Here is a 57,671-nt window from a genome sequence, read left to right as displayed (position 1 = left end):
TTAACTTCCGTGTTCGGTATGGGAACGGGTGTGACCTCTTTGCCATCATCACTTCACTATTGAAAGAATTTCATTCTTTCAAAACTGGATAAACGTTTCATTGAGTTGTGCAATAAAATGTGGTTAAGTCCTCGACCGATTAGTATTCGTCAGCTACATGCGTCACCGCACTTCCACCTCGAACCTATCTACCTGATCGTCTTTCAGGGGTCTTACTTACTTGCGTAATGGGAAATCTCATCTTGAGGGGGGCTTCATGCTTAGATGCTTTCAGCACTTATCCCGTCCACACATAGCTACCCAGCGATGCCTTTGGCAAGACAACTGGTACACCAGCGGTGTGTCCATCCCGGTCCTCTCGTACTAAGGACAGCTCCTCTCAAATTTCCTACGCCCACGACGGATAGGGACCGAACTGTCTCACGACGTTCTGAACCCAGCTCGCGTACCGCTTTAATGGGCGAACAGCCCAACCCTTGGGACCGACTACAGCCCCAGGATGCGATGAGCCGACATCGAGGTGCCAAACCTCCCCGTCGATGTGGACTCTTGGGGGAGATAAGCCTGTTATCCCCGGGGTAGCTTTTATCCGTTGAGCGATGGCCCTTCCATGCGGAACCACCGGATCACTAAGCCCGTCTTTCGACCCTGCTCGACTTGTAGGTCTCGCAGTCAAGCTCCCTTATGCCTTTACACTCTTCGAATGATTTCCAACCATTCTGAGGGAACCTTTGGGCGCCTCCGTTACTCTTTAGGAGGCGACCGCCCCAGTCAAACTGTCCGCCTGACACTGTCTCCTACCCCGCTAAGGGGCATGGGTTAGAAGTTCAATACAACCAGGGTAGTATCCCACCGACGCCTCCTCCGAAGCTGGCGCTCCGGGATCTCTGGCTCCTACCTATCCTGTACAAGTTGTACCAAAATTCAATATCAGGCTACAGTAAAGCTCCACGGGGTCTTTCCGTCCTGTCGCGGGTAACCTGCATCTTCACAGGTACTATAATTTCACCGAGTCTCTCGTTGAGACAGTGCCCAGATCGTTACGCCTTTCGTGCGGGTCGGAACTTACCCGACAAGGAATTTCGCTACCTTAGGACCGTTATAGTTACGGCCGCCGTTTACTGGGGCTTCAATTCACAGCTTCGCTTGCGCTAACCGCTCCTCTTAACCTTCCAGCACCGGGCAGGCGTCAGCCCCTATACGTCACCTTACGGTTTTGCAGAGACCTGTGTTTTTGCTAAACAGTCGCCTGGGCCTATTCACTGCGGCTTCTCTAGGCTATGCACCCAAAGAAGCACCCCTTCTCCCGAAGTTACGGGGTCATTTTGCCGAGTTCCTTAACGAGAGTTCTCTCGCACACCTTAGGATTCTCTCCTCGACTACCTGTGTCGGTTTGCGGTACGGGCACCTCTCACCTCGATAGAGGCTTTTCTTGGCAGTGTGAAATCAGGAACTTCGCTCTAAAGAGCTCGTCATCACAGCTCAACGTTATAGTATGCGGATTTGCCTACATACACGCCTTACTGCTTGAACACGCGCAACCAACGGCGTGCTTACCCTATCCTACTGCGTCCCCCCATTTCTCAAACGGTGAGGAGGTGGTACAGGAATATCAACCTGTTGTCCATCGCCTACGCCTATCGGCCTCGGCTTAGGTCCCGACTAACCCTGAGCGGACGAGCCTTCCTCAGGAAACCTTAGTCATACGGTGCATGGGATTCTCACCCATGTTTCGCTACTCATACCGGCATTCTCACTTCTAATCGCTCCACCAGTCCTTCCGGTCTGACTTCAACGCTATTAGAACGCTCTCCTACCACGCATACTCAAAGTATGCATCCACAGCTTCGGTGAATCGTTTAGCCCCGATACATTTTCGGCGCAGCGTCACTCGACCAGTGAGCTATTACGCACTCTTTAAATGATGGCTGCTTCTAAGCCAACATCCTGGTTGTCTAAGCAACGCCACATCCTTTTCCACTTAACGATTACTTGGGGACCTTAGCTGGTGGTCTGGGCTGTTTCCCTCTTGACTACGGATCTTATCACTCGCAGTCTGACTCCCGTGTATAAATATCCGGCATTCGGAGTTTGTCTGAATTCGGTAAAGCGAGATGCCCCCCTAGTCCAAACAGTGCTCTACCTCCGGTATTCTCAATCACGAGGCTAGCCCTAAAGCTATTTCGGAGAGAACCAGCTATCTCCAGGTTCGATTGGAATTTCTCCGCTACCCACACCTCATCCCCGCACTTTTCAACGTGCGTGGGTTCGGGCCTCCAGTGAGTGTTACCTCACCTTCACCCTGGACATGGGTAGATCACCTGGTTTCGGGTCTACGACCACGTACTAATTCGCCCTATTCAGACTCGCTTTCGCTGCGGCTCCGTCTTCTCAACTTAACCTCGCACGTAATCGTAACTCGCCGGTTCATTCTACAAAAGGCACGCTATCACCCATTAACGGGCTCTAACTACTTGTAGGCACACGGTTTCAGGATCTATTTCACTCCCCTTCCGGGGTGCTTTTCACCTTTCCCTCACGGTACTGGTTCACTATCGGTCACTAGGTAGTATTTAGCCTTGGGAGATGGTCCTCCCGGATTCCGACGGAATTTCACGTGTTCCGCCGTACTCAGGATACACTCTGGAGGGAATGAACTTTTGACTACAGGGCTTTTACCTTGTTTCGCGGACCTTTCCAAGTCGCTTCGTCTAATTCATTCTTTTGTAACTCCGTATAGAGTGTCCTACAACCCCAAAGAGCAAGCTCTTTGGTTTGGGCTCTTCCCGTTTCGCTCGCCGCTACTCAGGGAATCGAATTTTCTTTCTGTTCCTGCAGGTACTTAGATGTTTCAGTTCCCTGCGTCTGTCCTCATCACGCTATGTATTCACGTGTAGATACTATCCGATTAAAGATAGTGGGTTCCCCCATTCGGAAATCCCCGGATCAAAGCTTACTTACAGCTCCCCGAGGCATATCGGTGTTAGTGCCGTCCTTCATCGACTCCTAGTGCCAAGGCATCCACCGTGCGCCCTTATTAACTTAACCAAAAGTTAACACTTAGATAAAATCTAAGATTTAAGTTTACACGTCAATTGCTTGACTTGTTACATTTCTATAAAATAGAAATTTGTTTTATTGCTATCAATGTCGTTTTATCCAGTTTTCAAAGAACGAAATGCGGTTCAATCATACAAGATGAATTAAACCAACAAGGTTTTGAAGTATCTCATTCAATTAAGAATGAACCTTCAAAACTGAACAGCAAACGTTAATGTTTCATTCCCCAAGGGAATGATTCCGAAATAATCCTTAGAAAGGAGGTGATCCAGCCGCACCTTCCGATACGGCTACCTTGTTACGACTTCACCCCAATCATCTATCCCACCTTCGGCGGCTGGCTCCATAAAGGTTACCTCACCGACTTCGGGTGTTACAAACTCTCGTGGTGTGACGGGCGGTGTGTACAAGGCCCGGGAACGTATTCACCGCGGCATGCTGATCCGCGATTACTAGCGATTCCGGCTTCATGTAGGCGAGTTGCAGCCTACAATCCGAACTGAGAACGATTTTATCGGATTAGCTCCCCCTCGCGGGTTGGCAACCGTTTGTATCGTCCATTGTAGCACGTGTGTAGCCCAGGTCATAAGGGGCATGATGATTTGACGTCATCCCCACCTTCCTCCGGTTTATCACCGGCAGTCTCCTTAGAGTGCCCAACTAAATGATGGCAACTAAGAATAAGGGTTGCGCTCGTTGCGGGACTTAACCCAACATCTCACGACACGAGCTGACGACAACCATGCACCACCTGTCACCGTTGCCCCCGAAGGGGAAACTATGTCTCCATAGTGGTCACCGGGATGTCAAGACCTGGTAAGGTTCTTCGCGTTGCTTCGAATTAAACCACATGCTCCACCGCTTGTGCGGGCCCCCGTCAATTCCTTTGAGTTTCAGTCTTGCGACCGTACTCCCCAGGCGGAGTGCTTAATGCGTTAGCTGCAGCACTGAGGGGCGGAAACCCCCCAACACTTAGCACTCATCGTTTACGGCGTGGACTACCAGGGTATCTAATCCTGTTTGCTCCCCACGCTTTCGCGCCTCAGTGTCAGTTACAGACCAGACAGTCGCCTTCGCCACTGGTGTTCCTCCAAATCTCTACGCATTTCACCGCTACACTTGGAATTCCACTATCCTCTTCTGCACTCAAGTTCCCCAGTTTCCAATGACCCTCCCCGGTTGAGCCGGGGGCTTTCACATCAGACTTAAGGAACCACCTGCGCGCGCTTTACGCCCAATAATTCCGGACAACGCTTGCCACCTACGTATTACCGCGGCTGCTGGCACGTAGTTAGCCGTGGCTTTCTAACAAGGTACCGTCAAGGTAGCGCCAGTTACTACGCTACTTGTTCTTCCCTTGCAACAGAGTTTTACGAACCGAAATCCTTCTTCACTCACGCGGCGTTGCTCCATCAGACTTTCGTCCATTGTGGAAGATTCCCTACTGCTGCCTCCCGTAGGAGTCTGGGCCGTGTCTCAGTCCCAGTGTGGCCGATCACCCTCTCAGGTCGGCTACGCATCGTTGCCTTGGTGAGCCGTTACCTCACCAACTAGCTAATGCGCCGCGGGTCCATCTTATAGTGACAGCCGAAACCGTCTTTCAACTTTCAAACATGTGTTTAAAAGTATTATTCGGTATTAGCCCCGGTTTCCCGGAGTTATCCCAATCTATAAGGTAGGTTACCCACGTGTTACTCACCCGTCCGCCGCTAAATCAGAGAGAAGCAAGCTTCTCTCATCATCCGCTCGACTTGCATGTATTAGGCACGCCGCCAGCGTTCGTCCTGAGCCAGGATCAAACTCTCCATAAAAGTAGTTTGAAAGCTCATTTGCTTTGCTAGCGATTCAACTTAATTAAAAGTTAAAATCTATTGTTTGCTTCATTTAAGAAGCTTGTTTCATTAACGTTGCTTGTTCAGTTTTCAAGGTTCATTTTGTTCGTTTGTCGCGTTTTCTCTCGGCGACTTGTATAACTATACACGCCATTTAAATAAACGTCAACACTTTTCGAAAAGTTTTTTTCTCTTTTTTTATTCTTTCTTTTCTCTTCTTATTATATACACGTAAAAATAAATTTTTAAATACCGTTCCCTCTCCCCTAAAGTGAGGGAAATCCGGTTGGTAACTTAGTTGTTATCAGAAATTCAAACACATTATTCAAAAGTGAGATGTCTTTTTTATCTTTTCAATAACTAGTAGGATTGCTGTTAGTGTTGTTACATTCGTAACTGGATTGAGAGAGGCAACGATTCATATAAATCCGAGTAAAAGCAATTTCCATGATCGTTAATGAAAGAAGTGAGGGAGCATTTAGAAAATGATAATTCTTTTTCAATGCAAATTTCTAGTTAATAACACAAATCACCAAAATCGAGATAGGGCTTATTTATATATAAGTGCCATTTATAAGCCCCTACTCTTATGGCACATATTTCAAAATATGTTGTATATTGATTTTGGTAATCAGGAGAAACTATCCTCCTTAAAAACCCGTAAGACTATCTAATGGTGTATCCTGCCCGTTTACTTTCACATTTATCGTGTCAAACTCTGCATCACCACGATTGAGTTTATATACATACATTTTCAACTCATTATTTTTTTGACCCGTGCTATCCAGTTTTACGTTTAATATGTTATCAACTACTTCAAGGTCCGCGGTAACATCATCAGTAGAATGAAAAATAATATAGCTGGCGTTCTTATCAATATTATTAATCCATTGAAGCTGATAGTCAGGGTTTATATTTTCTTGTACTTTATTAGGAATGTTTTGAATTTCAGTAATACTCAATTCCGATGAATTACAAGCTGTTAATATAAATGTAAATAATATTAAACAACATAATTTTTTCATTTCAATTCTCTCCCCTCTTTTGGTCTTACGTTTATTATTCAATTATTATCTTGAGGCCTTCTTGTGCCCAATTAAATACCATATATAAACAAAAGTATATACTATCGGATAAGTGAACTGTTATTTTAAACCTTATTAACCTCTACTAAATACTCATAAACAAGCTATAATTAGGTTATTAATTAAGAATGGAATGATTAATTTTGAAAAAACAAGTACATGTCGTTGGTGCTATTATCGAAAACGATAAACAGGAAATTTACTGTGCACAACGTAGCCCTCAAATGTCATTACCAAACTATTGGGAGTTTCCAGGTGGAAAGATTGAGAAAGATGAAACACCACAGCAAGCATTAAAACGCGAGATTTCAGAAGAATTTACTTGTGAAATTGCTGTAGGTGATAAAGTTGAAGACACTACTTATGATTACGGTACGTTTATCGTTCGTCTTGAAACATATATGGCAAAAATCGTTAATGGATCCCCCGTTGCTTTAGAGCATTCAGATACGAAGTGGGTAAAGCGTTCATCACTCAATGAACTAGATTTTGCACCTGCAGATATTCCAGCCGTTGAAAAGTTATTAAAATAAGTATTTAAAGGTGGTGCTTTTATGGAGCAGTTAGTTAAAAAAATTGAAGCCTCTTTACATAAAGGGTTTATCGATCAAACAAAGGCCGTCTCCTCACAGTTTAAACCGAAATTATTATCCAATAAAGCACATGAAAATGTCCTTTCATCTCTTTTACAAGAAATGAAAACATGTAAAACGTTCACCTTTTCTGTGGCATTCATTACTGAAGGTGGATTAGCGACAATAAAAACAATGCTGTATGACCTTCAGAAAAAAGGTATTCGTGGACGCATATTAACTTCTACCTTTTTAAGCTTTAATCAGCCAAAAATGTTTAAAGAACTTCTCAAATTAACAAATGTAGAAGTTCGCGTTACCGATGTGAAAGGTTTCCACTCAAAAGGCTATATTTTCGAGCATGATCAGCATTATTCTTTAATCGTTGGAAGCTCTAACTTAACGGATAGTGCATTGAAAGCCAATTTTGAATGGAATGTTTATTTAACTTCCCTTGAAAATGGTGAAGTCATTAACCATTTTAAAAATCAATTTGAACAGCAATGGAATAGCGCGATCCCATTAAGCGAAGAATGGGTTGCACAATACCAAATCAATTATGAGAAGCCCGAATTTAATAATAAAGTAGCCTCTCCATCTTTATATGTAACGAATCCATTAAAAGAGAGTTTAAAAATACAGCCTAATAAAATGCAAGTAGCCGCGCTTGAGCAGTTAAAGCTCCTTCGCCAAAGTGGTGCGAACCGTGGCCTCATCATTTCAGCAACTGGGACAGGAAAAACTTATTTATCTGCGTTTGACGTTCGAAATGCTGCACCTAAACGCATGCTATTTATCGTGCACCGTGAACAAATTTTGAAAAAAGCGATGCAAGATTTTCGCAATATTTTATTAGGTGACCCGCAAGATTATGGAATTTTATCAGGCAACAAAAAAGATTTAAATGCCCGTTATTTATTTGCTACCGTACAAACAATATCAAGGGACCCTTATTTGCAACAATTTGCTAAAGATCATTTTGACTATATTTTAATTGATGAAGTTCATCGAGCAGGTGCGGAATCGTATTTAAAAATTATGAATTACTTTGAACCTCAATTTTTATTAGGGATGACGGCAACACCGGAACGTACAGACAACTTCAATATTTATGAACTATTTGATTATAATGTGGCTTATGAAATTCGCCTTCAAGCAGCATTAGAAGAAGATATGCTCTGCCCCTTCCACTATTTCGGTGTGACGGACTATGAACTTGATGGTGAACTCATCGATGAAACAGCAGATTTACAAAAGTTAGTTCATCGTGAACGAATTGACCATATTATTGAAAAAATTTCTTATTACGGATTTTCTGGGGATCGCGTTCGCGGATTAATGTTTTGCAGTACGAAGGAAGAAGCTCGTACCCTATCAAACCTACTGAATATGCGTGGATACAAAACGACTGCATTGACTGGTGATCACTCTCAAGAAGAACGTGAAGAAGCGATTGCTAAATTAGAAAATGGTGAGCTGGAATATATTTTAACTGTAGATATTTTTAACGAAGGGATTGATATTCCCTTCATTAACCAAATTGTAATGCTTCGCCAAACACAATCTAGCATCATTTTCATTCAGCAGCTTGGTCGAGGATTACGGAAACATAATGTGAAGGAATATGTAACGATCATTGATTTTATCGGCAACTACAAAAATAACTATTTAATTCCGATTGCCCTATCTGGTGATAAGTCGATGAACAAAGATAACGTTCGTCGCAACACGGTAAATACGGATTACATTCAAGGGGTTTCAACGATTAACTTTGAAGAGATTGCGAAGAAGCAAATTTTTGATGCGATAAATAATGCGAATTTATCGACATTAAAAATGTTAAGAGATAGCTATTCTGAGCTTAAAAATCGGATTGGACGTATTCCTATGCTTAAAGATTTTATTGAACAAAATTCTTTAGATCCCGAAGTCATTATTAGCTATACTCCTACCTATTATGACTTTTTAATGAAGATGAAAGAAGATATCCCTTCAATTACCGATTATGAAAAATCCGTTCTATCTTTCATTGGAAAGGACCTTTTATCAGGGAAGAGAATACATGAAATTTTATTGTTGCAACTTCTTTTAGAAGAAGAATCTATTTCAGAAAAAAGCTATCTTTCAGCATTGCAATCTCGAAATGCTTATATTCATAAAGGTACAATTGAAGGCATTGAAAATGTGTTTTCTTTAAACTTTTTCGTAGAAGCTGACAATAAAAAATTCGGAAATAAACCTTTAATTATAAAATCGAATTCACGCTATATGTTTAATGAAGAATTGCAACTTTCACTTCGAGACGAAAATTTCAAACAGTACTTCATTGATTTACTTGAATGTGCCTTAATGAAAAATAAACAATTTAATAATCATGAACCCTTTAAACTATATGAAAAATACTCCCGCCGTGAAGTATGCCGCCTACTAGATTGGGAAAAGAACGAGGAAGGTACATTAAATGGTGGTCGTCCGAAAAACGGTGATTTTCCTATTTTCGTAAATTATCATAAAAATGATGAGAACGATCTTGAAACAAACTATATGGATGAATTTTTATCAGATGATACATTTAAATGGTGTTCAACAAAAAATCGATATATTGATAAATCAAAGGAAATGCAAATCCTTATTCACTCTGTTGAAAATGGGACAAACGTTTATCTGTTTGTAAAAAAAGACAATGGTGAAGGTAAAGATTTCTATTACCTTGGTCGATGTGCTGTGAATCCAAGTTCTGCAAAACCAGAAAGAATTTTAGATAAAGGAAAATATTATCCTGTTGTTACAATGGAAATGGCGCTCGAACAACCAATCCAGTATGACATCTACCACTATTTAGTAGAGGAATAAAATAAAGCAAGGTGTAACCTAATTTTTGGTCACACCTTGCTTTTTCTATTGGTTTATTCTTTGCCTCTAAATATCTCCCGCTTATGCCACTTGAAATATTTCTTATTCTCTTCTACTCTTGCAACGTGCATTTTCTCATGAATCCCGTATTTCACATAATCCATTCGTTCAATTTCAGAGGAAATATGGATTTTTCCTGTTCCATCAAATGCGATATAGCCTTGGTCATATAACGCATCATGGTTATGACATAGTAGAATACCGTTGTATGGATCAAGTCGCTCATCATTTGTTGCATCTTTCCATGGTTTTGAATGGCTTGCGCGTAATAATCCAGGTAACGAGATACCGCATAGCGCACATTGATTGTCCCATAATGGCATCAGTTGCTTTCTAAATTTTTGCTGACCTTTACGGATTTTCACCTTTGCTTCCGCTTCTGTTTCAATTAATACAGGTGCCAGCGTATTGCGTTCTTTTTGTGCTATTAGGCCAATCGCAAATTCCAGCTGCTCCTCATTTTCTTCATAAATATTTGTATCACTCATAAGCTCCAGCAGCTTGATTGCTAGCATTTCATTACAAGGATATAAAAAACCTTGGTTACCGTCACCATTATGTTGGAATGGCGAATATTTAACTGGGAGTAAAGGCACGATTTCATTAAAATGTTCTTTTATCGAAATTGGGAAGTGAAGTTCCTCATAAATTGCGGGAAATTGGTGCCCCATCTCACCTGATTGATCAAAAGGATTCACACCTTCCCCGCAATCTTCCCGAGCGGTACTGATTGCGACGATTTCCCCTTTGACACAGTGAAAAATCGCATCGCCTTTCTTTACTTCCTTCATCCGCTCCCAAGAATGTGGTGTTTGTCCACTATTATCTAAAATTGAGCACCATACGACCTGCTTTTCCTTTGCCTCATCGTATGTACGCCCTTGCATTACAATATAAAAATTCATACGTACACCTTCAATTCTTTTCCTATAAGTGTATCATTTCTAATTTCCTATTAATAAATAACTTGCCTAAAAACATTCTCTTTATAAACCATTATTTCGCCTCTCGAAAAATTCCCAAGAAATGTTATAATCCATTTAACCAAAACTATTACAACATGTTGCACTCGGTTTAGGAGTTGTGAACAGAAAGGACTTAAAATGTTAGCAAGATTTTTTACATACTACAAGCCGCACAAACGATTGTTTATCATTGATTTCTCTTCTGCGGTCTTTGTAGCTATTTTGGAATTACTGTTTCCGTTGGCGGTAAAATGGTTTATCGATGACCTCCTCCCGACAAATGATTGGGGCATGATTACTAAAATTAGTGCCCTTCTTTTACTGACGTATATAGTAAGTACGGTGATGAACTATATCGTCAACTATTTAGGGCATAAGCTCGGAGTCAATATCGAAACCGATATGCGTCAGCAGCTGTTCAACCATGTACAGCGCCAGCCGTATACATTTTTCGATAACATGAAGACTGGTCATTTAATGAGCCGGATTACAAATGACTTATTTGATATTGGAGAGTTTGCGCATCATGGTCCGGAAGATTTATTCATTGCGATGATGACCTTTATTGGGGCATTTACGATTATGTTCAATATTAATGCAACACTCGCGACGATTATTTTGTTTTTCGTACCGCTTTTGATTGCCGTAATGTATTGGAGCAATACTCGTATGAAAAAGGGCTGGAGCGTTATGTACAGTGAAATAGCGAACGTCAATGGCCGTGTGGAAGATAGCTTCTCAGGTATTCGGGTTGTGAAATCATTTACAAATGAAGAATTTGAAACAACTCGCTTTAAAGATCAAAACGCATTATTTCGTAAAGCGAAAATCTATGCCTACAAAGTAATGGCAGGTACGCATTCAAGCATTTACTTTTTAACGCGTCTCCTTACTTTACTCGTACTTGTTGTGGGTGCTTGGCTTTCATTTAATGACAACCTTACAGCCGGTGAGTTTGCGAGCTTCATTTTATTTACGAATGTTCTAATTAAGCCAATCGACAAAATTAGCGCCCTACTGGAAATGTATCCAAAAGGAATGGCCGGTTTTAAACGGTTCTGTGATTTGCTGGACCAGGAACCAACAATTGTTGATAGTCCAAACGCAATTGCTGTTGAACATTTAGACGGTAATATCGAATTTAAAAATGTAAGCTTTAAGTATGCGGACAGTAAGCAAGTTTTAAACGACCTATCCTTTAAAGTGGAAGCTGGCAAAACGGTTGCGTTCGTAGGGCCATCTGGTTCAGGGAAAACGACGATAAGTGCGCTTATTCCCCGTTTTTACGATATTACGGATGGGGCAATTACAATCGACGGATACGATATTCGTGATTTGACGCAGCAATCACTTCGCAGGCAAATTGGTACTGTTCAACAAGATGTGTTTTTATTTACAGGAACTATTAGGGAAAATGTAGAATATGGTAAACTAGGTGCGAGTTTTGAGGAAATTAAAGCTGCCGTTGAACAGGCAAATTTACTGGAGTTCATCGAAAACTTACCAGATGGCTTTAATACAGAGATTGGTGAACGTGGTTTGAAATTATCAGGTGGACAAAAACAACGTCTTGCCATCGCACGTATGTTCTTGAAAAACCCGCCGATTTTAATTTTAGATGAGGCAACGTCTGCGCTTGATACAGCAACAGAGCGTATTATCCAACAGTCATTAAATGATTTAGCGAAAAACCGTACAACATTAATTATTGCTCACCGTTTAGCTACGATCCGTGATGCAGATTATATTTTCGTTGTAACACCAAATGGCATTGAAGAACAAGGGACGTATGAAGAGCTTGTCGCAAAAGGCGGCATTTTCGCAGGACTTCATCATGCTTAGAAATTTTCAGGTGAATGATTTAGGTCATTCACCTTTTTAAAAAAAATAGAAAGGTAGGTATCCTTATGAGCATTCCGATTATTGATTTACACTGTGATGCATTGTTACGCATGCAAAAGAACGGATATAACTTTCATAATTCCCCTAACCTGGATGTGAATTATGAAAAATTAGTTGAAGGTCATGTGATAGCACAAGCGTTTGCTATTTATGTTGATTCTGAGCTTTCGCTTGTAGAAAAACGCGCAACTGCGATCAAGCAGATTGAGTACTTTCGTAATGAGGTATTACGCGAAGGTGTAGTACATATTAAAAAATGGGCAGATTTCGAAACACTTCAACCTGGACAAATCGGGGCATTTTTAACAATTGAAGGTGTTGATTTTTTCGGTGGAGACCTTAAAATTTGGCATCCATTTCATCAGCTAGGCGTATTATCAATTGGACTCACTTGGAACTACCCTAACGAAGCAGCAGATGGAGCACATAGCCATTATGGGCATGGCGTAACACCGTTTGGTAAAGAGATTATTAAACTTAACAATCAGCATAAAGTTTTCACTGATGTTTCTCATCTGAATGAACAAAGCTTTTGGGATGTTATAGAGCAGGCGGACTATGTCATTGCCACCCATTCGAATGCGAAAACTGTATGTGATCATGTTCGCAATTTAAACGACGCCCAAATACGGGCGATGATTGAAAAAAATGCGCCCATTCATATCGTGTTATATCCTGAATTTATAAACGGGACAAATCGTGCGAGTATGGGGGACGTAATTCGTCACATCGATTATATTTGCTCGCTTGGTGGAAAAGAATTAATTGGTTTAGGCTCAGATTTTGATGGAATCGATTATAAAGTTGAAGGACTTGAACATGCAGGGATGTATCAAAACTTTATTAATGAACTTCTCAAATATTATAGTGAAGAGCAAGTACGAGGCTTTGCTTATGCCAATTTTATAAATCATTTACCTAAATAGTTTTTAACCCTGCTTCCATGTAGGGTTATTTTTTTTTGACGTGTTATACTTAGGAAAGTTTAGTTGAAGGGACGGATTTAATGAACGGCAAAAATCGCAGCGATGTATACCCTGGTCTGGAAGTTGATATCGTATTAAAAAAGGACCAGCGTACAGGGACGACAACACGGGGCGTAGTAAAGGATTTATTGACGAACTCTAGCTCACATCCACACGGCATAAAAGTCCGCTTAACAGATGGACAAATCGGCCGTGTATGTCAAACATATCCGAAGTAAGTTAAAGCGCAAAAAGCTTCTAAACTTTTTGCGCTTTCTTTTTTATTATAATTTTTCTTCAAATACAGCCTCTGTCTTCTCCCTTACTTCCTCTATTGTCACATCTTCTTGAAGCTCAACTAGTTGCATCTTACCATCAGTAAAATCAAATACAGCTAAATCTGTAATTAGACGGTGAACAACAGCTTTACCGGTTAACGGTAATGTACATTCACGCTTCACTTTGGACTCGCCGTATTTATTTGTATGCTCCATAATGACGATTACTTTTTTGGCGCCAACTACTAAATCCATCGCGCCCCCCATTCCCTTTACGACTTTTCCGGGGATCATCCAATTCGCTAGATCCCCCTGCACCGACACTTCCATTCCACCAAGGATCGCCAAATCAATATGCCCTCCACGAATCATCGCAAAGCTTTCTGCACTATCGAAGAATGATGCACCAGCCCTTGCTGTTACAGTTTCCTTTCCTGCATTGATTAAATCCGCATCAACTTCCTCTTCTGTCGGATAAGGCCCAATTCCAAGAAGCCCGTTTTCGGACTGTAGCATTACATTAAACTGTGGAGGAATTTCATTCGCAATGAGTGTTGGCATACCGATGCCTAAATTGACATACATACCATCTTCAATTTCCTTTACAGCACGGCGAATAATCTTTAAGCGTGCATCCATTATGCTTCCCCCTTTACAGTGCGGCGTTCTATCCGTTTTTCAAAGGATTCGCTGTGCACAATATGCTGCACGTAAATGCCTGGTAAATGAATTTCATCAGGATCAAGCTCGCCAACTTCTACAAGCTCCTCCACTTCCACTATCGTAACTTTTCCGGCTGTTGCACAGAGCGGGTTGAAGTTGCGTGAAGTTTTACGAAATACTAAATTCCCAGAGCGATCGGCTTTCCATGCTTTCACAAGTGCAAAGTCTCCTGTAATCGCTCGCTCGAGTAAATACATTTTACCATCAAATTCTTTTGTATCTTTTCCTTCCGCAATCGGCGTTCCAACACCTGTTGCAGTATAAAATGCCGGAATGCCTGCACCACCTGCCCGGATACGTTCAGCCAGGGTTCCTTGTGGTGTTAGCTCTACTTCAAGCTCACCATTTAAATATTGCTGTTCGAATGTTTTATTTTCTCCTACATATGAAGCAATGATTTTCGTAATCTGCTTGTCTTGTAACAGGATGCCAAGCCCAAAATCATCGACACCGCAATTATTACTGACAACCGTTAAATTCTTTGTCCCTTTATTCTTCAATGCTTGGATTAAATTTTCTGGGATACCACATAAACCGAAGCCACCCACCAATAAAACAGCCCCATCTTCTATATGTTGTATCGCCTGTTGTACAGAAGCTACTACTTTATTCATCATTCTCGTCCCCTTTCACATCCATACAAAATATTCTACAAAACTACAAATTTCCCTCTAAAGGTCATAATTTACATTAACTAAATTTAAAAGGAGCCACAACTGCTTACATGTCAGTTGGGCTCTCTCCGTTACTTTTTATGTGGTCCTTGATAAATACTTAGTTCTTTTGTGTGTGGGTCACGAACGTAGCGTTGGTTGTCCTGCAAAGGAATTGTATCTGGATCTTCTACTTCATCTCCACGTCCAAATTCTCCTGCTACTTCGCTATTCGGAGGCAAAGGTTCATACTTTTTCTTTTGCTCTTCAAACGGAATCGGTCTTTCCTCTTCAATATCCCAGCGAATTAAATTCGAAGGATTTGAGCGGTTCGTAATCCAATTATCTAGTGTATGTCCATCCCAACCCTCTTCCTCAAATGGGTCACTGCCTGTTATGAGGACTTTACCCCCATCATTTATAATCTTTTCATATTCTAGACGTTCATTTTCCGGTAAGTTTAGGCGACGTAATTTTTCCTCGATCGGTGTTTCTTTCGTAAACATTGTTTTGAGTATACTACGAACGCCATTTGTTGTAATAAGTGAAATTTGCTGGTGACGAGCAATGGAATGGAACTCGTCCACATCTTTAGTTAATACGTAAACATGGGTTCTATCTATCTCCTCGCCCGGTTCGCCGCCACGTAATTCTTGGAGTTTCTCTAGCAATTCCCCTTTAGTATAGGCGACATCAATCGACTGTTTTGGTTCATTAAACATTTGCATCCCTCCATTAATTCTTCTTACTGCCCTTTTCCCCTTCTACATTACACAAAACCTATTTTGAAATAGCAATCGCCTATAACAATGTAAAAAAAGAGCCGCCAGTATTATTTTTGGCGACTTCTTTTTCATTAAATTTTATATTCTTTTACGATTTGATTCAGCTGATCTGCGAGTTCGGCTAACTGTTCTGTTGTCTCTGCAACGTTATTCATCGTTGCACTCGTTTCAATAACCGTAGCAGTCGTTTCTTCCACACTTGCTGTTGTTTCCTCAGTAATAGCGGAAATTTCCTGCATAGATTGATTAATCTCTTGTCCTTTATTACTCATTGTTTGTAATTGCCCAAGGACTTGTTTTGTAAATGCATCCATTTGTAAAACAGATTGTTCAATTTCCTTAAAAGTATCAGCAGTATTTGAAAGCTGATCTGTACCCGTTTCGATTGTCGTAAATCCTTGCTGTAGTGAGCTGCTTAACTCATTTGAACCATGTTGAATCGTTGTGACAATCGCGGAAATTTCTGTCACTGATTTTGCCACTTGTTCAGCAAGCTTCCGTACTTCCTCTGCTACAACGGCAAATCCTTTTCCATGTTCCCCAGCCCGCGCTGCTTCAATAGAGGCATTTAGTGCTAGTAAGTTCGTTTGATTAGCTACATCTTCAATTATATTTACAAAAGATGTGATTTTTCCAACACGCTCACCTAATTCCTCCATTTTATGAATTGCCGTATCCATAATGTTGTGGATTTCCTGCATTTGTCCATTGGAAGTTTGCATCATTTTTGTTCCTTCCGATGAAAGTAAAAGCACATTACCGGAAACTGATTCGAGCCTTGTCCCTTGTTCTGCCGTTTCCTTTAAATCGTTTGAAAACTTATTAACAGCCTCATAGACTTCGGTAATTTCATTTGTTTGCAATTCGATGCCACGTGATAATGTTTCCATTGTTTCAGCAATGGCCTGAGACCCTGTCGACACATCACTTGTTGACAGAGCGAGCATAGCACTTTTTGAATTTACACTGCTTGATGCTTTCGAAACTTCACCAATCATTCTATGTAGATTTTCCTGCATTATTTTCATATCTGTCATTAGCTGGCCGATTTCATCTTGACGGTTATGCGCTTCCATTCGTTGTGTTAAATCACCTTCACTTAATACATGCAGAAGTTTAGATGTATGTATGATGGGCTTTGTTAATGTGCGACTGTAAGTTAGCGCAACGATTATTGCTAGTATAATAGTGATTATTAAGATGACGGCACCACCATTTATCATCGAGAACATAGCAGATTGCGTCTTTCCAATATTTTGGGTTAAATGGATGCCTCCGATAACAGTAGTTGCTGTAGGATCTTGCAAAGGTAAAAAGCTCTCAATCACTTTTTTATCTTGATCTTTTATTTGGCTAGCTTCTCCATTTAAAACAGCAGAAATTGCATTACCTGTTAGTTTACTCCCGATATTTTCCTTTTCAGATGCTTCAAAAATCTCTCCATTTGCATCTATCAGCTGCAGCTTTGCATTTGGAAATAAGCTTTGAACACTTGTCACAAATTCATTTCCAACCCCAATTTGTAATGTACCGATTGTTCGTCCATTCCATTCAATTGGTGCAAAGGCTCTAACTGCCAAACCGCTTGTACCATATTCAAACCCACTATATGTATTTCCTTGCAGGGCACCTTGAATAGCGACAATTTCGGATTTATCATCTCCGTAAGCAGATGGATTATGGCCTCTTACATGCACTGCTCCTTTTTCATCGCCAATTTCAAAAATGGCTAGCTTATGCTGTGCACTAAGTTTATTAAATAATGCTTCACCACCGGATTTTATTAAGGTGCGGTCTTCCTCTAAAAGTAGTTGCTGTATTTCTGGATCTTTCGCATAGAGCTCAACTAAATATTGTAAATCAGATGCTGTCTGTTCAAAATACTTCGTTACAGAATGTTCCATTTCATTTTGTTGAGAATATTGCACTTCTTCAAAACTATTAAATGCTGCAAAGTAATTGTAACTAACTGTAGCAAAAACGGGGATAATGCCAACTAATAAAAATATTAATATTAGTCGCGTTTTTAAACTTTTATAGCGCATAGTTGCTCCTTCTTAAACACCTGTTTATTTTTTCCTCATATAATTTTATTATGTATTTATCTCGATTTCAAACTAATTTTTGTGTTTAAGAGAAAAAAGTTTTCAAAGCAAGGGATGCCATGCTACAAACCCTGAAATAGGGGGAAATCACTCATATAATTAATGAAATCTCTTAACGAACAAAAAAATGCACGGGAAAATATTGATTTCCTCATGCATTCTCATACGATTAAATTTCGAACTCTGTCACAAAATCCGTAAGCTCTTTACGCACTCTTGCTTTTGGCAGTTCATCAAAATAGCCGAACTGGAACATTGAAATTACTCGTTCATGTGGTTGAGCTTTTAATGCTTCACGGAATTTCGGATTATCTAAGAATCCAGGTGTTTTCCAGCATGTACCGATGCCTTTTTCCCATGCTAGCAGCTGTACGTTTTGTAAATAGCAAGAAGCCGCTGCGTAATCTTCCAGGCGTTCTTTTTGACGAACATCCTCCGTCACTAATACAAATGCGTAAGCACCCGCTAATGTGAACTTTTTCATTTGAGTAGCAAGAGCCTCTTCTGAAAGTTCTTCCCATTTTGGGATAGCTAGATTTCTTAGTAATTCATGTACTTTTGGAAGTTGCTCGCCCGCGCCTACCACTATACGCCAAGGCTGACGGTTGCCGTGATTTGGCGCCCATTTTGCTTCATCTAAAATCCCCAACACTGCTTCCTTTTCAACTTGCTGTCCGTTAAATAGTTTAATTGACCGACGTTGTAATACTGCATCTCTTACTGATAATGTCATCGACAAAACCCCCTTCTGTTACTAATACTACCTTATCATGAAATTTCAACATTTAACATATGTTAGAAGGTTGCTTTACAACGTAAACTCATCCTCAATATGAAAGAAATAGTAAGTCATTTGTGGTGTATAGGCTGTGGAGTCCTCATAAGAATATTCCCGGTCGGCACTGTTCGACGTATGGGCATTTACATATGGAATACCTCCCTCAATTCGCGTAACAATTGTACTATGATCAATTCTTCCATCCCCCTGGAAATCATAAAAAATGACATCCCCTAGCTGTAACTGTTCAACTGAATTTACTCTTGTTGCCCGGAGTCCACGCTTTGACGTTTCCAAATACCAACGTAGTGAATGAGCAACAGACCAGCTATAGCTCCAGCGCTCATTTAAACCAATCATCCACCAGCCTTCCCCACGATTCGGTGCTCCGCGCATCGGCGCCCCTCCAGCATATAAACATTGTGAAATAAAATTTGTACAGTCATCCTGAAATCTAGGAAACTCAGGATTAAAGCTATCCCACCATTTATTGGCATAGGCCACTGCAGCCTCTCGATTATAGTATGAAACCAACTTTTTTCTCCTTTTTTCACAACCTATGTCGAATTTCTCCTTTTTATGTACTTTATATGAATGTAGAGTGAAAATACCCTGTTTTTGTAATTGTTTGATACAATTATTTTAACTGTATTATGTTCATTTGATTTTTAAAGATAGTTTAAGGGGGAATATAGATGAAGCAACACGCAGAAAGGGAAATCGTCCTTCCAACGGTTCTATGCGATAAAAAAGGGAATCTGAATCCGGAGGCAATCGGCTATGCACGAACACCCATTATCGATTGCAATCTTTCCGGTCATTTTATGCGCAAGAAAAAATGGAATTATTGGTGTGTCTTTGGTGAGGAAATTTTGTTTTCCGCTACGATTAGTCACTTAGATTATGCTGCGGTGTGCTTCGTCTATTTTCTCGAGTATGAAACACAGCGCTATTTCGAAAAAACAATTTTAATTCCACTTGGGGCAAATGTAAAAATGCCTGAAAAAGCGTTGGAAACTATCCAATATAAAAATAGCGAAGTCTCTATTGAAATGGCGTACTTGAACAATGAAACTCATTTAACGGTCAATGCACCAGATTTTGATGGAGAGTCATTACATGCTGAGCTAAAGATTGAGCATCCAAAAAATGATGAGTCCCTTAATGTAGTTATTCCATGGAATCGTAAAACATTTCAATTTACAGCAAAACATCATACCTTACCGGCTACTGGTGTCGTACATATTGGCAATCGCCGCTTTACCTTTACTCCTGAAGAAAGCTTTGCGGTGCTGGATTATGGACGTGGAATATGGCCTCGTGAAGCAACATGGAATTGGGGAATGGCCTCACAGCGCGTAAGAGGTCAACGAATTGGCTTAAACTTTGGCGGGAAGTGGACAGACGGTACGGGCATGACGGAAAATGCCGTTTTTGTCGATGGAAGAATGACAAAAATACATGAAGATGTATTATTTCACTATGACCGTACCGATTTTATGAAGCCATGGACTGTAAAATCCAAATTCAGCGGACAGGTCAATTTAATGTTTACACCTTTTTTTGAACGAGTAGCCGAAACTAATGCGAAGGTCATTGTTTCCTCTGTCCACCAAATGGTAGGCTATTATGAAGGATTTATTCAGCTCGAAGACGGCACAACTTTACAAATCCAGCAAATGCTTGGCTGTATTGAAGAGCATGTCGCGAAGTGGTGAAGATAAAGATACGGGTAATAGGTCTTTTTTGACTATTATCCTTTTTTACTGGCTGACTTTAGGTAAATTAATAGCTTTAATTTAATTTATCGAGAGTATTAGATATTTCCTCAATCAATTCTTTGTGAATGTATAGGTCTCCTAAAATAAAGACAATTAGGAATAAAAGATATAAGCCCAAATATAATCTCGGTTTTTTAGAAAATATTATAAAGAAGATGCATGATAAATAAAATGTCAGGAAGATTATAGTAACCATCCATAATTGATATGCTTTGTTAATCGGTAATATAATCAATAATGCTTTAGCGGCATTAGAATTATCTTGCACATTGTATATCACATGATTTACTTCTTTATTTAAATATCCTTCTTCAATTGTTAACACCGAATTTTCTTCATCAAAGTAATACGTATAGCCAGTCAAATTAAAGTCTGTTTTTTGTATAAAGATTAATAATATTGCTATTAAAAATATATAAACAACTACCGGTAATAGTCTTTTATTAAATTTAGAAATAGCTATCCCTTCCTTTATAAATTGGACTGAATAAAAGAAATGAGCATGTCATTAAACTCCTCGAAGTTGTCATAATTTGCATTATGAGAAGCATTTGAGATAATTTTCATTGGATATCCCGTCTTTTCTGACCAGCTATTATTATATTTTCTAACATAGCCGGTATTGTCGTATTCACCATAAGTAATGAGAACAGGACATTTAAATTGAACTTCATCTTCTATCTTCAGAAACTCACCATAAACCGCACTCGCTGCTTTTAACATATCTTTTTTCCCTAAAATGCTTAATGTTTTGTACATATTCCCTCTTGCTTCTTTAGTTAGCGAACTTGCTTTTGTGCTTGCTTTACAGTAGTAGCTATAAGGGTACAGCTTTGCAATGGTCGAATAGTGTTTAATCCAAAACAGTTCTGACTTTTTATAATAAACTTTACCAAAAGGTGTTGTGCCTATTCCTATGAACCCTATTACTTTATCTGCATATTCCTGAACGAAGGATTGTGCAATAAAACCTCCTGCTGACTGCCCCACTAAAATTATTTTTTCTATATTCTCCTGATTGAGTATAGATAACAGTTCTTTATTTACATTTGCGTAGGTGAATTTATCGTAGGGTCTCGATTTTCCGTGCAAAGGGAAATCCCAAGTGATCAGTTTATATTCATCAGCCAAATACTCAACTTGTTTATCAAAAAGAGTGTGATCTGCTGTTAACCCATGGCAAAAGACAATAGCATATTTCTGGTGGGAAACTACCTCATTCGTCCAGTAATAGACGGTTCCCCTAGAGGATTGGATAGATTTCTCAATCATTAAATATCCCTCCTGATTGGAAACTTAGTGAATTCATTACAAAAGGCTACCCTTTTCCATCCCTTCCATCAATTTTTTCTACTTGCGAAGTCCAAATTCTATAAATATATTTACCGTTTTCTTCTACTTTATCTTTATGCACTATAAGCTGTAGATTTAAATGATCTGCCCATTGCGGAAGCAGTTCGGTTAAAAAATCAATTACTTTTTCATCGGGCGTTGCATAACCAACATTTTGTTCTCTAAATAAATAAAGCGAAATGTCCGTATACAAGGAGTGTGTCCATTCATACACTTCCATCTCAGAATCAAAAATCCTCTTATCTTCTGAATATTGCCCATTCACCCACTGAATTCCCATAAAATCATGCCTCCTTACTATTAAAAAAACTATACCCCTTCTTCGTTAAGAGTACTGTTTACATCTCCTAGGGTTGTAATGTTTTAGCTTCTATCAAAAAAGACGATTTAATTATATTTTTAAGGCATTTCAGGTAAAATTAAACTATTATTTTTTTGGAGGACATTATGAACACGAAGGATTTAAACGAAAATTTTTACTCGAAAAGAGCACTTGTTGGTACAGCCAACCATTGTATATGTGGTGATTGTGTTTTATACACGGAGCAAATTATGCTTAATGTTGAACTTATCGAATTTTTACATAGTAAAGGTCTTGATCCACGTAAAGCGGATGAAGTCTGGGCGTACCTTGAAAAAGATGAGTATAAGTATTACACCGTTGATTTTTTCCAAGTGTATGCAGATAAAGAAGAGTCACATACTTTCGGCAATGCAAAAGTTACAATTCAGGAAAATATTTATGCTGAAAAAGAAACACCTCGATACAGTTGTACAGTCGATGTCGTTTTTAAAATATAGCGGTGAATTCCTCTCTTCTTTTGCTCTTAAAAATCTATATAAAAAGGGTGATTACTTTCATCTAGGCAGCATTCGATTCTTTGTCGAAAATTTCCGTATTCCACCAGTTTTAAGGCCTCTTCAATTGGAAAAAAATCTACTTCTAAGCTTTCGGTAGAAGTCGTACATTGTCCTCCGATAGGCTTTGCTAGAAAGAGCGTGTTACAGATTGACCTTTTTACATTTTGAAAAATTCCGCAAAACTTTATTATTTCAACATCTATACCCGTTTCCTCTTTTGTCTCCCTAATAGCAGCTTCTTTTATCGATTCACCTTCTTCTACTTGACCTCCTGGCATCTCCCAACCTCTTAAAGGTCCTTTGATTAGCAGAATTTCGTTTTGATCATTAAGAACAATTGTTGCTGCTGAAACGATATGTTTCGGGGGTGTATAGATTTTCGTTGTACTTTGTTCCATTAAAAACCCTCCTTCTTTATTTCGATTATTAAATAAACCTCACTTCAAATAATACCATTATATGGTTTTTATTAGTTTGAAATATTTCGGTAACTCCTAAGTATTATTAGTGCCTTAAATATCATGACTTCCTATTCTCCCCGAGATTCCATACATCTCCTTGAATATACACGTCGTATTTTGATAAGATAATTATCTGACAATGTTACAGATTCTCAAAAAAAAGTAAAACCTAATCTTTACGCTGTGCAATGAAGTGTAATTGATTGACGATAGGGGGAACGACATGACGGTAAATGAAGAGTTCAAACAAGAACAGCAGCGGCTGCATGATACAGTTCATTATATGGACCAGATTTTGCATAGTTCGAAAAGAGATATCGAAACAGCACAGGAAAATATACGCTCTGCAATGACCAATGTGGAATACTTGGATTCGAGTGACAGCTTCTTAAATATTTTAATGAATACTCGCTTTTTCGAATTGGCCCGCAACCAAAAAGAAGGCTTGGAGGCGATTCGCCAAAGACCATATTTTGCGAGAATCCACTTCCAGCGTGAGCAGGAAAATGAGGAATTTCTTTATATCGGAAAAACTTCCCTCTTCCACAGCGAGACACATGAACCTATTATTGTCGACTGGCGTTCCCCTGTTGCAAATGTCTATTATGACGGACGGTTAGGTGAGATTACTTATGATGTTCGCGGTGAAGAACTTACGGGACATTTATTTGCAAAGCGACAATATAAAATTGAAAATGCAAAGCTCCTCGACTACCGGGACGTCGACTTAACAACGAATGACGAGTTGTTGCAAGAGGCACTAGAAGGTAAAGCAGATGTTCGCTTAACCGAAATCGTCTCCACCATACAAAAAGAACAAAACGAAATTATTCGAGCCCATCTACGTCAACCGATTCTCGTACAAGGAGCAGCAGGGTCAGGAAAAACAACAATTGCCCTGCACCGGATTTCATATTTCCTCTATACGATGGGTGACCATTTCAATCCCGAACAACTCATGATTTTAGCACCAAACCGTTTATTCATTGACTATATTGCAGACGTTCTCCCTGAGCTAGGTGTCGATAAAATATGTCAAACAACTTATGCTCAATATGTACTTGATGCCATTAATCTTAAGTTGAAGCTCCAAAATCCAAATGACCAGCTCGAACAGCTAATTGCCAATCCATCCTCCACACATGAAGGCTGGATGATTCCGAAAATGAAAGGCAGTCCCTTTTATGAGTTGATGATGAATCGCTATTTGCAGCATTACGAAGCCAAGTTAGCCGCTTTATTTGATGATGTATTTATTGAAAAATACCGGATAATGAAAGGCGACCATTTGCGAAAGCTGTTCTTAGTAGAATTTCATTATATGCCTGTTGAAAAACGGCTCGAGCGCATTAAAAAGGTTATTCAGACCGAAGTAAAACGGAAAACAACTGCTGTATTTACTACATTGAATACACGCTATGAAGACGCGATTGGCCGTGCACTCAATGGTATGCGAGATGCAGAAAAGCGCCGTCATACTGTAACAAAACTAATCGACGAACGTGATGATCGCATTCCGAAAATTAAACAGGAAGCAAAAACTGTCGCATCTTCTTATATGAGAAAATTCCAGAAGGCAAAAATCAAGCAACTATATCGAACATTCCTTACAAGCCGTGAATTATTATTTGAACTGGCTCCCGAATGGTCCATCGAAGAAACAGAGTTATTTTTAGAGGCACACCAAAAAGAGCAATGGGCACTTGAAGATTTAGCAGCCCTTTTATTTTTACATGCGAAAATTAAAGGGATTGAGGATAAATGGAAAATGCGGGTCGTCTTTATTGATGAAGTACAGGATTATAGCTACTTCCAGCTCGCTGCTTTAAGGGCGGGACTTGAAACGGATATGTTCACGATGGTTGGCGATTTAGCGCAGGGTATCCATAGCTATAGATCTCTTACAGAATGGCAGCCGGTCCTTGAGCTTTTCCCTCGCGCAACCTATGCTACCCTTCAAAAAAGCTACCGTACGACAATTGAAATTATGGAAGTTGCCAATGAAATTTTAATGCAGATGGATGAGGACTTACCGCTCGTTGAACCCGTTGTCCGTCATGGGAAAAAGCCTGAGTTTATCACAGCGGATACCTTTGATGACAACACCATTAAAGATGTGCTGGCAAAAATTCGTGAAAACCGTCATCAATCCATTGCACTCATATGCAAAACAACAGATGAAGCTGTTCAATTGGTTAAACTGCTTGAAAACTCGGATATCCCTGCACAGTTGCTTGACGAAAACTCGGCAATCGATCAGCAAAAGCTTCTAGTCATCCCAAGTCATTTAGCAAAGGGATTAGAGTTTGATGCAGTTATTCTCACGTCATTTGACACACCGTATTATGACAACCCGCTCGATCGGAAGCTTTTATATGTAGCGTTAACCCGTGCCATGCATGAACTTTATTTGATTGGTCCTTCGAAAGAGGCTTTTTTAATGAAGCCAATTAGTGCAAATATATCGGGAGAAAAGCGTATTTAACAACGGAAATAACAGCTTAATTAGTACAAGTTAACGCTTAGAAATCTGAGCGTTTTTTTGGCGAAATATTTTACTTTCCTTATTGAACTATAGTCCAAACTACTTCATACCTTATTCTTTAATTCTAATGATATCTCCTCTTCAAATAGGATTTTTGGAAAGGGTTGTAGAATTATATTCTTTATTGAAAGAAAAGCAAATCATCTTAGTTACTAGTTGTTCAGATAAATAATAGGGGTGATGAAATGGGTGTTATAGTTATTGCTTTAATTTTCTTATATGGTTTTATTTTGTTCAGAAATGGTATCGCTTTAAATAATGTAACGATTGAATTTACCATCTTATACGTAGCATGCTCATTGACCATCCTTTTATTTTGGAAAGCACGAAAAGGGATTTCTAAAAAGATTGGCATTGTTATTTGTGCCTTGTTGATTATACAAACAGGGCTTATTAGTTATTATGCATATGATAGACATTCGGATCGATTAATAAATGAACAGCATCGCTTGTTAGTCATTTTAGGGAGTTCCACTGACTATCAAAAATTAAACTTGAGTTATCACGATATTGAAAAAATAAATATAGTTGGAGATGCGAAGCAAGGTAATTTTCATCACCCATTGGATTATATAATTGAACTAAAAGTTAAAAATGAAAATAAAATTTATCAATTTCAATGTAAAGGACAAGGACCTTGGTGCGAGGAAATGGGATTAAACTAACTGCTCAGTTAGTTGGAGAACATAGCCTTACTATAGATTTCCCATCTCTTTCTAATATCTAATTAGCAAGTATTGTAACAACGGAATTAACGAAGGCACATAAATTTATGCGATGCTACTGATTCCTGTGCTAATTGCGTTTGTCTATATATAGCTCGTGAAGCAACAACGAAAACAAGGACACAATTCATATAGAAATGTGTCCCTGAACATTATTTTTTATATTGTTTTCTCCCTAATAACCGAAGCATCCAGTTTGCTCATCTTTTCATCCAATATAAATATAATAATCAACCTGTGACGACTTCATAAATCCGGCTTTTTCATATACGCGGAGTGCACCCATATTTTCAATCTCTACATCAAGTAAAATAGTTTTATCACCTGAACGGATTGCATAGTCCTTCACGAAGTTTAAAATTTGCGTACCAACGCCTTGGCGCTGTTTCTTCGGTGATACTGCAAACGCAGTAATCCATTGCACTTCCCCTTCTTTACGGGTTGTCACAGTTCCAACTACTTCCCCATCCATTTCGGCTGTCCACATTACTAAGCCTTCTGTCGTCGTATTAAACTCAATTAACTCCAATGATTCTTCACGCATATCGCCAAAAGCATCACTAAAAATTGAAATGAGCGCTTCCGTATCTTTTTGCATGAAAGGACGTAAAGTCACCGCCCCTTTATTCTCTATAACTTCCGCATGTGCCTCTAAAGTTGCCTCAGAAAAACTGTATAAATACCCATTTTGCTCTAAAAACTCTTTTCCGTATTTAGAACCTTCCATTACAAGAGCAAGCTCCCCTTCACTTTTTCGTACCGCCATTCCTTCTTTTAGCACATTTAAAATGGCGGTTCCAATTCCAAGCTGACGGTACATTGGGGCAACTAGCATCGACCATTCATACGTATTTAAGCCCATTAGATCCACAGCAGTTCCTGCCCCAACTAATAGATTTTTTTTATCATCATATACTAGTACATAAAACCCGCGTGTTTCATAACTTTTAGCAATTGTTAAATTCATTACCTGATTTAATAGGATGCCATCACAAACAGCGGCTGTTTTACATAAGTTTTGTACTTCTTCATATGTTTCTTGATCTAAAGGAAACGACACGGTAATTGCCGATAAATTCATTCTTTCTACTCCAATTCTATCTTCTATAATGTTTCTATTTTAGTAAAGCTCACGTAGTTACGCAACAATAGCGCGCAATTATCAATTTTAAACTGACTTACAAAATTATTCTCTTATTTTTCCTCTTATTTATACCATGATGATAAGAGTACGACATTCTATTGATGCCAAATATAAGAAATATGTATAATTTTAACTATCCTTCTTATAAAATTGAGGTATAATAATCCTATTAAACGCTTATATATAAATATAAAAGATTTTTTTTAATGACCAATGGATGTTGCCTCATTATAATTATAGTAATAATTTATTAAATAAGGAGATTTAAAGTATGATAAACGAGCAAACCCTTTCTACTAATATTGAACCAATACTAGTTACTCCCTTCCCTTCTTTTATACTTCTACCAAATGGAACAATTGTTAAAGGAAATTTTCATCATTTTGACTACTCAGAAGACGAGACTAAAGAACTAAAAGAAAACCCTGTTTACAACACTCTTTTTTCAGAAGTAAGTAACGAGATAGTGGAGTCCATCTTAACAAGTACTGTAGCTTTATGCTTACACCATATTCCAATATTGATGAAGGGTGAGGCTTCCAAAATATGTACAGTTTATACAAAACCTATCCTCTTCGAAAATAAGGAAGCTATTTTCATTTTATGTGTTCCTAATGAAGAAATGCGTTTAGTAGATGACGAAATGCAACATTTAATCGATTTAAAGAGTGGGATTCAGCAATCCTTTATGACTGTGACACTCGATCAAGATGGTTTTATCATACAAACCAACCAGCAGTTTTTAAAGGCAAGCCATTGGACACCAAAGCGGGTTCTCGGCAAAACGTTTTGGCAGCTATTCCCAAATAATGGCGATTCCGAAAAGGTCGCTTTGGAAATTTGGAAAACAGTACAAAGTGGGCAAATCTGGCAAGGTGATGTAGAAAAGGTGACAAAGGACGACGAACATTATTGGGTTCATTTAACCGCCATTCCCATGCTTGGACCTGCACCAGAGCTAAATCAATATTTCCTTATCGAACGAAACATTACAAAGGAAAAAGCGATTCAGTTCCAGCTCGAAAAAATCGCCTATATCGATACTGAAACAGGATTAATGAATGTGCACCGCCTTGCACAAGTAATCGATGAAATGATTCAGGAAGATCGTCACTTTTCATTTGTTTACTTAAGCATCGATAAATTCTATACCATTAAAGATCTGCATGATGATTGTGCAGAGAAATCACTTATCATGGAATTCACAAAGCGACTGAAAATGTATTTCCAAGATAGTACAATGGCCCGCATTAACGAAAACGATTTTGTTGTGATAACACCTCTGCCTGAATGGTTTACACAAGGCTTCCTGAGTTATTTGCAGCAAAACCCAATATACAATGGAAATGTTGCTGTTCCCCTTTCCGTAAGCGGTGGCATTACTCGCTACCCTGAAGATCAATTGACATTTACACATCTGATGAAGGCATCATTGGCTTCCATTACGTCTGTACGTAATGCTGGTGGTGACCGAATTGTTTCCTTGTCAAAATCTTCACATGTTACATTGAATCGTAACTCAATCATAGAAAAGCGGTTATTACTGGCATTGGATCAGAAAAATTTACATGTTCTTTACCAGCCACAGCTCGATGTAAAAACCGGGAAATTTACAGGAGTGGAAGCTTTAGTTCGCTGGGATGATGAGGAAATTGGTGTTGTCTCTCCTGATGAATTAATTCCAATAGCAGAGGAAACAGGCCTAATTAATAATATCGGTTCATTTATGCTCGAAAAGGCATGTGAGCAAGCCGTTCTTTGGAAAAAGGCTGGTCATAATATTAAAGTAAGTATTAACTCTTCTGTCCGTGAGTTCCGTGACAAAAACATGGCAAAATCAATTTTAGCTACTCTTGAACGTACAGGTTGCCCTGCTAATTTACTGCAAATCGAAATTACCGAGAAATTTGCATTGGAAGCAGAAGCTGAAACTAGCATCATTAAACAGATGCGCACGCTTGAGAACGAAGGAATTGTTTTTGCATTAGATGACTTTGGTACGGGCTACGGCTCATTCCGTTATATGCAGCTATTGCCGATTTCCATTTTGAAAATCGATCAAACTTTCATCCGCTCACTGAAGTTTGAAAAAACGCAGCAGCTTGTAAATGGCATGGTTCAGCTTGGCAAATCGATGAATTTAACAGTCGTTGCAGAAGGTGTAGAAACAGAAGAACAAAAAGATTTCCTAACAAATATTGGCTGCGATATTTTACAAGGATACTTTATTAGTAAACCAAGCTCTTCTAATGGCATTTCATCTTTACTTGTATAGCAATAATAAAGAAGCTCGTAAGGCTACTGTAAAACAGTGCATTACGAGCTTCTTTTTTTCGATTTCATAAAGGATTGCATTGAAGTCTTCCCCTGGCTCAATAGTCGGAAAATAATTTGCATAAATACTTCTGCGAAAACAAGTCCCATCGCGATGGCTCCTGAGATCATAAATGCCCGCATCCCATTTTGCAGACCCATAATATAATCGAGTTCCATAACGTTACGCATTGTATTGTAGGCTATTCCTCCAGGCACAAGCGGAATAATTCCTGAAACACTAAAAATAATCATGGGCATTCTAAATTTGCGCGCAAAGAAATACGCTACTAATGACACAACAAATGCCCCTAAAAACGAGGCTTGTACCTCATCGACTCCGATTTCAATCATGACGTAATAGATTGCCCAACCAACTGCACCGACAAAGCCACATGCTGGAATTGTTTTTGTAGGCGCATTAAAAATGACACCAAAGCACGCTGTTGCAACGAAACTAATAACGATTTGAATAAGAACACTATCCAACATCCAGCTTTCCTCCTATTCCAATATTGCAAAGTTTACTGACAGTCAAAGTTTTAGAAGGACAGAACAAGTGCAATTCCTGAGCCAATCGCAAACGCTGTTAAAAAAGCTTCGGCTCCCTTTGCCATCCCTGCTGTAAAATGCCCAGCCATCATATCTCGTACCGCATTTGTAATGAGCAAACCAGGAACAAGTGGCATAACTGAGCCAATAATAATTTTATCGATTTCTGTACCATATCCATAATAGACTGCAAAAGATGCCACAACACCAATAGCCACCGCAGCAAGAAATTCCGAGAAAAATTTTACGCGCGTCATATTATGAATGATGGTAACGATATATAAACCTAACCCTCCTGCAATAAAAGCAGCTGGAATGTCACTTACAGTCCCCTTAAACAGCAGTAAAAAGGCACCGCTCGCTATACTCGCAGCAAGGACCTGAATGGCTATTGGAAGGAAATAATTCGTTTTTTCTATTTTCTTCAATTCTTCATATGCTTGTTCAATTGATATAAGGTGGGATGTAAGCTTACGCGAAACATTATTGACAAGAGCAATTCGGTGTAAGTCCGTAATTCTTGTTGGAATCGATGTAATTCGAGTAGGTTGCGTTTTACCAAGAGAAAAAATAATTCCTGTTGGCGTTACGTAGCTTTGTGCATCCATCATGTTTTGAGAACGGGCCATACGTAGCATCGTGTCTTCCACTCGATACGTTTCCGCACCACTTTCAATCATGATACGGCCTGCAAGTAAAAAGCAGTCTATTGCCATTTCAGTATGTTCATTATCCATACGATGGACCTCCTTCCACTTCTTAGCTCATATTACTTGAAGCACCATTAAAATAACAGCCTTTTTTCATACAATATATGCTACTATGATAGTGTATTTTCTAAAATGATTAATAAATTTAATATATTTTTTATAGCTTTACTTAGATGTCTATTTTTAATAGAAAGGAACCGAAGTACATCATGTCAAACCCTTACAGAAAACGCCGCGGTCCTTGGATTGATTTAACCCTTATTAGCTCTATCATTATACTGGGAGCTATTACTGTCTATTTAACAGTTTTGAGTGATAACCCACTTTTCCCGAGTAGTGAGGAGACATCTGCAAAAGAGCACGATTCTACTACAAGCGTAGAGCCATCAACTTTTCCTGGTGTAAAGATTGTCACAGACATTTCGAATGATGATAAGATCCCTTTCGTAATTCAATATCCACTTACAGAATACAAAACGTTCAATCAAGCGGTCACTACGTATATCGAAGAATCGAAAGAATATTACATAAGCATGATGCGTCTACAGCAAAATGAAAAACAATTATCCGGCGAACTAAATATTAGCCTTGATACTTTTGAGTATGACCATTACTACTCCTTCGTATTAACAAATAAGACAATTTTAAATGCAGTAGAGCAACAGACAACAATCACAACATTTTTAATTGACAATGAAACCGGTGAATTATTCGATATTCGTACACTCCTGAATGAAGATCTAAAAAGTTTAGAAACCTTTGCTGCACATGTTCAATCTGAAATGGTAAAGAACACAACCTATAAAGATTATATTAAGGAAAAAGAGCTTGCTTCTGCGACTCAACCGAAATGGCGATTATTTAAGCGCTTTGCATTAAAGGGAGATTCCCTCATTATTTACTTTAATGAAGGAGAAGTGACAGAACTTGAAGCAGGAATGCCAACAGTGGAAATGTCTCTATCATTCATTAACCCACTTTTAGCCTCAGATTTCCAAATTGAGATGCAGGCAGAGGAAACAATTATTCCGAAAAATGATAAGAACCCTTCAAAAAAACGAATTGCCCTTACGTTTGATGATGGACCACACCCAGAAGTAACGAAACAGATTTTAGAACTCTTAGAAAAATATGATGCAAAGGCAACTTTCTTCATGCTTGGCAGCCGTGTTCAATATTATCCTGGATTGGTACGTAAAGTGCGTCAAGCTGGTCATGAAATTGGTAACCATTCGTGGACACACGGTGTTTTAACGAAAATGTCTCCATCGGAAATTCAAAAAGAGTATGAATCTACAGAACAGGCCATTAAAAGTGCGATTAGTGAAAACTCAACTGTATTCCGTCCGCCATATGGAGCGGTTAATGATGAAGTACGTAAGCTTATCCCATGTAAAACGGTTAACTGGACAATTGATACCCTCGATTGGAAACACCGTGACTCAGAAAAACTTCTGCCAATGCTAAAAGATGGATTACATAACAATGCGATTGTATTAATGCATGATATCCACCAATCAACTGCAGACGGATTGGAGCCAGTACTCGCTTATTTACAAGATGAGGGCTACGAGTTTTTAACTGTTACTGAAATTTTGAAGTATCACTAGAATATGACGAAAGGGCCTGGGACAAAACGAAAACTATCTATTTTTTAAAAGAAAAAATAGATAGTTTTCTGCTTCTACCAGAATTAATTTCCGTTACGGGGACGCTTTCCGGGGGCACGGCCTGAGCCTGTAGTCTCAGGCGTCGTGCTGTTCCCCCAGGAGTCGCCCCTTCACTTCAATCAATTCATATAATATCAATTTCTTAATAAGAGTATTTCCCTTTTACAAAGAAATTTCTACTTATGTCCCAGCCTCTTTTTTATTGAAATGCCTTTACTACAATACCTTGCTGCTCCAATTTCGTACGGGTCAGCTGGGCAAATTGTACGGCATGCTCCCCGTCCCCATGCACACAAATACTATGTGCTTGAAGTGGGAATTTCGTATTCTGAACGGAAGTGACTGTTCCTTCCTTTATCATCTCTATTATTTGGGCGACAGCCCTTTTTTCGTCTGTAATAAGAGCATTCGATTCGTTGCGCTTTGTAAGCGTGCCATCTTGCTGATACGTCCGATCCGCAAATACTTCGTGCACAGTTTTCAGGCCAATTTTTTCTCCTGCATTCGTTAATTCACTTGAGGCTAATCCATATAAAATTAACTTAGGCGAAATATCATATACCGCTTGTGCAATGGCTTTTGCTATATCTTCTTGTACCGCCGCCATATTATAAAGCGCTCCATGAGGTTTAACATGTTGCATTTTTACGTTTGTAGTTGTTAAAAATCCTTGCAGTGCACCGATTTGGTATACAACGATGTCATACGCCTCTTGAGGAGAAATCTTCATCTCCCTGCGCCCGAAGCCGTTTAAATCAGGTAGTCCCGGATGTGCACCGATTTGCACATTGTTTTTTACCGCCAGCTCCACCGTTTCGCGCATGACAGTTGGATCTCCTGCGTGAAATCCGCATGCGATATTGGCTGACGTTATATAACGTAGTATTTCCTCTTGTTCTCCCAACTTATATCTTCCAAAGCTCTCGCCTAAATCACAATTTATATCAATCGTATACATAGCCTCTCCCCCAACAACTATCAGAATGTTATGCTATTATCATGCCATACATAATCATTCATTCCAATAATGAGGTGAAAATACATGCCGGTTCTGCAATTTAGGCAACTAAGCGACAACGCACTATTTGTTCAATTTAGTACGACGATTAATGAACAAGCACACCACCAAATTCAGCAAGCTATGATAACTATCCAACAGCACCCTTTTCCCGGTTTTATCGAGCTTGTGCCGAGCTATACGAATCTTTGTATTTATTATGATCCGTTTATAGTTAGAAAATCTTTACAACCTAACTCATTAAAAACGAGCTCAACAAAAGTACAAAACTATATTGAAAACTTACTTACTAATCAAGACATTTCATCTCAAGAAATGGGCCGGCTAATAGATATTCCAGTTATTTACGGTGGTGAATATGGTCCTGACTTAAACGATGTTGCACATGTTAATGGATTAACACCGGAACAAGTGATAGATATACATACCGCTAAACAGTATCTTGTCTATATGGTTGGCTTTGCACCTGGATTCCCGTTTTTGGGCGGGATGGATAAACGAATCGCAACACCTCGTCATTCCACTCCAAGATTACAAATCGCGGCTGGTTCAGTAGGGATTGCCGGAGAACAAACAGGCATTTATCCGCTTGCAACACCAGGCGGTTGGCAAATTATCGGTCGAACGATGACGCCATTATTTTTACCTGACAAAAACCCTCCTACATTATTACGAGCAGGTGACCGTGTTCGATTTGTAGCCATAAAGGAGGTCATTTCATGCTAAAAGTTATAAAACCAGGAATTTTTTCTACAATTCAAGATGAAGGGCGAACTGGCCATCAACAATATGGGATTATTGCAAGTGGTGTAATGGATTCAGTTGCCTACCGGATCGGCAATGCGCTGTTAAAACAATCCGATAAAGCCGCCATTGAAATGACATTAAATGGCGGGTCATTCGAATTTAAAAAAGCTACAGCATTTGTTTTAACAGGGGGAATGATGCACGCAACACTTAATAATCAGCTAGTTCCCATGTATAAAGTCATTTCTGCTAAAGCAGGTGACGTATTAACATGTGGGACAATATTAAATGGTGCAAGAAGCTATTTCTGTATTGCAGGTGGATTTTTAGTCGATGAAATACTCGGTAGTCGAAGCACCTATTTAAAAGCGCAGTTTGGCGGTTATAAAGGACGAGCACTGCAACCGGGCGATGAGATTCCTTATGAGGAAACGCGAGTAAAATATGCTGCATATCAAGTAAATACAAAGACCTTCTACGAAAAAGCACCTATTCGTATACTACCAGGAACCGAGTGGCAGCAATTTAGCCGTGGTATGCAAACTAGCTTTATTAATCAATCTTATACAATTTCAAATAAATCCGACCGTATGGGCTATCAATTAGACTCCCACAAGTCCATATCTCTTGAAAAGCCATTTCAATTACTTTCCGAAGCCGTCACATTCGGTACGATCCAATTACCTCCAAGTGGACACCCGATTCTATTAATGGCAGATCGGCAAACAACAGGAGGCTACCCGAAAATTGCACAAGTAATTACCGCTGATTTACATCGTTTAGCGCAGCTCACTCCCCAACAGACACTACTTTTCCAGCTTGTATCACTTGAACAGGCCGAAGAAGCTTATTTTGAACTGGAACAGCAATTACGCTTGCTCGAAGCCGTTCTGAAATAGAAAAAACCTCGTACAAGAAGAGCCCTACTTTTACGAGGTGGAATTTTCCCTATAATTCTTGTCTTAGTGCCTGCATTACTTCGATTTTCGTTGCTTTTCGAGCTGGTCTTAATCCTGATATCATCGCAACACCGATACTAATTGTTGCGGCAATCACTACTAACTGCCATGGAATAGCAGAAAATTGGATATTGCCAAAGTTTTCTTCACCTGTTGCTGCCTCTAAAACAATCGGCAGTAAAAGATTAGATGCAAAGCTTACTAGGTAGGAAATTGCAATGGCTATAACTGTTCCGATAACACCTATAAATGTACTTTCCATTAAAAATAGTCGCTGAATCAGTTTTGGACTCGCTCCAATTGCCTTTAGTACACCAATTTCCCTTGTACGCTCTGTTACCGCCATTGTCATTGTATTGAATATACCGATTGATGCAATTAGTACTGCAATCGTCCCAACAAATACCAGACCTGCCTTTAACACTAAGAAAAAGACATTTAAGTCCTCAAGTTGTTCGGTAACCGAGTATACACCGTAGCCTTTCCCACGTAAATCTTCCAAGATTGGTTTCACGTATTCTAAGCTTTTTGCATAAATATCATAGCGTTCAAAAAATAATTGGTAATCAGCCGGGTTCTCATCAATTACTTGCTTAAAGCTATTTTCAAGAACTGTACGTTGCTCGTCCATCATATAAATTCTATTTTCAATTGCCCATTCATATGTAGGCTTTGGCATCACACCAACAATCGTATATGTCATACGATCTGAAAGCTTGTTCGGATCATCATACGACCTTATCGCAATTTCAATCTCCTTACCGATTAATGAGCTCTTATAGCCTTCTTCTTCTCCATTATAATAAGTACCCTCTGTTTTAGCCGCTTTTTCTTTTTCCTCAATCAATTTGCGGTCTGCCTCATTCAATAACGTTTGACCAAAATGATAGCCGACAACAATTTCATTTTCATTTTTCGGGTATGTGCCTTCTGCTAACGGCTTTGCTATAGAAGCATAATCAGTGAAATTCGTTAATCGTAAACCAGAAATTGTATCCCGGTCTTCAAAAAAGCTTTTCACCTCTGCATCTATTGTCGTTGTTTTTAAAACAGTCTGTACATTTTCTACTGCTTCAATTTCTGCTACTTCCTCTTCCGAAAACTGTGCTTCCCCACCCATAACTTCAATTTTTGTGACGCTTTCACTCGATAAAATTTCTTCCTCCATTGAAGCTTGCAACCCAAATCCGATCGAAGCAAGTACGATTAGAAATGCGCAGCCCATTGTAGCGGCAAGCACCGTCATAAATACGCGTAATTTGTTCTTCTTAATATGCTGCATGACAAAGTCTACTTGATCTTTAAATAACACGGTGATTACCCTCCTTTACTAACTTGCCATCATGCATGCGGAAGCGTTTATCAGCAATCATTGCAACTTCCTCGTCATGTGTAATAATAATAAATGTCAAATCAAGTTCTCGATTTAACTGCTGAATAAGCATCAAAATATCTTGCTCCGTTTCCGAATCGAGGCTCCCTGTAGGTTCGTCCGCCAATAATATTGGGGCATTTGTTACAAGTGCCCGTGCTATACTAACACGCTGCTGTTGCCCCCCTGATAATTCATTTGGGTAATGATCCGTTACTTCCGTCAAACCAACCTTCTGCATAATAACTTCAACACGTTTTCTACGCGCTGAAACATTCATCCCTTTTAATTTTAAAGGCAATTCTATATTTTCAAATGCCGTTAAGCTTGGCATCAGTTGAAAGTTTTGAAATATAAAGCCGTAATTTTCTAAACGAAACTTAGCGCTCGCAGCTTCATTAAATCCCGCGATTTCCTGTGCATTAACGACAATCGAACCATGCTCTGGCTTCATAAAACCTGCTAATATTTGCAGTAAAGTAGATTTTCCAGAACCACTCTTCCCTACGATTGCTACAATCTCACCGCGCTTTACATCAAAGGATACATCCCTCAGTACGGGTACTGTTTTTTCCTTCCCTTTTTTACCGATTGAAAATGTATGTTGTAAGTTATTCACTTTAATCATCATTGTTCACTCCTTTTCCTATACATTTATTGTAAACGGTAAATCTTAATATTTAGAAAGGCTAAAAGTGAAGAAATTCTTAAGAAAAAAGATAAGTACAATAAGTTGCGATTTTCCTTTGGCGGGAGCCGCATAGTAGCAGTAAAGGATAGGAAACTTGTCACTTCATTAGTTCTTTCAAATAAAAAACCGCAAGCACATATTCTCCTGTGTGCCTACGGTTAATTTACTGTTAAAACCCTACTGTTTGCTGCTTTTCAAACGTTTTCCCATTGAAACTTGTTACCTTGGATGGCGACACTGTAAACAATTGATCGTCTACATATAACAATCGTTGTACTACATTATAATAATCTTCATATTGTTCACCTGGACGTGCCTTTTCCATCATGTCAGCTACAAGTTCAATTCCTGAAGCCGTTACTTTATAAATGTGCGCACCTGTTCCTTCATATTTTAATCGGTCTTCCTCTTCTGTCGGTGAGTAAAGTGTTACAGGGAATCCATAATAGTTTTGGCGTGGATCTCTGAATAACGCTTTGTGATCGTGTTGAACAGGAGAATATGTGCCGCGTCCTCCAATCACTAACGCTTGTTTTTCTTTTGGATTATTGAAATCTGTTACATCAAACAAGCTCAGTTTCATACCTTTCGTTAAGATAATCGGCTCTTTAGAACCCTCTTCCATTCGAACTTCCGTATCATAGCCAATTCCCAGTAAATGATTTTCATCAATCGGATGCAAGTAATTACTGAAACCTGGAATTTTCAGCTCCCCTAATACTTTTGGAGCTTTCGGATTTCCTGTATCAATGACAAACAGCGGATCAGTTTCTCTAAATGTTACTAAATACGCTTTATCGCCCATAAAACGAGCAGAGTAAATACGTTCACCCTTTGCTAAATCCTTGACTGCCCCAACCTGCTTCATATTTTTATCTAAAATAAATAAATGATTTTTCGAATTTGCTGCAGTTCCCCAGGCATTGCCTTCTGTCGTGGCAATACGGAAGTGACCATCATGCTCATCCATTGAAAATTGATTTAATATAGAACCTGTTACTTTTCCTTGTGCCTCCATTTTTAAAGCTGTTTTATTTACTGAAATTTTATAGATTGTCGTTTCATTATTTTGTGGTGCTGGCATGATATTGGAGACGGCTGTATCTGCGGTTTCAATTTCCGGCCAGAAACCGTAATGATTCATAGACGCAATATAGATCGCATTTTCGGACATATACATTTGACCGCTGCTTCCTAGAAAGCTCTCTGTTTTCCATTCATTTGACTTCACATTGCTGACATCGATTGCCGAAACGATCAAATAATTCGGCTCATTGCTTTCCGGTAAAAGACGGATTTTATCGATTGGCATAATTGTTTCCTTTTTACCATCATACGTAGACGGACGCAATTCAACATTCGGTGTCTCTTGAAGCAGCCAGTAGTTCGGTGTAAGACTCGACACTACATATAAATAGTTTCCGGATTTGCGAATATTTAATATACCACCATCATGACCTACTTCACGTACTAATGTTGCGTTTTTAGCATCGGTCACATCATAAAACGCTACTGTTGATACGGATTTCCCATCATACGGTTCCTTTTGTGTCTGAACATAAGACGAGTATCCAACTATTAATGTTTTATCATGTATCATTAGATGATTCGGATAAATATCTTTACCAACAGTTATACGCTTCACCACTTTTAAATCTTTCGTATCGACAATTGCTACCTTGTTATCAATAATCGTGTAAATATATCGACCGTCTGTAACCGTAATGTCCCCTTCATCAATACCTTCTACTTGATTATTTGTAGTAGAATGACTCGGACCCCCGCTACTTTTTGCACTATTATCCATCGACATAGCGGATTCCTCTTTTGCCATATCATTTGTTACCATATCGTTAAATCGATTCGACAATGAATTTTCTGCCGCTAAAAATGCGCGAAAATAATCTTTTAAATCTTCTGTTGAAACAATATTTTTCACTTTCTTAACGACTACAAGTGTCACAGACTGTTCCTGCTGCAATTTAGTTTTCTTTGCAAAGGCATCTTTTTTGATTTGAAGTGTGTATTTCCCTAAATTTAACCCATCTACAGATAAAATTTCCCCGTTGCTATTAATCGAAAGTTTAGCCTTTGTAGCCTTCTCGTTTTCATCTAATACAACGATAGAACCATCCGTTAAACTCTCTTTCGTAATTGGTTGCTTCAATGTAATCGAATACGTTTCCCCTTTAAATGAAATACCTGTTGCCTGCACTTCTGTGTTTTTAGTAAAGAAAAAATAGCCAAATACTAAAATTGCGACAAGTGAAGTAATTAATCCCATTCCAAAAAGCTTGCCATTTTTCATAAAAACCCTCCTTTTCCATTCTTTTGTATTTAATTAGACTTGGAAATAACGGAAAGGTTACAGAACAAATAAAAATTTTTACACATATCTTTACAAACAAACAAGCCACCGCTTTGATCAAAATATAATCAAAGCGGTGGCTTGTTTTCTCCAATAGAAAATAACCCTCTTTATTTAAAGGAAGGGCTAAGCTCACTCCATACATCAAATTTATTACCATCCGGATCAAAAAAAGTAAAATTCCGGCCAGCATGTCCTCTGTCTTCAATTTCTCCAACGTTTATTTCACTTTGCTTAAAATCTTTGTGTAATGCTTCTAATGCCTTTATTCCATCGACTTCAAATGTTAACGAAAAACGCTCACTCCCGTAAATATCCAAGAAATTGGAGCTTTGGCCTTCAAGGGACTTTACAAGAAAGATACTTTGATTGGCCAAGTTTAAAATAGCTTTGTCCTCATCTTTGTAGCTTAACTCTGCTTCTAGTTTTTTTACATACCAATCAGCAGCAAGGTCTACATTCGTTACTGGAATATATGTTGTACCTATTCTTAGTAATTTCTCACTCATTTTTATCTCCTTTCAGCTTTTAAAAGCCTTTATTTACAGACTCCCAATGGATTGCCATCCGGATCATAAAAAGTGAAAAATCTAGTGGATCCTTCCCCTCCAATTGAATTCACCTTTACACCTTTGGTCAGAAGAGTCTTATGGGCTTCTTCTATATCTGTAGGAATAAAATTATAGTATTTGCCTACCCCAAACTTGTTCTCCGGGAACTTCATTGGTACATGATTCAAGGTCTTCACTAAACATACTACCGTTTGGGACTCTTCTCCGATTTGCATGACAGCTGCCTCTTCTTCAATGTAAATTATTTTAAATCCCAGTACTTCTTCATACCATTTAGCCGAAATAGCTGGGTCTTTTACAGGGATAAAAACACCTTCCATTCCCTTAAAAATGGGGATAGTCATCTAATCAACTCCTTGTTATTGTTCCTAGCAATCTGTATTTAAAATTCATAAATTTCTTTAATCACACTTTTTAATACATCAATTGAAGTAACGGGGTCATTCTCATATTGCAAACCATGATTTACATTAGGGAATAGTGTGGAAACAATGTTCGTATTTTGAACTATTTGCTCATATCTTTCTGCATTATAATGCTGATCGTTGTCACCGATAAAACACAATCCTCTGTTTTCTGCTTTTACCATCGCCTCAAAAACATCTTCCCTTTTAATAAGCGGAGTTAGCCAAACTGCTTTTGCATCTTTAAAAATATTTCTTTTTAACTCAGATGACATAGCAATCGTTCCTAAAGATTTGCCGATCAGACAAAAGGATTCATACGATTCATCATTTAAAACATGATCGATAACTACCCTTACATCATGCTTAATCGCATCACTAATTTCATCGATACTGAAATTATCATAGAATTTGTCATTATAAGAGTAATTGACTTGTAACACATCGGAGGATGTATTTAAAAACACTCCAGTCGAATAATGAAAGAGAGGAGCTTGCGTGCTATATCCAGCTCCAGGAAGCATGATTACTAAATTTTTTGAATCCTCATTGGTGCTTAATAAAGTGTAGGGAATTTTCATTTCCTTATATCCCACTACTGAATCCGTTTTTACTTTAAACATAGAAATGCCTCCTATTCTTCATAAATTTATAAGTCACTTGGTTCACTCGCATTTCTTTCTACATTAACTATCCACGAAATAATAGTAGTGCTATCTCGTACTCCCTTTTCTTCAATCTCCTTTAATAAATTCTGCACGGAATCTTGATGGGATTTGGCGTTATCAAATACCTTCATAATTTCGGTAGCGTTATGGAAATTACCATCAGGGCATTCCGTTAAACCATCTGTTGTAAGAAAAAGATGGTTCTTTCCTTTTCTTAATTCCCGACGCCCCGTACTATAGCATGGTACATCTAGTTCAAAGGTGTTTACTTGTCCTATCCATTCATAGAAATTTCTTTGGTTCAAAAGATATTGATCCATCTTAGCCAATTCGGGGTGAAACAGATGAAGGATACAATCTCCAACTGAAAACCACCAAACATACTTGTCTTTTCTTAAAACGATAAGACACGCAGTTTCCCCTTGGATCTCTCGACAACTCGCTAGAAAAAGTGGATTTTGAAAAATATGTACTATGTATTTGTCCATTTGATTAAAAGATTCTCGTAATGGCATGTTAAAAATAGTCGTTAAATTTTGTTCTTCCTCTGTAATAGTATTTTTGACAAGTTCGGCGCTCTCTGCTGAATTATGTGCATCGAGGAGCACTACAAATTCCCAATCCTGTTCTTCATCTGACCAAACGATACAGCCATCCTCGTTTTTATATTGACCTGCCGATGAATTACCACCAAAACGACCGATTGTTAAGTTGTTGACTTGCTCAATATGTAGTGTATCTACAAAATGATTTTCACTCCCCACCCAGCTAAATTTATACAATTGCACCCCCCCTTTATTCTTTTTAGATCCACAATTTTTAAATGGAAAACTAATCATGAACTAAACTTTTACTAAAACCTATATTTCTTCCTATATATCCCAATTTTTTATAAAAATCAGGAGACTTTTCGCCACATCGAATGCTAGGAATTAAATTTGCAATTCGCTCATTAAAGCGTGTGTATTGTCTTCACTATCTTTAAAGAAAGCCATCCATGTTTCTGTATGTTCCATTTTTGCAACAATGTGTGGCTCGTCGTTAAAGAAAACTGCTTTTCCAATCAATTCTTTATAAGCTTCTTTTATATCTTCTACCTGAAAGTAGATAACAGAACTTGAATTTGCAAATTCCTCTTTTTCAGGGATAGATAGAAGAAGCCTTTGCCCACTACATTCAAAGAATGCCATACTATCTGTACTAAAAAGTAATGGTAATCCTAATTTATCTTTATAAAACGCAATTGCGTTCTCCATATTTTTTATTGGCACCCCAATCTGCCCAATTTTTTGAATCATATTTGCTTCCATCCTTACTTCCCCTATTCATCAATTTAAGTAATTATAAACTAAACAATCCTTTATCCATTTATTTCGGGATGAAGGCTGCTATAACCTCTTAAAACAAGAAATCTTTATTTAACATGAAAAAACTAATATTCCTTTTCCTGGTAAATTAAGCACCAAAAAAAGAGGCATCCTCGTTAAAGGATACCTCTTCTTTATTATTACATCATTAAAATTAAAGTTTTACGATGTTTGTAGCTTGTGGGCCACGTTGACCGTCTTCGATTTCAAATTCAACTTTTTGACCTTCGTCTAAAGATTTGAAACCGTCGCCTTGGATTGCTGAGAAGTGAGCGAATACGTCGTTTCCGCCTTCAACTTCGATAAATCCAAAACCTTTTTCTGCGTTAAACCATTTTACTGTACCTTGTGTCATTTAAATGACCTCCATTATTCGTATTAATAAGATCATAATTCCTCAAAAAAGAAAAAAATTCACATATTACAAAAAGTATTAAATAAAACACGAATACTCTTTGTAATAGGTGAATTTATTAATGTATTGTAATCCGTCTTATTAACCATAGTATATAACAAATAATTAGTAATGTCCAGTCCAGTGTTTTTAAAGTGATTATTCTACCCCGTATTACTCTTAACATTTAATGTTCTTTATCAAAAAGAGACCATAACGTGATGGTCTCTTTAGCTATGCACTAGTTTGATTACATACTACCTCTTTAAACTATCAGTAAAATTTTTCATTTCAATTTTTATTAACTTCCCGATCATTCAATGGTTGAACAGGTCGATGATTATCCGGGAAAATGCGCTGGAATGCTTGTATCTGTTCTTTTGACATTTCAATTGGCTGTTCAAAAACGTTCCATTTTACCTCTTCTGTACAAGGAGGTGTCGTTAAGGACCCTGCATAATGGAAAGATATTTGATTTTCAGGCAACAAAGCCTGTAAATCAATTAGATAGTCTTCCGTATCTGCTTCTTCCGTTTTTTCAGCCGGTAATTCATTCCAAAGAGCTGCCATTATTTCATTTTCCTTTCCTTCTTGAATCATCAATCCAAGGACAGCTAGGTTTCCATTCTTATCACTATGTACTAAATGCAGCTCCATCTCATAACTTTGACCATTAAACTGATGCTCACTTGGCGTATGGAAATGGAATTGTAAAAGCTTATATTCATTTCCCTCAACAATCATGCTGTTATTTTCTGTTGTAGCATTAGCCTGTACGGTATGACCGTTGTTTATCAGTGTAAAATTGGTTGGCTCATAGTTAATCTGATTTTCTGTTAATTTTTTATCTACTTTCACTTGGGAAAATTCCAGATTAATCGGTGATTGTTCTTCTCCGTTAACACACGCTAAGTTTTCATCGTTTAGTTCACCCCAGTATTCAGGACCTGTAACATCATCATAAGACCATTCCATTTGTTCAGTACTAGCTTTTTCATCTTCTTTTGGTTCAATAGTTTCTGTAGATTGTTCAGCACACGCTGCAAGAGACAAGTTTAAAAATACAGCTAAAGATAAATATCCGAGTTTTTTCATTAATAAAACCTCCTTTTTTAATACATTATCTAGATTACTAAAAATCTGATGATGAATCGCAGAAATATACTTAAAATTAGAAATTCAGTTAATAAATACTACTACTTTATCCATATAAAGCATCATAAAGAATTTAATATTCAATCATTTTATAATACATTTTGTGCATACACTTAAAGTTTTATTTAAAAAAGGTAAAATAATATTGAAAACACTAAAACATTAAAAGATATGAGGGATTACTATGAACGCATATTTTCTATTGGCAGTTGCCATTGTTAGTGAAGTATTTGGAAGTACAATGCTTAAAGCGTCAAGCGGCTTCAAAAAATTATTCCCTGTCATTGGAATAGCTATTGGTTATGCCATCGCTTTTTATGCTTTATCGTTATCGCTGAAGACACTTCCACTTGGTTTGGCATATGCGATCTGGTCTGGAGTGGGGACAGCTTTAACTGCATTAATAGGAATTATCGTTTTTAAAGAGGGCTGGAACAGCAAAAAGCTTTTAGGGTTAGGGTTAATTATTGGAGGCGTTGTTATTTTAAATATTGGCTAACCTACTATCTTGAAGAAGAGAGGAAAAAAAATATGAAAGCATACTTTTTATTAACAATATCAATAATTTGTGAGGTATTCGCTACAACGATGCTAAAAATATCAGATGGTTTCACACTACCTTTACCTTCAGCTGCAGTAGTTCTAGGTTATGGACTTTCATTCTTTTTCCTTGGATTAACTTTGAAAACTTTACCGTTAAGTTTGGCTTACGCTATTTGGGCTGGAGTAGGAACCTTATTAACGCTCTTTGTAAGTGTAGTATTATGGGATGAAGTTCTAAGTATCCTTAAAGTAACAGGCATATTATTAATTATAGGCGGGGTTGTAGTACTAAATTCTGCAACCAATAACAAAGCGGCAGAACCTACAAACTAAGGTACAGCCGCTTTAAAAGCACATTTATAATATTTTCATATAAACCCCTATTATCACCATCCCTATCATAGTCCAAAGTAAAACTTTAAACGCTGACGATTTGATTAATGCAGGGAATAAAATTTCCGATACAGTAACCATAAAAATGATTCCTAAAGTTAAGCCTATTAAGATCGTGTTGATTGACTGGTGTACAAATCCTAAAAAATCACCAATAAAGATACCTAGTGCAACTGGTATCGATACAATAAAGGTAATTAAAAATACAATAAAAAGATTCATTCGCTTTCCTGCCAAAATCAAGGGGGTAAACAAAATAATACCTTCGGGGATACTATGAAATAACAGTGTTTGCAACAATGCCATTGTAAAATCAGAACTTTGATTTGCCCCTAAAATAATTCCCATTGGTATATTGTGAATCGATAGACTGAATATTAATAATAAACTTGCACGAATATACAAATTATCTTTTTCAATATTTTTTTCACTTTCGTTACTATGTAAAGTATTATGCAATACTGCAAAAATAATGATTCCGATTGTAAACCCTAAAAGCGTACTTGCCCAGCCTCCTAATTCAACTGCTTCCGGAAAAATTTCAAAACTAATTAAGCCAAAGATAATACCTGCACAGATCCCGTAAAAAATATCTACTCTCTGATGCAGTCCTTTGAAAAGCCAAGCTATTAGACCACCAATAAATAAGCCTAAAAAGGTACATAAAAAACCTAATAACCACATGCCGTATTATCACCTTTCCATCAGTATAATAAGTGGTATGGTTTATCAGGGTGATTTATGAAAAATCCTTAAAATAAATACTTATTCATAATAAAAAAGCGAATCCTCTATGGAAACGCTCTTTCAAAAAATAAAAATTATGCAATCAGACTTCGGCATGCTTCTGCACATTTAAAACAAGCCTCTGCACATTTTTGACAGTGTTCATGATGGTGATTTTTACACTCATTACCGCATGCTTCACAAATTTGTGCACATACTTGGGCCAGTTCAGAAATAAATGGCGTTCCTCTACTGATTGCCTGTTCAAAGTAAGCACAAATATCTGCACACTCTCTATCAAGACGAATACAGCCTACCCTCATTTTTACATCTTCTTCTTTTAAACAAGCATCATAACAATGATTGCAAGCAGCCATGCATTCATGAAGTGCCTCTATTACTGACTGATAATGTTCATGTGTCATTTAATTTGCCTCCTTTAACTTATTATTTACTCTGATACCCCTCCATTGCATCCTAAAACATACTCATTAATTTATATCACCTAAATAAGTTGCAGCTCTCTCCCCGTTAAAATAAGAAATCAACTGGGGTCTCATTGCTTGCGGGTATAATTTAAAATTCAGTAATTCCTTAATTGGTATCCATTCTGTACCTGATTGTCCAGTGTCGGGGTTGCTTCCGTTATCAAAGCTATCCTGATGTACACGACATAAAAACATAAATTCCGTTTGCTGCGCATGAGCATGTTTAGCAAAGAATTCATGGTTTTTTCCAATGTATTCACGTACAAAAATCAACTCTCCAATTTCCACTTTGGTACCTATCTCTTCCATGCACTCTCTTTCTAATGCTTGATGCAGATTTTCACCATGTTCTTGACCACCGCCCGGTAATGTATAGTATGTACTATTATTTTCCTGTAATTTTATAGCTAATAACTTTCCGTTCTTTACGATAACTGCTTTTGCTGAATTTCTTATTCTCATTTCATTCTTTCCCCCTTACAAATATTTTTTTAGGCTCTTATTTTCCATCCAAAATTGTGGTTACTACTTCTTTTTACTATATTTAACATTAACAAAAAAAGCGAAAGGTTCATAAACCCTTTCGCTCCACTCTATTATTCAAACGGCCAGCTAGGCAGCATACAGCGCAGTTTTTTATCGTTGCGTTTCCCGAGTACATAATCAGCTTGCATAATTGTATGAATTTCCCGCGTTCCCTCATATATAACAGGAGCTTTTGAATTTCGTAAATAGCGCGCTACTGGATACTCATCGGAATAACCATATGCCCCATGAATTTGTACAGCGTCATCTGCAGCTTTATTTGCAAAATCACATGCTTGCCATTTTGCTAAAGAAGTCTCACGGGTATTGCGAACACCTTTGTTTTTCAGCTCCCCTACACGGTATACAAGAAGTTTACTCATTTCATAGCCCGCTTCCATCTTTGCAAGCATTTGACCGACTAACTGATGCCCACCGATTGGCTTCCCAAAAGTTTCACGTTCCTTACAATACTTCACACTGGCCTCGATACAAGCTTGAATTAGACCAACCGCACCGGCTGCTACGGTAAAACGTCCATTATCAAGGGCGGACATGGCAATTTTAAAGCCTTCCCCTTCTTCACCTAGTAAATTATCGATCGGAATTTTTACATCGTCAAAAAACAGCTCGCCAGTATTGCCTGCCCGGATTCCGTACTTTCCTTTAATCGCCTTTGAGCTAAAGCCAGCCCATTCCCGTTCCACAATAAAAGCGGAAATACCGTGATGCGCCTTTTCCTTGTCTGTATAGGCAAAAACGATGAAGTGATCCGCAATATCACATAACGAAATCCATGTTTTTTGCCCATTCAAAATATAATAGTCTCCGTCTCGTTTGGCAAAGGAGTTCATCGCAGCCACATCAGATCCTGCACCAGGTTCTGTTAAGCCAAATGCACCAATTTTCTCACCCTTTGCCTGAGGTGTTAAGTATTTTTCCTTTTGGGCATCTGTACCCCATTGCATAAGCGTCATGCTGTTGAGACCTGTATGCACAGAAACAGCTGTACGAAAAGCTGTATCCCCACGCTCCAGCTCTTCACATACTATCGCAAGCGAGTTATAATCCATTCCAGCCCCGCCGTATTTTTCGGGAATACAGACTCCCATTAGCCCAATTTCGGCTAGGCGCTTCCATACTTTAGGATCAAATCCACCCTTCATATCCCACTCTGCAATATATGGGATGATTTCAGTGTCGACAAATTGCCGCACTGTTTTACGTAAAAGTGTTTGCTCTTCAGTAAACTCGAAGTTCATAAAATCACTCCTACCATTTAACAATCATTGATGAACGATGTGATGTCTCTCTAATGTCGACACCACGCTTTGCCATTTCCTTAATGAATTCACGACCCGGTACTACTGATTCCGGAGCAATTACACCACGCTCGGTAATCATCCCATTGCCAACCATTTGCGCTACGACTGAAATTGTATTGGCTGTCGCACGTGCCATTGCCGTTACATTTTTCTCTAAATCTTTGCGTACTACCATTTCATACTCGTACGTAATTTGTTCTTCTGACTTTTCCCCTGAAATAATCGCACGCAACAATACAGCGTCCGTTTTCTTGCCTAAATCCAATTTTTTCTTCAATACTTCTTTAGTTACTTCCCGAACATTTACTTCCTGCCCGCTAGCTTCTACTATATTGTTTTTATCTAGGAAACCTAACTCAGCTAGTAATTTGAACTTTTCAGCATGGCCTTTATAGCGGATTGTTTTGTATTCTAATGTTTTTACATCCGGGAAAGTTTTGTATAAAGTCGAAATTCCCCCCGATGTATAAAACGCCTCTAGTACACCAAATTCATCAAAGTAAATCGGCTCAATGCCTGTTAAAGATTCTACCTCGGCTAAAATGCCTTTTTGAATCATTTTAGATGGCTCTGTATAGTGGTCGAATACACCATCCAAAGAAAATACACGAGTATAATGCAGCGGTGGCTTCGGCTCTGTTGGAATGCCACCTACGTATAATTTGATTGAGTCAACCGTATCAAGCTTCGTTGCACCATATCCTGCTAGAATATTTACCATGCCAGGTGCTACTCCTAAATCTGGAATAATTGTTACACCTTTTTCAGCAGCCAAATTATTTAGCTGAAAAATTGATTCAGTAATGCCGCCTATATGACCGCCTAAATCAACCGAATGAACCCCTACATCAATTGCAGCTTTTGCTACGCGTTCATTGAATGTATAGAACAATGCATTAATAACTACATTTCCACGTCCCATTACTTCACGTAAATCTTCATCACAGTCTGCATCTAGCTGTACAACCTCTACTTTTTTTGTATTTAAAGTATCGACGAATTCCTTCGCGTTTTCGATTGATAAATCTGCTAAATATACTGTTTCTACTTCTTTACTATCGACTAAATCGCGTGCAATTTCTTTCCCCATCAAACCAGCACCAAGCACTACTACTTTCATGTAAACATCCCCTTTTTTTGTATGTCAATTATGCCTCGGCACAATTGCGTCCTGTGACATCCTCCGAAAGCTATCTCATTCAGGAACTGCTTGAATGAAGATAAAGTAATCTAAGATAATTCGCACTAGGCGAAAGATCATGCGTTATCGATTTGAGCGCGTTGCAACTTCCCACTGTAATCAACGTAAATGCTCTTCCATTCCGTATAGACATCAAGAGCTGCTTGCCCTGAATCGCGATGTCCATTTCCAGTACCTTTTGTACCTCCAAACGGTAAATGGATTTCAGCTCCTGTTGTCCCAGCATTTACATACACAATACCTGTATCAAGTAATTGCTGTGCTTTGAAGATTTTATTTACATCCTGTGAGAATATTGAGCTTGATAAGCCAAACTTCACATTGTTGTTTACTTCAATTGCTTCTTCTAAACTACTTACTTCAATAATGCTAACGACAGGACCAAATATCTCCTCCTGTGCCAATATACTCGTTGACTCCACATCGGTGAAAATCGTAGGTGCATAATAGTAGCCCCTTGCCAAGTCACCGTCTGTTAATATCTCTCCACCTATAAGTAAGTTTGCACCTTGCTGCTTGCCTATTTGGACATAATGGTTAATTTTTTCGAGTGCTGCCTTATTAATGACTGGCCCTATTTTGATTGTTGGATTCAGTCCGTCTCCAATTGTCAGCTGCTTAGTTGCTTCCACAAGACGTTTCTCCAACTCCTGTTTTACATCTTTATGCACGATAACTCGGCTACATGCTGTACAACGTTGACCGGCCGTGCCAAACGCACTCCATAAAATGCCTTCCAATGCTAAATCTAAGTTTGCATCATCCATCACGATGACTGCATTTTTCCCGCCCATTTCAAGCGATACTTTTTTCAAATGTTTTCCGCCAAGCTCCGCTACTTTGCTACCTGTTGTTGTAGATCCCGTAAAGGAAATAATGCGTATGTCCGGATGCTCAACCATTGCAGTACCGACTGTAGGTCCAGAGCCAAATACTACGTTTACAACGCCTGGCGGTAACCCGACCTCTTCAAAGATTTTAGCTAATTCGTATGCCATAAAAGGCGTTTCGTTTGAAGGCTTCCATACAACTGTATTGCCTGCTATAAGAGCTGGGAAAGCCTTCCATGTTGCAATCGCAATAGGGAAATTCCATGGTGTAATAAGCCCTGCTACCCCAATTGGTGCACGTACACTCATCGCAAATTTATTTGGCAACTCCGAAGGAACAGTTTCACCAAACAAACGTCTCCCTTCCGCTGCCATATATAGCGCCATATCAATACCTTCCTGTACTTCGCCACGTGCTTCTTCGATTACTTTACCCATCTCTTTTGTCAGCGTTTGTGCCAGATGTTCTTTTTTCTCTTTTAATTTAAATGCAATTTCATATAAATAATCGGCACGTTTTGGTGCTGGGACAAGTGCCCACTCTTTTTGTGCCTCTTTCGCTTTTTGTGCAGCTAATTCGACTTGAAATTTTGTCGAAAGTGGTATTGTTCCTAACTGTTCACCATTTGCAGGATTTATCACAGACATTGTTTGCAATGAAGTATCTTCCATCCATTCTCCACCAATAAAATTTAACAGTTTCATTACCCCACCTCACAAATTCTAGTTTTCTCTTATATCATTCGACATTTTCTACTTTATCCCCTTTTTTTCTACGCAATAATATACATAAAATTCTGACAAATACCGAGTAAATTGAGGGGAAATAAGGAAATACTCAATCCCGGTAAATATTAATTTGCTTAAATATTTGCCAAATATATTTCCGTTACTTTGAAACTTTTGAAATTTATAAGCGTATGTATGTTGTATATAAATTTTGTTTATTAAGGGGATATGTATATGAAAAACCACGAAATTGATTATGTATTACATGGAGACGACATGCAGTTTGTAGAAGTAGAGCTCGACCCTCAGGAAACGGTTGTGGCTGAAGCAGGAAGTTTAATGATGATGGAAGATCAGATTCAAATGGAAACTGTATTTGGTGATGGATCTGCAAACCAAGGTTCTGGTCTGATGGGGAAATTACTAGGTGCAGGAAAACGATTAATTACAGGCGAAAGTTTGTTCATGACGATGTTTACGAACAATGGCTCCGGTAAACGTAAAGTTTATTTCGCCTCACCATATCCAGGTAAAATTATTCCTATGGATTTAAGCCAATTAGACGGCAAAATTATTTGTCAAAAGGATGCATTTTTAGCTGCAGCAAAAGGTGTTTCAGTAGGCGTAGAATTTCAGCGGAAATTAGGAACTGGATTCTTCGGTGGAGAAGGCTTCATCATGCAGAAACTTGAAGGAGATGGGATGGCTTTCGTCCATGCGGGCGGAACGATTTATGAACGCAAACTTCAGCCAGGCGAAACATTGCGTATTGATACAGGGTGTTTAGTTGCGATGACACAAGACGTCCGTTACGATATCGAAATGGTACGCGGTATTAAAACAGCGCTTTTCGGTGGAGAAGGTTTATTCTTCGCCACACTATCTGGACCAGGAACAGTCTGGGTGCAGTCATTGCCATTTAGCCGTTTAGCTAGCCGCGTGTTCGCAGCTGCACCGGTTTCTCAAGGCGGTGGCGGTAAAGATGCTGGTGAAGGCGGCATCGGCGGATTATTTGATATGTTTAATAAATAGCTTAAACAAGGCATGTTCTGAACCCTCTTTCAGAATATGCCTCATTTTGATTTAAAATGTTTGCATCGTTTCTTCTCATTTACTCATTTCAAAATATCCCACTGGCGAATGGCTTCCTTTACTTCCGATTTTACATTGCTTAAATCGGCTATAATCGCCATTACAATTCGACAAAAAGACGCCAAATTACTACAAATATTTGACGTCTACGATTTCACTATATAGATAGAATAAAAATTAAAATTAAAGCCAATACAATTCGATATACTGCAAAGGGTGTGAGCTTTACCTTGGAAATCAGCTTCAGGAAGAACTTTATCGAAATAAGGGCAAATATAAATGCGCTTATAAAGCCTACTGCATAAAAAGAAAAGTGATCGGCATTAATTTGGTCCCAGTTTTTCACAAGTGACAAACCGCTCGCCCCTGCCATTATCGGTACCGCCATAATGAATGTAAAATCTGCAGCTGTTTTATGATCTAGTCCAAGTAAAACGCCTCCTGAAATAGTCGATCCCGAACGCGAAAACCCTGGCCAAAGCGACAAACATTGAATAACCCCAATTTTGAAGGCTTTACTGTAAGATATATTGTCTAAAGAAGTAATTGAAGGTTTTCTAGGTCCAAATTTATCAGCAATAATCATAAATACAGCTCCGATTATCAGCCCAATAATTACTGTTTTAATGCTGAATAAGTTTTCGTCTATAAAATCTTCAAATAATAGACCAAAAACTCCTGCTGGAATAATACCGATCAGCACATGCCCTAAATTAAACCGGGTCGATTGCTGCCCTTCCATTTTATATAGTCCGACTAAGCTCAATAACCGTTTCCACATTACAAAAACGACTGCCAATATTGATCCTAGCTGTATAACTATTTTAAAAGTATTGGCAGACCCCGAACCTAAAAACTCCTTCGTCTGCAGCCACATATCATCAACAATAATCATATGTCCTGTTGAAGAAACTGGTGCAAACTCGGTCATCCCTTCCACAAATCCTAAGATTAAAGCTTTTAATAGCTCTATCCATTCCATATACTTGCTCCTTTTGCAAACGTTATTCGCTAAATTTCACATCAATTACCCAGAGTTCGGATTGACTGCCTAAACGTGTAGGAGGTCCCCAGAAGCCAAAGCCGCTTGAGACAAGCGCATGCATTTGTTCCTTTTGACGATGGCCATAATCCAATTCAAAGATTCGTTCTGTTATGAAATGATTTGGCCACATCTGTCCTCGATGGGTATGTCCAGATACGTGAAAATCTACACCTAAATTAGCCGGCTCATCCAAATCCATTGGCGTATGATTCATAACAAACCAAGGAAGTTCCTGATTTTCTGGCTGTAGCTCATTTAATGCCAACCTTTTCTTATTTGTTAAATCTTCACGTCCTGTTAAATAAAAACGATTATCCACTAAAATTGTTTCATCCATTAAAATACGAACATTCGATTCAGTCATTGCTTGTTTAAATTCAGGAATTTCATTGCCATAATACTCATGATTTCCCGGTACTCCATAAACACCATATGTTGCCTGAAGGTTTTTCATCACTTCCCCCATGCCTTTATTAATAAAGCGCTGAGGACTGTCATCAACAAGATCTCCCGGTAATAGCACTAAGTCCGGTTTTTGTTCGTTGGAGAGCTTAACAAACTTTTCTAAATGCCCTGTCCCGGATAACAGACCGAGGTGGAAATCTGATGCCATAACAATACGCATATCTTCTCCAGGCTTATTTATCTCGATAGTAGCATTCCGTACTACTGGAGAGTATGCAAAATATGTACCCGCAATTAATAAAATGACTAGTAAACCAACAACACCTGTTCCAACCATTTTCGTCGAAAGCGGTGAAAACTTAATTATCAGATTAGCTATAATACAGAGAATCAGCCCATACTGCAAAAAGAACATCCAATAACTACCTAGTACTGTTAAAGGCGTCAGTAATGGGTGGAGCTTTCCTATAAAATAACCATAGGAAATGAGAAATAAAAATGTCCAATAAACAATTGGCCAGCGGAATTGCTGAATGGACAGTAGCCATGCCCTTAAATTCCAGCCGAGATAAAACGTAATGCCACTATATATTGCTATCGCCAAGATGCCGAATAATATTCGCATTATACTTAAACCCCTCACATATTTAATGTTGCTATTTTACTACATTTCAACATTTTGACGTTAATAAAGAAGATTATTTGTAAAAAATTTATTTCAGATCATGCTTATTTCTAATAGATTTAGTCATCTTCAATATCCCTTTAATATGCTTTTATATCCATACTATTATAACCCAACTATTTCTCCTACAGGAAAAAACTGCAGCAAGGGTCATCCCCTTACTGCAGTTTCTTCTGCTTATTTTTCTGTACGAACACTCACTGTTACTTTAAAAAGATCTCCGTCTACTGCTATTTCCAATTGCCCACCATGAAGATCAACAATGGACTGTGCAATCGCAAGGCCTAGCCCAGAGCCTTCTGTATGACGCGACGTATCTGCACGTTTAAAGCGTTCAATTAATTGTGATGCCTCTTCATATAGCTCATACTTTGCAACATTTTTAACCGCTAACTCTGCGTTTCCGTCAACTAATTTTAAGTTCACATAAACACGCGTGCCTTCTAATGAATACTTACGAGCATTGACGATTAAATTATCGATTACTCGCCACCATTTCTGCCCATCTACATAAGCATATATTGGTTGCTCTGAAATATTTACTCGTAAATCTAAATTTGCCGCCGCGAAATCTTCCCCATGCTCACCAGCCGCCTGCTGCAACAGTTGGGCTAAATCGATGCGCTGCTTGGAGATTTCTATATTGCCACTCGCCATTTTCGATACTTCAAACAAATCTTCTATCAATGTTTTTAAACGATTCGATTTTGCATCTAAAATCCCAATATACTTAGTGCGTTCTTCCTCGCTAATCGATGGATTTTTCAGTAAATCCGTATACGTAATAATTGACGTTAACGGTGTACGCAAATCATGACTTACATTTGTTATTAGTTCTGTTTTCATTTGTTCACTTTTAGCCTGCTCATTCAGACTAGTACGAACGCCTTCACGCAGCCCGTTTAAATTTTGTGCATGTTTCGCTAAAGGAGATTTCCCCTTCACTTTCAGGTCTTTTGTTAAACGGCCGTTTGCCATATCTTCTGTATGCTTCATAATACGGTTTAGGTAGCCCATACGACGCATGAAAATATAAAGTGTTGGCATGAAGAATACTACAAATAAGAACATATAAAACAGGAAAACTCCTGCGTCTGCTGTTGCCATCACAACTGCAAGTCCAAACCCTCCGAGGAACACTACAAATAGTAATATTAGTGACTGCATCCCTACAGAGCGATTATCAAACATTGATTTTGCAGCGTCTACTACTTGCGATGTAAAAGTGTGAGGCCAAATTTTTTCTAAATTTCGCTCGTTCTTCAAACTTTCAGCTATCGAAACTATTATAAATATGACTGCGGTAATAAATACAAAACTGATGATCCCAGTTATGAATAAATCAATAATATGACTGTAATTACCGGTTATATATACTTGTAATCGAATAGATCTTATAAACATCTCATTCGTTATAATCGCGAAGTAAGCAACAATAACCATTGCTACAATTCGGATATCAATCGGTAAGCGTTCAAATTGATCACGCAGTGGGAATTTCCGGTTGAAGTCCTCCCGATTTGGTTCTAAATAAGTCATTAATAATACAAAGCTAATAATTCCTGCAAGAACCATTCCATAATATATATATTTCGTAATAGTAAATGCTTTCTGGTCTGTTCCTAAATACGAGTTATCAAACCAAGATTTTGGAACCGTTACAACACCCGAAATACTTTGTAAATCCCTGTCAATCGTATAACTATCTCGAATAATCCCTAGATTATCATGGTCAGAAAAATGAATCGTATAATTACTATTGAAATCTTTTCCTACATTATTAAACGTATTCTCAAAAACCGATTGCTCATCAACATCGCCATTCCGGTAAACTTCTCCCGTTTTTTCATCTGTGAATTCGTAAGCGAAGTGACTATATTGACTTAATGTATTTTTTCTTTCGCTGTTAATGTTTTTCAGCTCTTCTTGTATCGCTTTTTTCTTTATTGCGATTATTTTGGCCTTAACATAAGCATCGTCTTCGAAATTTTTCCTAATATCCTCTATTTTTGCATCACGCTCTTGCTCAAGTGCTTCAATAACATCCGCGTCTTGTGCTTCCTCTATATCACCTTTATATTGCTCTTTAATATTTTGAATTTGCTCTGCCAGGGAACCGTAATGTGTACGGTAACTATGCATTTCTTCTTCCGAAACGGTTAAGGCTCCTTCAAAATCTTGTTCTGTTGGTACATTAAATAAGTTTTGTGAAAGCTCGGATACTAATCGTTCCGAATCACGCTTAAAATCTTGTGATTCATTAAATGTCTTCCCAAAATAATTACTACCACTTGTAAAAATTAGAATGACTGCGGTCGCCACCACAAATATAAGAAAAAGTTGGAGGTAAATTTTATTGTTCTTCATTCGTTATTCCTCCTAATGGAATGAACATCTACCCTTCATGCAGCAAATGCTCCTTTTTATATTGATAAAAAATATAAAAACTGTCTAACTAACGGGACAAACCGCCCTGTAAAATAATTAAAAAAATACGTTCCGAGATAATAAAATCCAACTACCGCGCTCATTGCCCCAATCCAAGTAAAAACCTTACTTTTCAATTTTATAACCTAGACCCCATACAACTTTTAAATAGCGGGGATTTTTAGGATCGGCTTCAATTTTTTCACGGATTTTACGGATATGGACTGCTACAATATTTTCAGCGTTATATGCAGGTTCATTCCAAACCATTTCATAAATTTCGCCAATCGAAAAAACACGTCCTGCATTTTTTAATAATAGTTCGGTAATTTTATACTCGGTCGGTGTTAGTTTGACAGGCTCCCCGTCAACTCTTACTTCCCTTGCTGCCGCATCAAGTTCAAGTCCTTCGACTAGCGGAGTTGATTCCCCAAGCCCAAGTGTTCCGAAATTGACATAGCGTCGAAGCTGGGATTTTACACGTGCTAACAATTCTAGCGGGTGGAAAGGTTTTGTAATATAATCATCCGCACCAACTGAAAGACCGTGAATTTTATCTGTCTGTTCCGCCTTTGCGCTGAGCATAATAATCGGAATATTACGCTCTGCACGAATTTTAAACGTTGCGGTGATCCCATCCATATTCGGCATCATCACGTCCAAGATTATACAGTGCACTTCGTTTTGCTTCAGCAACTCAATTGCCTCATTCCCATCTGCAGCCTTTAACACCCGATATCCTTCATTTTTCAAATAAATTTCTATGCCGTCCCGTATGTCCTGATCGTCATCAGTCACGAGCACCGTCAGC

Annotated in this window: 51 protein-coding genes and 3 rRNA genes (2 of these 54 cut by a window edge); 16 read left to right on the top strand and 38 right to left on the bottom strand. The window is 38.5% G+C overall.

What is annotated here, in order from left to right; all coding sequences use genetic code 11:
* From rrf to MKY13_RS01885, 4 genes are all read right to left on the bottom strand, one after another.
* A 5S ribosomal RNA gene (rrf, locus tag MKY13_RS01900) occupies window positions 1-56 on the bottom strand (it extends 60 nt beyond the left edge of the window).
* A 63-nt stretch (window positions 57-119) separates the two neighbouring features.
* Window positions 120-3,048, bottom strand: a 23S ribosomal RNA gene (locus MKY13_RS01895).
* A gap of 268 nt (window positions 3,049-3,316) precedes the next feature.
* Window positions 3,317-4,871: ribosomal RNA gene (locus MKY13_RS01890) — 16S ribosomal RNA — on the bottom strand.
* Together the 16S, 23S and 5S rRNA genes form the textbook arrangement of a ribosomal RNA operon.
* 671 nt (window positions 4,872-5,542) lie before the next feature.
* Window positions 5,543-5,917: a peptidylprolyl isomerase gene (locus MKY13_RS01885; RefSeq protein ID WP_191701193.1), complete on the bottom strand. Its 375-nt coding sequence runs from the start codon at window positions 5,915-5,917 to the stop codon at window positions 5,543-5,545.
* A gap of 203 nt (window positions 5,918-6,120) precedes the next feature.
* Here MKY13_RS01885 and MKY13_RS01880 point away from each other — a divergent pair, with 203 nt between their 5' ends.
* Both MKY13_RS01880 and MKY13_RS01875 read left to right on the top strand, forming a co-directional pair.
* A complete protein-coding gene (locus tag MKY13_RS01880) occupies window positions 6,121-6,510 on the top strand; it encodes a (deoxy)nucleoside triphosphate pyrophosphohydrolase (RefSeq protein WP_339214969.1) in 390 nt (129 codons plus the stop codon).
* Window positions 6,511-6,531: 21 nt separating this feature from the next.
* Window positions 6,532-9,402 (top strand): DEAD/DEAH box helicase, encoded by a 2,871-nt coding sequence (locus tag MKY13_RS01875; protein ID WP_339214967.1) that lies wholly within the window; start codon window positions 6,532-6,534, stop codon window positions 9,400-9,402.
* 53 nt (window positions 9,403-9,455) lie between these two features.
* Here the strand turns inward: MKY13_RS01875 and MKY13_RS01870 are convergent, their stop codons facing one another.
* The gene (locus MKY13_RS01870) at window positions 9,456-10,367 is read right to left on the bottom strand and encodes an HNH endonuclease (protein WP_339214965.1); all 912 of its coding nucleotides are present in this window, start codon (window positions 10,365-10,367) and stop codon (window positions 9,456-9,458) included.
* A gap of 198 nt (window positions 10,368-10,565) precedes the next feature.
* On the opposite strand from MKY13_RS01870, the gene MKY13_RS01865 reads away from it, so the two are divergent.
* From MKY13_RS01865 to MKY13_RS01855, 3 genes are all read left to right on the top strand, one after another.
* On the top strand, window positions 10,566-12,269 hold the full coding sequence (locus MKY13_RS01865) for an ABC transporter ATP-binding protein (RefSeq protein WP_191701197.1): 1,704 nt from the start codon (window positions 10,566-10,568) through the stop codon (window positions 12,267-12,269).
* A gap of 65 nt (window positions 12,270-12,334) precedes the next feature.
* Complete coding sequence (locus MKY13_RS01860) at window positions 12,335-13,255, top strand: dipeptidase (protein ID WP_191701198.1); 921 nt, start codon at window positions 12,335-12,337, stop codon at window positions 13,253-13,255.
* 80 nt (window positions 13,256-13,335) lie between these two features.
* The gene (locus MKY13_RS01855) at window positions 13,336-13,533 is read left to right on the top strand and encodes a YwbE family protein (protein ID WP_191701199.1); all 198 of its coding nucleotides are present in this window, start codon (window positions 13,336-13,338) and stop codon (window positions 13,531-13,533) included.
* A gap of 45 nt (window positions 13,534-13,578) precedes the next feature.
* Here MKY13_RS01855 and MKY13_RS01850 read toward each other — a convergent pair whose 3' ends face one another.
* The 6 genes from MKY13_RS01850 to MKY13_RS01825 all read right to left on the bottom strand — a co-directional run bounded on the left by MKY13_RS01850 (window position 13,579) and on the right by MKY13_RS01825 (window position 19,150).
* Window positions 13,579-14,214: a 3-oxoacid CoA-transferase subunit B gene (locus tag MKY13_RS01850; RefSeq protein ID WP_339216830.1), complete on the bottom strand. Its 636-nt coding sequence runs from the start codon at window positions 14,212-14,214 to the stop codon at window positions 13,579-13,581.
* Complete coding sequence (locus tag MKY13_RS01845) at window positions 14,211-14,909, bottom strand: CoA transferase subunit A (RefSeq protein WP_339214962.1); 699 nt, start codon at window positions 14,907-14,909, stop codon at window positions 14,211-14,213. Before MKY13_RS01845 ends, MKY13_RS01850 begins: the two co-directional genes overlap by 4 nt.
* A gap of 131 nt (window positions 14,910-15,040) precedes the next feature.
* Window positions 15,041-15,670, bottom strand: coding sequence for a general stress protein (locus MKY13_RS01840; RefSeq protein WP_339214960.1), 630 nt, complete (start codon window positions 15,668-15,670; stop codon window positions 15,041-15,043).
* 134 nt (window positions 15,671-15,804) lie between these two features.
* On the bottom strand, window positions 15,805-17,778 hold the full coding sequence (locus MKY13_RS01835) for a methyl-accepting chemotaxis protein (protein WP_339214958.1): 1,974 nt from the start codon (window positions 17,776-17,778) through the stop codon (window positions 15,805-15,807).
* A gap of 229 nt (window positions 17,779-18,007) precedes the next feature.
* The gene (locus MKY13_RS01830) at window positions 18,008-18,571 is read right to left on the bottom strand and encodes a nitroreductase (protein WP_339214956.1); all 564 of its coding nucleotides are present in this window, start codon (window positions 18,569-18,571) and stop codon (window positions 18,008-18,010) included.
* Window positions 18,572-18,646: 75 nt separating this feature from the next.
* Window positions 18,647-19,150: an amidase domain-containing protein gene (locus tag MKY13_RS01825; protein ID WP_339214954.1), complete on the bottom strand. Its 504-nt coding sequence runs from the start codon at window positions 19,148-19,150 to the stop codon at window positions 18,647-18,649.
* 161 nt (window positions 19,151-19,311) lie between these two features.
* Here MKY13_RS01825 and MKY13_RS01820 point away from each other — a divergent pair, with 161 nt between their 5' ends.
* On the top strand, window positions 19,312-20,334 hold the full coding sequence (locus tag MKY13_RS01820) for a DUF2804 domain-containing protein (protein ID WP_339214952.1): 1,023 nt from the start codon (window positions 19,312-19,314) through the stop codon (window positions 20,332-20,334).
* Window positions 20,335-20,868: 534 nt separating this feature from the next.
* On the opposite strand, the gene MKY13_RS01815 is transcribed toward MKY13_RS01820, so the two are convergent.
* On the bottom strand, window positions 20,869-21,669 hold the full coding sequence (locus tag MKY13_RS01815) for an alpha/beta hydrolase (protein WP_339214951.1): 801 nt from the start codon (window positions 21,667-21,669) through the stop codon (window positions 20,869-20,871).
* A 46-nt stretch (window positions 21,670-21,715) separates the two neighbouring features.
* A complete protein-coding gene (locus MKY13_RS01810; protein WP_339214950.1) occupies window positions 21,716-22,030 on the bottom strand; it encodes a hypothetical protein in 315 nt (104 codons plus the stop codon).
* A 167-nt stretch (window positions 22,031-22,197) separates the two neighbouring features.
* On the opposite strand from MKY13_RS01810, the gene MKY13_RS01805 reads away from it, so the two are divergent.
* Complete coding sequence (locus MKY13_RS01805) at window positions 22,198-22,551, top strand: hypothetical protein (protein WP_339214949.1); 354 nt, start codon at window positions 22,198-22,200, stop codon at window positions 22,549-22,551.
* Between the two features lie 26 nt (window positions 22,552-22,577).
* Here MKY13_RS01805 and MKY13_RS01800 read toward each other — a convergent pair whose 3' ends face one another.
* A complete protein-coding gene (locus MKY13_RS01800) occupies window positions 22,578-23,009 on the bottom strand; it encodes an NUDIX hydrolase (protein ID WP_339214948.1) in 432 nt (143 codons plus the stop codon).
* 286 nt (window positions 23,010-23,295) lie between these two features.
* On the opposite strand from MKY13_RS01800, the gene helD reads away from it, so the two are divergent.
* Complete coding sequence (helD, locus tag MKY13_RS01795) at window positions 23,296-25,557, top strand: RNA polymerase recycling motor HelD (RefSeq protein WP_339214946.1); 2,262 nt, start codon at window positions 23,296-23,298, stop codon at window positions 25,555-25,557.
* Between the two features lie 245 nt (window positions 25,558-25,802).
* Window positions 25,803-26,282 (top strand): hypothetical protein, encoded by a 480-nt coding sequence (locus tag MKY13_RS01790; RefSeq protein WP_191701212.1) that lies wholly within the window; start codon window positions 25,803-25,805, stop codon window positions 26,280-26,282.
* 268 nt (window positions 26,283-26,550) lie between these two features.
* On the opposite strand, the gene MKY13_RS01785 is transcribed toward MKY13_RS01790, so the two are convergent.
* A complete protein-coding gene (locus tag MKY13_RS01785) occupies window positions 26,551-27,423 on the bottom strand; it encodes a GNAT family N-acetyltransferase (protein ID WP_339214943.1) in 873 nt (290 codons plus the stop codon).
* 334 nt (window positions 27,424-27,757) lie between these two features.
* Between MKY13_RS01785 and MKY13_RS01780 the strand changes: the two genes are divergently transcribed.
* Complete coding sequence (locus tag MKY13_RS01780) at window positions 27,758-29,761, top strand: EAL domain-containing protein (RefSeq protein ID WP_339214941.1); 2,004 nt, start codon at window positions 27,758-27,760, stop codon at window positions 29,759-29,761.
* Between the two features lie 41 nt (window positions 29,762-29,802).
* Here the strand turns inward: MKY13_RS01780 and MKY13_RS01775 are convergent, their stop codons facing one another.
* Window positions 29,803-30,291, bottom strand: coding sequence for a threonine/serine exporter family protein (locus MKY13_RS01775; protein ID WP_191701215.1), 489 nt, complete (start codon window positions 30,289-30,291; stop codon window positions 29,803-29,805).
* A 50-nt stretch (window positions 30,292-30,341) separates the two neighbouring features.
* Window positions 30,342-31,088 carry a threonine/serine exporter family protein gene (locus tag MKY13_RS01770; protein WP_191701216.1) on the bottom strand — a complete coding sequence of 249 codons (747 nt, stop codon included), beginning with the start codon at window positions 31,086-31,088 and terminating at the stop codon, window positions 30,342-30,344.
* Window positions 31,089-31,270: 182 nt separating this feature from the next.
* On the opposite strand from MKY13_RS01770, the gene MKY13_RS01765 reads away from it, so the two are divergent.
* Window positions 31,271-32,671, top strand: coding sequence for a polysaccharide deacetylase family protein (locus MKY13_RS01765; protein ID WP_191701217.1), 1,401 nt, complete (start codon window positions 31,271-31,273; stop codon window positions 32,669-32,671).
* Window positions 32,672-32,930: 259 nt separating this feature from the next.
* Here the strand turns inward: MKY13_RS01765 and MKY13_RS01760 are convergent, their stop codons facing one another.
* A complete protein-coding gene (locus MKY13_RS01760; protein WP_339214939.1) occupies window positions 32,931-33,689 on the bottom strand; it encodes a 5-oxoprolinase subunit PxpA in 759 nt (252 codons plus the stop codon).
* Window positions 33,690-33,773: 84 nt separating this feature from the next.
* Between MKY13_RS01760 and pxpB the strand changes: the two genes are divergently transcribed.
* Both pxpB and MKY13_RS01750 read left to right on the top strand, forming a co-directional pair.
* A complete protein-coding gene (gene pxpB / locus MKY13_RS01755; RefSeq protein WP_339214937.1) occupies window positions 33,774-34,475 on the top strand; it encodes a 5-oxoprolinase subunit PxpB in 702 nt (233 codons plus the stop codon).
* Entirely contained in the window at window positions 34,469-35,395 is a 927-nt protein-coding gene (locus MKY13_RS01750) for a biotin-dependent carboxyltransferase family protein (RefSeq protein ID WP_339214936.1), read from the top strand. The genes pxpB and MKY13_RS01750 overlap by 7 nt, the downstream gene beginning before the upstream one ends.
* A 49-nt stretch (window positions 35,396-35,444) precedes the next feature.
* Here MKY13_RS01750 and MKY13_RS01745 read toward each other — a convergent pair whose 3' ends face one another.
* The 10 genes from MKY13_RS01745 to MKY13_RS01700 form a co-directional block, all read right to left on the bottom strand.
* A complete protein-coding gene (locus MKY13_RS01745) occupies window positions 35,445-36,767 on the bottom strand; it encodes an FtsX-like permease family protein (RefSeq protein WP_339214934.1) in 1,323 nt (440 codons plus the stop codon).
* On the bottom strand, window positions 36,757-37,455 hold the full coding sequence (locus MKY13_RS01740; RefSeq protein ID WP_339216828.1) for an ABC transporter ATP-binding protein: 699 nt from the start codon (window positions 37,453-37,455) through the stop codon (window positions 36,757-36,759). Before MKY13_RS01740 ends, MKY13_RS01745 begins: the two co-directional genes overlap by 11 nt.
* Window positions 37,456-37,687: 232 nt before the next feature.
* Window positions 37,688-39,826, bottom strand: a complete 2,139-nt coding sequence (locus MKY13_RS01735; RefSeq protein ID WP_339214932.1) for a beta-propeller domain-containing protein — start codon at window positions 39,824-39,826, stop codon at window positions 37,688-37,690.
* Between the two features lie 170 nt (window positions 39,827-39,996).
* A complete protein-coding gene (locus MKY13_RS01730; protein WP_339214930.1) occupies window positions 39,997-40,395 on the bottom strand; it encodes a VOC family protein in 399 nt (132 codons plus the stop codon).
* A gap of 29 nt (window positions 40,396-40,424) precedes the next feature.
* Window positions 40,425-40,802 (bottom strand): VOC family protein, encoded by a 378-nt coding sequence (locus MKY13_RS01725; protein WP_339214928.1) that lies wholly within the window; start codon window positions 40,800-40,802, stop codon window positions 40,425-40,427.
* 38 nt (window positions 40,803-40,840) lie between these two features.
* Window positions 40,841-41,485: an alpha/beta hydrolase gene (locus MKY13_RS01720; RefSeq protein ID WP_339214926.1), complete on the bottom strand. Its 645-nt coding sequence runs from the start codon at window positions 41,483-41,485 to the stop codon at window positions 40,841-40,843.
* A 26-nt stretch (window positions 41,486-41,511) separates the two neighbouring features.
* Window positions 41,512-42,369 carry a protein phosphatase 2C domain-containing protein gene (locus MKY13_RS01715; protein ID WP_339214924.1) on the bottom strand — a complete coding sequence of 286 codons (858 nt, stop codon included), beginning with the start codon at window positions 42,367-42,369 and terminating at the stop codon, window positions 41,512-41,514.
* A gap of 93 nt (window positions 42,370-42,462) precedes the next feature.
* Window positions 42,463-42,840, bottom strand: coding sequence for a VOC family protein (locus MKY13_RS01710; RefSeq protein ID WP_339214922.1), 378 nt, complete (start codon window positions 42,838-42,840; stop codon window positions 42,463-42,465).
* Between the two features lie 211 nt (window positions 42,841-43,051).
* On the bottom strand, window positions 43,052-43,252 hold the full coding sequence (locus MKY13_RS01705) for a cold-shock protein (RefSeq protein ID WP_191701229.1): 201 nt from the start codon (window positions 43,250-43,252) through the stop codon (window positions 43,052-43,054).
* A 330-nt stretch (window positions 43,253-43,582) separates the two neighbouring features.
* Window positions 43,583-44,386, bottom strand: coding sequence for a carbonic anhydrase family protein (locus MKY13_RS01700; protein ID WP_191701230.1), 804 nt, complete (start codon window positions 44,384-44,386; stop codon window positions 43,583-43,585).
* A 244-nt stretch (window positions 44,387-44,630) separates the two neighbouring features.
* Here MKY13_RS01700 and MKY13_RS01695 point away from each other — a divergent pair, with 244 nt between their 5' ends.
* Together MKY13_RS01695 and MKY13_RS01690 are read left to right on the top strand one after the other, a co-directional pair.
* Window positions 44,631-44,945 (top strand): multidrug efflux SMR transporter, encoded by a 315-nt coding sequence (locus MKY13_RS01695; protein WP_191701231.1) that lies wholly within the window; start codon window positions 44,631-44,633, stop codon window positions 44,943-44,945.
* Window positions 44,946-44,977: 32 nt separating this feature from the next.
* Window positions 44,978-45,322: a multidrug efflux SMR transporter gene (locus MKY13_RS01690; RefSeq protein WP_191701232.1), complete on the top strand. Its 345-nt coding sequence runs from the start codon at window positions 44,978-44,980 to the stop codon at window positions 45,320-45,322.
* Between the two features lie 24 nt (window positions 45,323-45,346).
* Here the strand turns inward: MKY13_RS01690 and MKY13_RS01685 are convergent, their stop codons facing one another.
* From MKY13_RS01685 to MKY13_RS01660, 6 genes are all read right to left on the bottom strand, one after another.
* The gene (locus MKY13_RS01685) at window positions 45,347-46,066 is read right to left on the bottom strand and encodes a ZIP family metal transporter (RefSeq protein ID WP_191701233.1); all 720 of its coding nucleotides are present in this window, start codon (window positions 46,064-46,066) and stop codon (window positions 45,347-45,349) included.
* 137 nt (window positions 46,067-46,203) lie between these two features.
* Window positions 46,204-46,533 (bottom strand): four-helix bundle copper-binding protein, encoded by a 330-nt coding sequence (locus MKY13_RS01680; RefSeq protein ID WP_191701234.1) that lies wholly within the window; start codon window positions 46,531-46,533, stop codon window positions 46,204-46,206.
* A gap of 66 nt (window positions 46,534-46,599) precedes the next feature.
* Window positions 46,600-47,058, bottom strand: coding sequence for an NUDIX domain-containing protein (locus MKY13_RS01675; RefSeq protein WP_191701235.1), 459 nt, complete (start codon window positions 47,056-47,058; stop codon window positions 46,600-46,602).
* A 134-nt stretch (window positions 47,059-47,192) separates the two neighbouring features.
* On the bottom strand, window positions 47,193-48,383 hold the full coding sequence (locus MKY13_RS01670) for an acyl-CoA dehydrogenase family protein (RefSeq protein WP_191701236.1): 1,191 nt from the start codon (window positions 48,381-48,383) through the stop codon (window positions 47,193-47,195).
* 10 nt (window positions 48,384-48,393) lie between these two features.
* A complete protein-coding gene (locus MKY13_RS01665) occupies window positions 48,394-49,566 on the bottom strand; it encodes a saccharopine dehydrogenase C-terminal domain-containing protein (protein ID WP_191701237.1) in 1,173 nt (390 codons plus the stop codon).
* A gap of 137 nt (window positions 49,567-49,703) precedes the next feature.
* Window positions 49,704-51,182, bottom strand: coding sequence for an aldehyde dehydrogenase family protein (locus MKY13_RS01660; RefSeq protein ID WP_191701238.1), 1,479 nt, complete (start codon window positions 51,180-51,182; stop codon window positions 49,704-49,706).
* Between the two features lie 258 nt (window positions 51,183-51,440).
* Here MKY13_RS01660 and MKY13_RS01655 point away from each other — a divergent pair, with 258 nt between their 5' ends.
* Window positions 51,441-52,238, top strand: a complete 798-nt coding sequence (locus MKY13_RS01655) for a TIGR00266 family protein (RefSeq protein ID WP_191701239.1) — start codon at window positions 51,441-51,443, stop codon at window positions 52,236-52,238.
* 217 nt (window positions 52,239-52,455) lie between these two features.
* On the opposite strand, the gene MKY13_RS01650 is transcribed toward MKY13_RS01655, so the two are convergent.
* The 4 genes from MKY13_RS01650 to MKY13_RS01635 form a co-directional block, all read right to left on the bottom strand.
* Window positions 52,456-53,280: an undecaprenyl-diphosphate phosphatase gene (locus tag MKY13_RS01650; RefSeq protein WP_191701240.1), complete on the bottom strand. Its 825-nt coding sequence runs from the start codon at window positions 53,278-53,280 to the stop codon at window positions 52,456-52,458.
* A 22-nt stretch (window positions 53,281-53,302) separates the two neighbouring features.
* A complete protein-coding gene (locus MKY13_RS01645) occupies window positions 53,303-54,373 on the bottom strand; it encodes a metallophosphoesterase (RefSeq protein WP_191701241.1) in 1,071 nt (356 codons plus the stop codon).
* 237 nt (window positions 54,374-54,610) lie between these two features.
* Window positions 54,611-56,800: a HAMP domain-containing sensor histidine kinase gene (locus tag MKY13_RS01640; RefSeq protein ID WP_339214917.1), complete on the bottom strand. Its 2,190-nt coding sequence runs from the start codon at window positions 56,798-56,800 to the stop codon at window positions 54,611-54,613.
* 186 nt (window positions 56,801-56,986) lie between these two features.
* Window positions 56,987-57,671 carry the 3' portion of a response regulator transcription factor gene (locus MKY13_RS01635; protein WP_339214915.1) on the bottom strand. The gene runs 8 nt beyond the window's last position, so 685 of the gene's 693 nt are visible here — the last part of the coding sequence; its start codon lies off the right edge, out of view; the stop codon is at window positions 56,987-56,989.

The sequence above is a fragment of the Solibacillus sp. FSL W8-0372 genome, assembly GCF_037969735.1.
Classification (GTDB): Bacteria; Bacillota; Bacilli; order Bacillales_A; family Planococcaceae; genus Solibacillus; species Solibacillus faecavium.
The sequence above is the reverse complement of the archived record's forward strand: the minus strand, read 5'-3'. Positions and strand labels throughout refer to the sequence as shown.

Excerpts from the sequence above, each read along its gene's own strand:
- MKY13_RS01860 (WP_191701198.1), top strand. The coding sequence starts at position 12,335 with ATGAGCATTCCGATTATTGATTTACACTGTGATGCATTGTTACGCATG.
- MKY13_RS01865 (WP_191701197.1), top strand. The coding sequence starts at position 10,566 with ATGTTAGCAAGATTTTTTACATACTACAAGCCGCACAAACGATTGTTT.
- MKY13_RS01785 (WP_339214943.1), bottom strand. The coding sequence starts at position 27,423 with ATGAATTTATCGGCAATTACCGTGTCGTTTCCTTTAGATCAAGAAACA.
- MKY13_RS01750 (WP_339214936.1), top strand. The coding sequence starts at position 34,469 with ATGCTAAAAGTTATAAAACCAGGAATTTTTTCTACAATTCAAGATGAA.
- MKY13_RS01770 (WP_191701216.1), bottom strand. The coding sequence starts at position 31,088 with ATGGATAATGAACATACTGAAATGGCAATAGACTGCTTTTTACTTGCA.
- MKY13_RS01655 (WP_191701239.1), top strand. The coding sequence starts at position 51,441 with ATGAAAAACCACGAAATTGATTATGTATTACATGGAGACGACATGCAG.
- MKY13_RS01805 (WP_339214949.1), top strand. The coding sequence starts at position 22,198 with ATGAACACGAAGGATTTAAACGAAAATTTTTACTCGAAAAGAGCACTT.
- MKY13_RS01800 (WP_339214948.1), bottom strand. The coding sequence starts at position 23,009 with ATGGAACAAAGTACAACGAAAATCTATACACCCCCGAAACATATCGTT.
- MKY13_RS01715 (WP_339214924.1), bottom strand. The coding sequence starts at position 42,369 with ATGATTAGTTTTCCATTTAAAAATTGTGGATCTAAAAAGAATAAAGGG.
- MKY13_RS01720 (WP_339214926.1), bottom strand. The coding sequence starts at position 41,485 with ATGTTTAAAGTAAAAACGGATTCAGTAGTGGGATATAAGGAAATGAAA.
- MKY13_RS01765 (WP_191701217.1), top strand. The coding sequence starts at position 31,271 with ATGTCAAACCCTTACAGAAAACGCCGCGGTCCTTGGATTGATTTAACC.
- MKY13_RS01830 (WP_339214956.1), bottom strand. The coding sequence starts at position 18,571 with ATGACATTATCAGTAAGAGATGCAGTATTACAACGTCGGTCAATTAAA.
- MKY13_RS01840 (WP_339214960.1), bottom strand. The coding sequence starts at position 15,670 with ATGTTTAATGAACCAAAACAGTCGATTGATGTCGCCTATACTAAAGGG.
- MKY13_RS01820 (WP_339214952.1), top strand. The coding sequence starts at position 19,312 with ATGAAGCAACACGCAGAAAGGGAAATCGTCCTTCCAACGGTTCTATGC.
- MKY13_RS01685 (WP_191701233.1), bottom strand. The coding sequence starts at position 46,066 with ATGTGGTTATTAGGTTTTTTATGTACCTTTTTAGGCTTATTTATTGGT.
- MKY13_RS01780 (WP_339214941.1), top strand. The coding sequence starts at position 27,758 with ATGATAAACGAGCAAACCCTTTCTACTAATATTGAACCAATACTAGTT.
- MKY13_RS01835 (WP_339214958.1), bottom strand. The coding sequence starts at position 17,778 with ATGCGCTATAAAAGTTTAAAAACGCGACTAATATTAATATTTTTATTA.
- MKY13_RS01665 (WP_191701237.1), bottom strand. The coding sequence starts at position 49,566 with ATGAAAGTAGTAGTGCTTGGTGCTGGTTTGATGGGGAAAGAAATTGCA.
- MKY13_RS01670 (WP_191701236.1), bottom strand. The coding sequence starts at position 48,383 with ATGAACTTCGAGTTTACTGAAGAGCAAACACTTTTACGTAAAACAGTG.
- MKY13_RS01705 (WP_191701229.1), bottom strand. The coding sequence starts at position 43,252 with ATGACACAAGGTACAGTAAAATGGTTTAACGCAGAAAAAGGTTTTGGA.
- MKY13_RS01870 (WP_339214965.1), bottom strand. The coding sequence starts at position 10,367 with ATGAATTTTTATATTGTAATGCAAGGGCGTACATACGATGAGGCAAAG.
- MKY13_RS01760 (WP_339214939.1), bottom strand. The coding sequence starts at position 33,689 with ATGTATACGATTGATATAAATTGTGATTTAGGCGAGAGCTTTGGAAGA.
- MKY13_RS01730 (WP_339214930.1), bottom strand. The coding sequence starts at position 40,395 with ATGAGTGAGAAATTACTAAGAATAGGTACAACATATATTCCAGTAACG.
- MKY13_RS01695 (WP_191701231.1), top strand. The coding sequence starts at position 44,631 with ATGAACGCATATTTTCTATTGGCAGTTGCCATTGTTAGTGAAGTATTT.
- MKY13_RS01810 (WP_339214950.1), bottom strand. The coding sequence starts at position 22,030 with ATGGGAATTCAGTGGGTGAATGGGCAATATTCAGAAGATAAGAGGATT.
- MKY13_RS01690 (WP_191701232.1), top strand. The coding sequence starts at position 44,978 with ATGAAAGCATACTTTTTATTAACAATATCAATAATTTGTGAGGTATTC.
- MKY13_RS01700 (WP_191701230.1), bottom strand. The coding sequence starts at position 44,386 with ATGAAAAAACTCGGATATTTATCTTTAGCTGTATTTTTAAACTTGTCT.
- helD (WP_339214946.1), top strand. The coding sequence starts at position 23,296 with ATGACGGTAAATGAAGAGTTCAAACAAGAACAGCAGCGGCTGCATGAT.
- MKY13_RS01740 (WP_339216828.1), bottom strand. The coding sequence starts at position 37,455 with ATGATTAAAGTGAATAACTTACAACATACATTTTCAATCGGTAAAAAA.
- pxpB (WP_339214937.1), top strand. The coding sequence starts at position 33,774 with ATGCCGGTTCTGCAATTTAGGCAACTAAGCGACAACGCACTATTTGTT.
- MKY13_RS01680 (WP_191701234.1), bottom strand. The coding sequence starts at position 46,533 with ATGACACATGAACATTATCAGTCAGTAATAGAGGCACTTCATGAATGC.
- MKY13_RS01710 (WP_339214922.1), bottom strand. The coding sequence starts at position 42,840 with ATGGAAGCAAATATGATTCAAAAAATTGGGCAGATTGGGGTGCCAATA.
- MKY13_RS01640 (WP_339214917.1), bottom strand. The coding sequence starts at position 56,800 with ATGAAGAACAATAAAATTTACCTCCAACTTTTTCTTATATTTGTGGTG.
- MKY13_RS01885 (WP_191701193.1), bottom strand. The coding sequence starts at position 5,917 with ATGAAAAAATTATGTTGTTTAATATTATTTACATTTATATTAACAGCT.
- MKY13_RS01675 (WP_191701235.1), bottom strand. The coding sequence starts at position 47,058 with ATGAGAATAAGAAATTCAGCAAAAGCAGTTATCGTAAAGAACGGAAAG.
- MKY13_RS01660 (WP_191701238.1), bottom strand. The coding sequence starts at position 51,182 with ATGAAACTGTTAAATTTTATTGGTGGAGAATGGATGGAAGATACTTCA.
- MKY13_RS01875 (WP_339214967.1), top strand. The coding sequence starts at position 6,532 with ATGGAGCAGTTAGTTAAAAAAATTGAAGCCTCTTTACATAAAGGGTTT.
- MKY13_RS01725 (WP_339214928.1), bottom strand. The coding sequence starts at position 40,802 with ATGACTATCCCCATTTTTAAGGGAATGGAAGGTGTTTTTATCCCTGTA.
- MKY13_RS01735 (WP_339214932.1), bottom strand. The coding sequence starts at position 39,826 with ATGAAAAATGGCAAGCTTTTTGGAATGGGATTAATTACTTCACTTGTC.
- MKY13_RS01845 (WP_339214962.1), bottom strand. The coding sequence starts at position 14,909 with ATGAATAAAGTAGTAGCTTCTGTACAACAGGCGATACAACATATAGAA.
- MKY13_RS01775 (WP_191701215.1), bottom strand. The coding sequence starts at position 30,291 with ATGTTGGATAGTGTTCTTATTCAAATCGTTATTAGTTTCGTTGCAACA.
- MKY13_RS01855 (WP_191701199.1), top strand. The coding sequence starts at position 13,336 with ATGAACGGCAAAAATCGCAGCGATGTATACCCTGGTCTGGAAGTTGAT.
- MKY13_RS01650 (WP_191701240.1), bottom strand. The coding sequence starts at position 53,280 with ATGGAATGGATAGAGCTATTAAAAGCTTTAATCTTAGGATTTGTGGAA.
- MKY13_RS01645 (WP_191701241.1), bottom strand. The coding sequence starts at position 54,373 with ATGCGAATATTATTCGGCATCTTGGCGATAGCAATATATAGTGGCATT.
- MKY13_RS01790 (WP_191701212.1), top strand. The coding sequence starts at position 25,803 with ATGGGTGTTATAGTTATTGCTTTAATTTTCTTATATGGTTTTATTTTG.
- MKY13_RS01815 (WP_339214951.1), bottom strand. The coding sequence starts at position 21,669 with ATGATTGAGAAATCTATCCAATCCTCTAGGGGAACCGTCTATTACTGG.